At 64.7% G+C, this 57,403-nt stretch carries 52 protein-coding genes (2 of these 52 running past the window's edge); 16 read left to right on the forward strand and 36 right to left on the reverse strand.

Annotated elements, in window-relative coordinates; genetic code table 11:
- Both EN869_RS16830 and EN869_RS16835 read left to right on the forward strand, forming a co-directional pair.
- A protein-coding gene (locus tag EN869_RS16830) for a peroxidase family protein (RefSeq protein WP_127229319.1) crosses the window boundary here: on the forward strand, positions 1-2,106 show its 3' portion. Its footprint begins 669 nt before the window's first position; the window shows 2,106 of its 2,775 coding nt (coding positions 670-2,775); its start codon lies beyond the left edge, outside the window; it ends in the stop codon at positions 2,104-2,106.
- Positions 2,103-3,500, forward strand: coding sequence for a hypothetical protein (locus EN869_RS16835; protein WP_127229320.1), 1,398 nt, complete (start codon positions 2,103-2,105; stop codon positions 3,498-3,500). Before EN869_RS16830 ends, EN869_RS16835 begins: the two co-directional genes overlap by 4 nt.
- Before the next feature lie 4 nt (positions 3,501-3,504).
- Here EN869_RS16835 and EN869_RS16840 read toward each other — a convergent pair whose 3' ends face one another.
- The 10 genes from EN869_RS16840 to EN869_RS16885 form a co-directional block, all read right to left on the reverse strand.
- Positions 3,505-4,302, reverse strand: a complete 798-nt coding sequence (locus EN869_RS16840) for an ABC transporter permease subunit (protein ID WP_127229321.1) — start codon at positions 4,300-4,302, stop codon at positions 3,505-3,507.
- A gap of 2 nt (positions 4,303-4,304) precedes the next feature.
- Entirely contained in the window at positions 4,305-5,165 is an 861-nt protein-coding gene (locus EN869_RS16845; protein WP_127229322.1) for a 2-aminoethylphosphonate ABC transporter permease subunit, read from the reverse strand.
- Positions 5,158-6,306 (reverse strand): ATP-binding cassette domain-containing protein, encoded by a 1,149-nt coding sequence (locus tag EN869_RS16850; protein WP_127229323.1) that lies wholly within the window; start codon positions 6,304-6,306, stop codon positions 5,158-5,160. The genes EN869_RS16845 and EN869_RS16850 overlap by 8 nt, the downstream gene beginning before the upstream one ends.
- A 31-nt stretch (positions 6,307-6,337) precedes the next feature.
- Positions 6,338-7,369 carry a 2-aminoethylphosphonate ABC transporter substrate-binding protein gene (locus EN869_RS16855; RefSeq protein ID WP_127229324.1) on the reverse strand — a complete coding sequence of 344 codons (1,032 nt, stop codon included), beginning with the start codon at positions 7,367-7,369 and terminating at the stop codon, positions 6,338-6,340.
- Positions 7,370-7,625: 256 nt separating this feature from the next.
- Entirely contained in the window at positions 7,626-8,636 is a 1,011-nt protein-coding gene (locus EN869_RS16860; protein ID WP_127229325.1) for a C-terminal binding protein, read from the reverse strand.
- A 3-nt stretch (positions 8,637-8,639) separates the two neighbouring features.
- Complete coding sequence (locus EN869_RS16865; RefSeq protein WP_127229326.1) at positions 8,640-9,986, reverse strand: aspartate aminotransferase family protein; 1,347 nt, start codon at positions 9,984-9,986, stop codon at positions 8,640-8,642.
- Positions 9,983-11,101, reverse strand: coding sequence for a TIGR03364 family FAD-dependent oxidoreductase (locus EN869_RS16870; protein ID WP_127229327.1), 1,119 nt, complete (start codon positions 11,099-11,101; stop codon positions 9,983-9,985). Before EN869_RS16870 ends, EN869_RS16865 begins: the two co-directional genes overlap by 4 nt.
- A gap of 5 nt (positions 11,102-11,106) precedes the next feature.
- Positions 11,107-12,561 carry a phosphonoacetaldehyde dehydrogenase gene (gene phnY / locus EN869_RS16875; RefSeq protein WP_127229328.1) on the reverse strand — a complete coding sequence of 485 codons (1,455 nt, stop codon included), beginning with the start codon at positions 12,559-12,561 and terminating at the stop codon, positions 11,107-11,109.
- A gap of 241 nt (positions 12,562-12,802) precedes the next feature.
- A complete protein-coding gene (phnA, locus tag EN869_RS16880; protein WP_127229329.1) occupies positions 12,803-14,059 on the reverse strand; it encodes a phosphonoacetate hydrolase in 1,257 nt (418 codons plus the stop codon).
- Between the two features lie 20 nt (positions 14,060-14,079).
- Positions 14,080-15,282 (reverse strand): 2-aminoethylphosphonate--pyruvate transaminase, encoded by a 1,203-nt coding sequence (locus EN869_RS16885; RefSeq protein WP_127229330.1) that lies wholly within the window; start codon positions 15,280-15,282, stop codon positions 14,080-14,082.
- 150 nt (positions 15,283-15,432) lie between these two features.
- Between EN869_RS16885 and EN869_RS16890 the strand changes: the two genes are divergently transcribed.
- Complete coding sequence (locus EN869_RS16890) at positions 15,433-16,302, forward strand: LysR substrate-binding domain-containing protein (protein WP_127229331.1); 870 nt, start codon at positions 15,433-15,435, stop codon at positions 16,300-16,302.
- A gap of 9 nt (positions 16,303-16,311) precedes the next feature.
- On the opposite strand, the gene EN869_RS16895 is transcribed toward EN869_RS16890, so the two are convergent.
- From EN869_RS16895 to EN869_RS16905, 3 genes are all read right to left on the reverse strand, one after another.
- The gene (locus EN869_RS16895) at positions 16,312-17,655 is read right to left on the reverse strand and encodes a sorbosone dehydrogenase family protein (RefSeq protein WP_127229332.1); all 1,344 of its coding nucleotides are present in this window, start codon (positions 17,653-17,655) and stop codon (positions 16,312-16,314) included.
- A complete protein-coding gene (locus tag EN869_RS16900) occupies positions 17,642-18,094 on the reverse strand; it encodes a DUF2231 domain-containing protein (RefSeq protein ID WP_127229333.1) in 453 nt (150 codons plus the stop codon). The genes EN869_RS16895 and EN869_RS16900 overlap by 14 nt, the downstream gene beginning before the upstream one ends.
- A 142-nt stretch (positions 18,095-18,236) precedes the next feature.
- Entirely contained in the window at positions 18,237-19,613 is a 1,377-nt protein-coding gene (locus EN869_RS16905) for an aspartate aminotransferase family protein (protein ID WP_127229334.1), read from the reverse strand.
- A 199-nt stretch (positions 19,614-19,812) separates the two neighbouring features.
- On the opposite strand from EN869_RS16905, the gene EN869_RS16910 reads away from it, so the two are divergent.
- Positions 19,813-20,925, forward strand: coding sequence for an NAD(P)/FAD-dependent oxidoreductase (locus tag EN869_RS16910; protein ID WP_127229335.1), 1,113 nt, complete (start codon positions 19,813-19,815; stop codon positions 20,923-20,925).
- A 1-nt stretch (position 20,926) separates the two neighbouring features.
- Here the strand turns inward: EN869_RS16910 and fghA are convergent, their stop codons facing one another.
- The 4 genes from fghA to EN869_RS16930 form a co-directional block, all read right to left on the reverse strand.
- A complete protein-coding gene (gene fghA / locus EN869_RS16915) occupies positions 20,927-21,760 on the reverse strand; it encodes an S-formylglutathione hydrolase (protein ID WP_245489311.1) in 834 nt (277 codons plus the stop codon).
- A 112-nt stretch (positions 21,761-21,872) separates the two neighbouring features.
- Positions 21,873-23,021, reverse strand: a complete 1,149-nt coding sequence (locus tag EN869_RS16920) for an alpha-hydroxy acid oxidase (protein ID WP_127229337.1) — start codon at positions 23,019-23,021, stop codon at positions 21,873-21,875.
- Between the two features lie 4 nt (positions 23,022-23,025).
- A complete protein-coding gene (locus EN869_RS16925) occupies positions 23,026-24,117 on the reverse strand; it encodes an isocitrate/isopropylmalate dehydrogenase family protein (RefSeq protein ID WP_127229338.1) in 1,092 nt (363 codons plus the stop codon).
- Between the two features lie 26 nt (positions 24,118-24,143).
- Positions 24,144-24,887 (reverse strand): glucose 1-dehydrogenase, encoded by a 744-nt coding sequence (locus tag EN869_RS16930; RefSeq protein ID WP_127229339.1) that lies wholly within the window; start codon positions 24,885-24,887, stop codon positions 24,144-24,146.
- Between the two features lie 142 nt (positions 24,888-25,029).
- Here EN869_RS16930 and EN869_RS16935 point away from each other — a divergent pair, with 142 nt between their 5' ends.
- The gene (locus EN869_RS16935) at positions 25,030-26,526 is read left to right on the forward strand and encodes an aldehyde dehydrogenase family protein (protein ID WP_127229340.1); all 1,497 of its coding nucleotides are present in this window, start codon (positions 25,030-25,032) and stop codon (positions 26,524-26,526) included.
- 16 nt (positions 26,527-26,542) lie between these two features.
- Here EN869_RS16935 and EN869_RS16940 read toward each other — a convergent pair whose 3' ends face one another.
- The 9 genes from EN869_RS16940 to EN869_RS16980 all read right to left on the reverse strand — a co-directional run bounded on the left by EN869_RS16940 (position 26,543) and on the right by EN869_RS16980 (position 38,182).
- Entirely contained in the window at positions 26,543-27,439 is an 897-nt protein-coding gene (locus EN869_RS16940; RefSeq protein WP_127229341.1) for a LysR family transcriptional regulator, read from the reverse strand.
- 321 nt (positions 27,440-27,760) lie between these two features.
- Entirely contained in the window at positions 27,761-29,260 is a 1,500-nt protein-coding gene (locus EN869_RS16945; protein WP_127229342.1) for a sugar ABC transporter ATP-binding protein, read from the reverse strand.
- A 3-nt stretch (positions 29,261-29,263) separates the two neighbouring features.
- Positions 29,264-30,358: a strictosidine synthase gene (locus EN869_RS16950; RefSeq protein WP_127229343.1), complete on the reverse strand. Its 1,095-nt coding sequence runs from the start codon at positions 30,356-30,358 to the stop codon at positions 29,264-29,266.
- Positions 30,355-32,472, reverse strand: coding sequence for an SMP-30/gluconolactonase/LRE family protein (locus EN869_RS16955; protein ID WP_127229344.1), 2,118 nt, complete (start codon positions 32,470-32,472; stop codon positions 30,355-30,357). Before EN869_RS16955 ends, EN869_RS16950 begins: the two co-directional genes overlap by 4 nt.
- A gap of 12 nt (positions 32,473-32,484) precedes the next feature.
- Entirely contained in the window at positions 32,485-33,501 is a 1,017-nt protein-coding gene (locus EN869_RS16960; protein WP_127229345.1) for a sugar ABC transporter substrate-binding protein, read from the reverse strand.
- A 37-nt stretch (positions 33,502-33,538) separates the two neighbouring features.
- Positions 33,539-34,537, reverse strand: a complete 999-nt coding sequence (locus EN869_RS16965; RefSeq protein ID WP_127229346.1) for an ABC transporter permease — start codon at positions 34,535-34,537, stop codon at positions 33,539-33,541.
- Positions 34,538-34,701: 164 nt separating this feature from the next.
- Complete coding sequence (locus EN869_RS16970) at positions 34,702-35,763, reverse strand: maleylacetate reductase (protein WP_127229347.1); 1,062 nt, start codon at positions 35,761-35,763, stop codon at positions 34,702-34,704.
- Positions 35,764-35,930: 167 nt separating this feature from the next.
- On the reverse strand, positions 35,931-36,923 hold the full coding sequence (gene ftsZ / locus EN869_RS16975; protein ID WP_042647517.1) for a cell division protein FtsZ: 993 nt from the start codon (positions 36,921-36,923) through the stop codon (positions 35,931-35,933).
- Positions 36,924-37,141: 218 nt separating this feature from the next.
- On the reverse strand, positions 37,142-38,182 hold the full coding sequence (locus tag EN869_RS16980; RefSeq protein WP_127229348.1) for a proline racemase family protein: 1,041 nt from the start codon (positions 38,180-38,182) through the stop codon (positions 37,142-37,144).
- Positions 38,183-38,282: 100 nt separating this feature from the next.
- On the opposite strand from EN869_RS16980, the gene EN869_RS16985 reads away from it, so the two are divergent.
- The 9 genes from EN869_RS16985 to EN869_RS17020 all read left to right on the forward strand — a co-directional run bounded on the left by EN869_RS16985 (position 38,283) and on the right by EN869_RS17020 (position 46,962).
- Positions 38,283-39,242, forward strand: a complete 960-nt coding sequence (locus EN869_RS16985; RefSeq protein ID WP_127229349.1) for a dihydrodipicolinate synthase family protein — start codon at positions 38,283-38,285, stop codon at positions 39,240-39,242.
- A gap of 153 nt (positions 39,243-39,395) precedes the next feature.
- Positions 39,396-39,551 (forward strand): hypothetical protein, encoded by a 156-nt coding sequence (locus tag EN869_RS34435; RefSeq protein WP_167498500.1) that lies wholly within the window; start codon positions 39,396-39,398, stop codon positions 39,549-39,551.
- A gap of 25 nt (positions 39,552-39,576) precedes the next feature.
- Positions 39,577-40,287: an SDR family oxidoreductase gene (locus EN869_RS16990; RefSeq protein WP_127229350.1), complete on the forward strand. Its 711-nt coding sequence runs from the start codon at positions 39,577-39,579 to the stop codon at positions 40,285-40,287.
- Between the two features lie 10 nt (positions 40,288-40,297).
- Positions 40,298-41,047, forward strand: a complete 750-nt coding sequence (locus EN869_RS16995) for an SDR family oxidoreductase (RefSeq protein ID WP_127229351.1) — start codon at positions 40,298-40,300, stop codon at positions 41,045-41,047.
- Positions 41,048-41,128: 81 nt separating this feature from the next.
- On the forward strand, positions 41,129-42,076 hold the full coding sequence (locus EN869_RS17000; protein WP_127229352.1) for a LysR substrate-binding domain-containing protein: 948 nt from the start codon (positions 41,129-41,131) through the stop codon (positions 42,074-42,076).
- 178 nt (positions 42,077-42,254) lie between these two features.
- The gene (locus EN869_RS17005) at positions 42,255-44,351 is read left to right on the forward strand and encodes a hydantoinase/oxoprolinase family protein (RefSeq protein WP_127229353.1); all 2,097 of its coding nucleotides are present in this window, start codon (positions 42,255-42,257) and stop codon (positions 44,349-44,351) included.
- A complete protein-coding gene (locus EN869_RS17010; RefSeq protein WP_127229354.1) occupies positions 44,348-45,967 on the forward strand; it encodes a hydantoinase B/oxoprolinase family protein in 1,620 nt (539 codons plus the stop codon). Before EN869_RS17005 ends, EN869_RS17010 begins: the two co-directional genes overlap by 4 nt.
- Complete coding sequence (locus EN869_RS17015; RefSeq protein ID WP_245489310.1) at positions 45,964-46,143, forward strand: hypothetical protein; 180 nt, start codon at positions 45,964-45,966, stop codon at positions 46,141-46,143. The genes EN869_RS17010 and EN869_RS17015 overlap by 4 nt, the downstream gene beginning before the upstream one ends.
- 3 nt (positions 46,144-46,146) lie before the next feature.
- A complete protein-coding gene (locus EN869_RS17020; protein ID WP_127229355.1) occupies positions 46,147-46,962 on the forward strand; it encodes an NAD(P)-dependent oxidoreductase in 816 nt (271 codons plus the stop codon).
- Between the two features lie 155 nt (positions 46,963-47,117).
- On the opposite strand, the gene EN869_RS17025 is transcribed toward EN869_RS17020, so the two are convergent.
- The 8 genes from EN869_RS17025 to EN869_RS17060 form a co-directional block, all read right to left on the reverse strand.
- A complete protein-coding gene (locus EN869_RS17025; RefSeq protein ID WP_127229356.1) occupies positions 47,118-47,873 on the reverse strand; it encodes an ABC transporter ATP-binding protein in 756 nt (251 codons plus the stop codon).
- Complete coding sequence (locus EN869_RS17030; RefSeq protein ID WP_127229357.1) at positions 47,870-48,598, reverse strand: ABC transporter ATP-binding protein; 729 nt, start codon at positions 48,596-48,598, stop codon at positions 47,870-47,872. Before EN869_RS17030 ends, EN869_RS17025 begins: the two co-directional genes overlap by 4 nt.
- On the reverse strand, positions 48,585-49,664 hold the full coding sequence (locus EN869_RS17035) for a branched-chain amino acid ABC transporter permease (protein ID WP_167509401.1): 1,080 nt from the start codon (positions 49,662-49,664) through the stop codon (positions 48,585-48,587). The genes EN869_RS17030 and EN869_RS17035 overlap by 14 nt, the downstream gene beginning before the upstream one ends.
- 13 nt (positions 49,665-49,677) lie before the next feature.
- The gene (locus EN869_RS17040; protein ID WP_127229359.1) at positions 49,678-50,547 is read right to left on the reverse strand and encodes a branched-chain amino acid ABC transporter permease; all 870 of its coding nucleotides are present in this window, start codon (positions 50,545-50,547) and stop codon (positions 49,678-49,680) included.
- A gap of 85 nt (positions 50,548-50,632) precedes the next feature.
- Complete coding sequence (locus EN869_RS17045) at positions 50,633-51,865, reverse strand: ABC transporter substrate-binding protein (RefSeq protein WP_127229360.1); 1,233 nt, start codon at positions 51,863-51,865, stop codon at positions 50,633-50,635.
- 257 nt (positions 51,866-52,122) lie between these two features.
- Complete coding sequence (locus tag EN869_RS17050) at positions 52,123-52,977, reverse strand: amidohydrolase family protein (RefSeq protein WP_127229361.1); 855 nt, start codon at positions 52,975-52,977, stop codon at positions 52,123-52,125.
- 5 nt (positions 52,978-52,982) lie between these two features.
- Positions 52,983-53,969, reverse strand: coding sequence for an aldo/keto reductase (locus EN869_RS17055; protein WP_127229362.1), 987 nt, complete (start codon positions 53,967-53,969; stop codon positions 52,983-52,985).
- A 265-nt stretch (positions 53,970-54,234) separates the two neighbouring features.
- Positions 54,235-54,984 carry an FCD domain-containing protein gene (locus EN869_RS17060; RefSeq protein ID WP_127229363.1) on the reverse strand — a complete coding sequence of 250 codons (750 nt, stop codon included), beginning with the start codon at positions 54,982-54,984 and terminating at the stop codon, positions 54,235-54,237.
- Positions 54,985-55,178: 194 nt separating this feature from the next.
- On the opposite strand from EN869_RS17060, the gene EN869_RS17065 reads away from it, so the two are divergent.
- Complete coding sequence (locus tag EN869_RS17065; RefSeq protein ID WP_348630812.1) at positions 55,179-56,111, forward strand: NAD(P)-dependent oxidoreductase; 933 nt, start codon at positions 55,179-55,181, stop codon at positions 56,109-56,111.
- 71 nt (positions 56,112-56,182) lie between these two features.
- Complete coding sequence (locus EN869_RS17070) at positions 56,183-56,365, forward strand: hypothetical protein (protein ID WP_127229365.1); 183 nt, start codon at positions 56,183-56,185, stop codon at positions 56,363-56,365.
- A 100-nt stretch (positions 56,366-56,465) separates the two neighbouring features.
- Here the strand turns inward: EN869_RS17070 and EN869_RS17075 are convergent, their stop codons facing one another.
- Positions 56,466-57,251, reverse strand: coding sequence for a FadR/GntR family transcriptional regulator (locus tag EN869_RS17075; RefSeq protein ID WP_127229366.1), 786 nt, complete (start codon positions 57,249-57,251; stop codon positions 56,466-56,468).
- Positions 57,252-57,254: 3 nt separating this feature from the next.
- Positions 57,255-57,403, reverse strand: the 3' portion of a protein-coding gene (locus tag EN869_RS17080) for an FAD-binding oxidoreductase (protein ID WP_127229367.1). 1,294 nt of this gene lie beyond the right edge of the window; only the last 149 of its 1,443 coding nucleotides appear in the window; its start codon lies beyond the right edge, outside the window; its stop codon occupies positions 57,255-57,257.

Genomic DNA, 57,403 nt, shown 5'->3' on the forward strand with positions numbered 1-57,403 from the left:
GATGAGCGCTCGACGCCGATCGAGGACACCGCCGTCGAATGGAAGGAAACCGTCTCGCCGCCCGTCAAGGTGGCGGAGCTCACCATCACCCAGCCGTCCGCCGGCACCTCCGAGGCCTTCACCAACACCAGGGTGATCGACGAGCTCGCCTTCAACCCGTGGAACACGACGGATGAGTTCCGTCCGCTGGGCAATCTCAATCGGGCACGCAAGGTCGTCTACGACGCAAGCGCCGCCCACCGCCTCGCCTACCGCTGGCGCACCGAAGCGCCGCTGCGCAACCGCCTGCTGAGCGGAATTGCGCGCCAGGCTTTCATGGTGATCAACCGCCGCATCGAATGGCACAAGCTGCCGCTGCGGCTCAGCCTGCTCAATCTCGACGCTTTCCGCTACGTGCTGCGGCAACAGAACCTGATCAACACGGAAGTCGTCGAGCAGCCGCCGCAGGCGCGGCCCGAGCCGCAGGCGCCCATCGCCGAGGAAGTGCGCCAGACGCGCACTTACGACGGCAGCTACAACGACCTGTCGGTGCCGAAGATGGGCGCGGTCGGCGCCACTTTCGGCCGCAATCTGACGCCGTCCTACAAGCCCGACCTGTTCGACACGCCGAACGCCGTCGAGGTGGCGCAGATGCTGCTGCATCGCAACACCTTTATTCCTGCCCGCTCGCTCAACATCCTCGCCGCCGCCTGGATCCAGTTCCAGGTGCATGACTGGGTGAACCATGCGCGCAATCCGCTCGGCAAGGACGACGTCATCGTGCCGCTACCTTCGGGCATGAAGTGGACCAACGCCGTCGATGGCAAGCCGGAAGATGTCATGCGCATTGCCGGCAACCAGGTGCTCGACCGTGGCCCCGGCCAGCCCCCGATCTATTTCAGCAATGCCGCCTCGCACTGGTGGGACGGATCGGAAGTCTACGGTCCGAACAGCACCAAGGCCAACATGCTGCGCGAAGGCGCCAAGATCAGGCTTGTCGACAACCATCTGCCGATCGACATCCACGGCTTCGAGGTGACCGGCTTCAACGAGAGCTGGTGGCTGGGCCTCAGCGCCATGCACACGCTGTTCGCGCGCGAGCACAATCTGCTCTGCGACGAGCTCAGGCTGCGCTACCGCAATTGGGACGACGAGCGCATCTACCAGACGGCGCGGCTCATCGTCTCGGCGCTGATCGCCAAGATCCACACGGTCGAATGGACGCCGGCGATCCTCGCCACACGTGCCATCCAGGTCGGCCTATCGAGCAACTGGAACGGTCCGCCGGCCAATGACTGGGTGACGAAATTCGGCCTGTGGCTGCTCGACGAGCATGCCTCCGTCGGCATCCCGAAGACGACGCCCGACCATCACGCCGCGCCCTACTCGCTGACCGAGGATTTCACCACCGTCTACCGCATGCATCCGCTCTTGCCGGATGACTATTACTTCTATCACCACAGGTCCGGAGAGAAGATCGCGGAAAAGGGTTTCCTCGACATCCAGGGTGCCGGCGCCGACGACATCATGCGCAATTTCGGCCTGCGCAACACGCTCTATTCCTTCGGCATCGCCCATCCGGGCGCCATCGCCCTGCACAACTTCCCGAAATCGCTGCTCAAGCTGCAGCGCGACAATGAGATCATCGACCTCTCGGTCGTCGACATCGTGCGCACCAGGCGCCGCGGCGTGCCGCGCTACAATGATTTCCGCGCCGGCCTGCACCGGCCGCGCATCAGGAGTTTCGAGGAGGTCACTGCCAGTCCCGAAGATGCGCGGTTGCTCAAGGAACTTTACGGCGATGTCGACAAGATCGATACGGTCGTCGGCCTGCTCTCCGAGCCGGCGCCGGCGGGCTTCGGCTTCAGCGACACAGCCTTCCGTATCTTCATTCTGATGGCGTCGCGGCGCCTGCAGAGCGACCGCTTCCTCACGGTCGACTATCGGCCTGAGATCTATTCCCCCTTCGGCATCGACTGGATCGCCAACAACGGCATGACCAGCCTCATCCTGCGCCATTGTCCGGATCTGGCCTCGGTGCTGCCGAGGACACAGAGCGCCTTCGCGCCGTGGCGGCCGATCGTGCCGGCATCGACCAACCCGGCGATGGCGGGAGCAAAGCCATGACCGCGCCGCTCAAGCAAACCTCGGCCGCCAACGGCAGCATCGCATCGGGGCTCGATCAACTTCTGAAGCGGCCGCTCGTCGAGACGATCTTCCGCCGCCGCACGCATCGGGTCAGCCAGGGCAGCTCAGTGCTGGCCGGCAGCATGAGCTACGTCTCGGAGGAGCCGCGCGAGCCGCTGTCGGAGCTGGAGGAAGCGGTGCTGATCGCCATGACCGGCTGCACCGGCCTGACCATGCCGGACCGGCCTTTCGAGGACCCGGCGACAAAAAAGCCGATCATGGCCAAGCCGAACCTCACCATGGCCGGCCGCACCGCCGGCAGCCCCGACAATGCGCAAGGCACGCATTTCTTCCTGATCAACGACTCAGGCACCTATTTCCTGCGCAAGTTGCCGCCGCCCGCAGACGGCAACACGGCGTTCACCCCGGAGCGGCTGGTCGAGCGCGCGCGTGAGGCCAAAGTGAAGATCCTGGACAAGCGGCTCGATGTCCCAGAAGGCAAGCGCGACTTTCCCGCCTATCTCGATTCCAACCGCTTCCTGTCGAACCTAGCGGGCACCACCATCCTGCTGCCCGTCGTCGACCTCTCGCGCCAATACATCAACGGCATGATGTATCTTTTGACGCAGCCGGACGGCGCGCGTCCCAACATCGTCGACGACCGCAATTTCTATCGCTCGGCCGGCGTCAAGCGCTGGGTGAAGAACGGCTTCCTCAACAAGGACTTGAAGATCCCGCTCGGCGCCATCGGCTCGCTACGCACGCAGATCGAGGCGGACTTGCTCTTGCAAAACATCTTCCTTGTTGCCGATGCCATGGGGCTCGGCGCCTGGATCCACGGCTCGATCAGCCCGCCGGTGCTCGTCGGCGATCCGAAATTCTCGAAGATCTACGGCCCCCTGCTCGGCTTCGATGTGGAGGTGCCGCGCTGGCGGCCGATGGACATTTTGCGCTGGCAGATACCGCTGCCGAAATACTCGAACCTGCGCAGCAATCCGATCGGCCTGCGCTTCAAGGGCGAGCACCTGATCAAGGGCATGTCGCCGCCCTACTACGATACGATGGCCGACGCCGTCGCCGAGGTGGTCGAGGCGAAGTTCGGCAAGAACGGGCTGTTCACCGACGAAAAACTGTTCGCCGAAATCTACAAGGGTGACTACGGCCATCGCTATCTCAGCGAAGCCGCCGTCTACACGCAGGACGTGATCGACTGCGTGCGCGACATCTGTACCTACATCTACAAGACTCACCGCCGCTTCCCGGCGCATTGCGACGCGATCCACGTGCCGGGCATCTGGCTGCAGGTGCACCATGTCGATGTCGGCTATTACCAGCGCTTCTTCCGCAACGGCCTGACCGACGCGCATGTCAACCACGCGCGCGACTGGCACTGACGCTCTATGATCTCGTCTGACGGCCGGCGACGCGTTCGAGCCCGAGCAACAGGACAAGCGTCACTGCGACCAGCACCATTGTCAGCGCAGCGCCGGCAAAAACATCGCCGCGATCGGTGAGGCTGAAGATCGAGACCGGCAGTGTCACCCAGCCCGGCGGATAGACCATCACCGTCGCGCCAAGCTCGCCCATCGACAATGCGAAGCTTAGGCCGAAGGCGGCGACCAGATAAGGCGCGAGCAGCGGCAGCGTGACGTGCCATAGCCGGTAGGCCGGACGCGCGCCGAGGCTCGACGCCACCTGTTCGAAATCGGGCGAAAGCCGCGCCAGCCCGGCCGAGACATTGCCGAAGGTGAAAGCCGAGATCAGCACGAAATGCGCAACCATGACGATGGCGATCGTGCCGTTGAGGAGCAGCGGCGGATGGCTGAAGGCCACCAGCAGGCCAAGGCCGACGGACACCGAAGGCACCGCACTCGGAATGAAGAACAGCACGCCGAGCACCCGCGCCAGCGTCGCGTCCTGCACGCGCAGCGCAAGCGCTGCCCAGGTGCCGCTGACCAGCGCCAGCGCGCTGGCCAGGAAGCCGGTGATGAGGCTGGCGTTGACCGCGTTCCACGCCGCGCCGCGCACGACATTGCTGTAATGCTCGATCGTGAGCCCGCTCGGCAGCACGCCGTTCCATTGCTCGGCCAGACTGGAGAGCAGGATGACGGCGAGCGGAGCGAGAAACAACACGCCGAACAGCAGTGCGAAGACTGCCCAAATCAGCATTCGACCGGGACGCGACCAGACCAGCATGGCTACATCCCCATACGGCCGGCGGCGAAGCGGTAGAGGCCGAACAGCCCCAGCGACAGCGCGATGTTGATGACCGCGATGATGCAGGCGACCTGATAGGCCGATTCCTGGATGGCCTTGCTGTAGATCAGCAGCGGCAACGTGATGACGCCCTTGGCGCCGATGAACAGCACGATGCCAAACTCGTTGACGGTCAGCAGCAGGCAGAGACTCCCGCCGGCGATCAGCGCAGGCACAGCCGCCGGCAGAATGACCTGGCGCACGATCCTGAACGGTCGCGCGCCGAGCACGCTCGCCGCTTCGATCTGGCCGCGATCGACCAGCGAAAAGGCCGCAAGCAGCGGACGCAGCACGAAGGGCGAGTAGACGGTGACCTCGGCCAGCACCACGCCCCAGGTCGAGTAGAGAAAATCGACCGGCGGCGCCCGCAGCGAGAACACTTCCATCAGCCCGGCATTGAGCATGCCAGCCGAACCGTAGAGGAAGGTGAAGGCAAGCGTCACCAGGAAGGTCGGCAAAGCGATGAAAGTGTCGATCAATCGGGCAATGACGCCGCTGCCGGGAAACGGCACGAAGGCGAGGATCAGGCCGAGCACGAGCCCGACGATCAGGCATCCGGCGGTCGCCGCGACCGAAATGGTGATGGTGTTGAGGAGCGCGTTGAGGAAGAAGCGCGCATGCAGCACCCGCGCGAATTCGGCGACATTGGCCATGCCGCTGTCGTCGAGAAAGGCCTGCTGGACGATCAGCACCAGCGGGTAGAAGAACAGCAGCGCCAGCAGCGCCGCCGGCGGCACGATCCAGAACCGGCCTGGCACTCTTCTCAGTGCCGGCGAGGCGGGAAGGACGGCCGCCTCAGCCACGGACGTCTTCTGGAACGAGCGAGGTATCGCCGGGCGTGAAGAACAGCGGCATGGCCGAGCCGCGCTCCGGCAGGCTGACCGGCAGCCTGGTCGCCGAGACGCGCACCGGCGTGCCGTCGACGTCGAGCACCAGATGCGTGAGCTCGCCCTGCCAATGCACTTCCCTCAGCGTGCCGACGATCCTGTTGGTGTGCTCCTCGTCGCCGGTGAGGCTGAGGTGCTGCGGCCGGATGCAGAGCAAGGTCTTGTCCCCCGGCTTTTCACCGCGCGCGACGCCGGCGAGCACGGCATCGCCGAGCTTTGCGGTGGCCAGCCCCTTCGGTCCGGCGGCGCCTTCGGCAACGGTGACCGGCAAAAGATTGGCACGGCCGAGGAACTCAGCCGTGAAGCGGTTCGGCGGCCGGCGGTAGAGCTCGGCCGTCGGTCCGTGCGAGGACACCCTGCCGTCGCGCATGATGGCGATCTTGTCGGCGAGCGTCAGCGCTTCGGTCTGGTCGTGCGTGACATAGAGGATCGTCAGGCCCGGCAGGTCGCGATGCAGCTTGGCGATCTCCTCGACCATGTTGCGCCGGATCTGGGCGTCGAGCGCCGATAGCGGCTCGTCGAGCAGAAGCACGCGCGGCCTGACCGCCAAAGCGCGGGCGATCGCAACGCGCTGCTGCTGGCCGCCGGACAGCTCGCGCGGGTAACGTTTGGAGAAACCGGACATGCCGACGGTGGCAAGCGAGTCTTTCACGCGCTCGCCGATCAGCGCCTTGTCGGCGCCTTGGGCCCGCAGGCCAAAGGCGACGTTGTCCTCGACCCGCATATGCGGAAACAGCGCGTAGTTCTGCACCACCATGCCAAGCCCCCGCTCATAGGGCGGAAGATCGGTGACGTCGGTGGCGCCGATGCGGATGCGTCCGCTTGCCGGCCTGACAAAACCGGCGACGGCCCTGAGTGCCGTCGTCTTGCCGGAGCCGGAAGGTCCGATCATCGCCAGGATCTCGCCCGGCGCGATGTCGAGCGTCAGCGGATGTAAGACGACATGGGCGCCATAGGCGACGCTCACCTTGTCGAAGTGGACATTGGAGCCGGCGCCGCGAATTTTCGCGGCGTCGACGTCCATGACATTGCTTCCCGTGAATGCGGGCACCGACATGGCTGGTCCTCCGGATTGGGTCACCAGGAGATCAACTTCCGGTCGCTTCGTTCCACTTCTTGACGTAGTCGGGCAGCTTGGTCAGCGCGTCGTCCCAGTTCGGCGCCCAGATGGTCACGCCCTTCATGGCGTCCTGCAACTTGCCGAAATTGGCGTCGTCCGGCTTGACATCCTTGCGGGCCGGCAGGCCGAGCGCGACAGAGCTCACCGTCGACTGCGCTTCCTTGGAGAGCAGGAATTCGATCAGCTTCTTGCCGTTGTCGCCATTGGGCGCGCCGGTGACCAGGCCGATCTCGTAGGGCAGCGCGAAGGTCGAGCGGCTGCCGTCCGGGCCGGCGGGCCAGAACACCTTGATATTGGGGTTGTCGGCCATTTGCGACATGTTCATCTGCAGGTCGCCATTGGCGACATGCAGCTCGCCCTTGTTGACCAGCGCCGTCAGCTTGCCGGTGGAGGCGGACGGGCCGACATTGTTGTCCTGCAGCTTCTTCATGAAGCCGAAGCCCGCCTCCTCGCCGCCGAAGGCGTGGATAATCTGCAACATCACGGCGGTACCGTCGCCGGCCTGGCCGGGCGTCGAATACTGGATCTTGCCCTTGAACTTCGGATCGAGCAGGTCGTCATAGCTCTTCGGCGCTTCCGACAGCACCGAGCTGTTGTAGATGAAGTTCATGTAGTTGTTGACCAGCGGCCGGTACTTGTCGGTGCCGCCGTCGATCTGGTCGGATCCTTGCGGCTTGAAATCCTGCAGCAGGCCGTCGGCGGCGGCGCGCTGGATGAAGGGCGGCAGGGTTACGAGGACATCGGCCTGCGGGTTCGACTTCTCCTTGGCGACGCGCTCGACGACACCGCCCGAACCACCCTCGATATACTGCACGGTGATGCCGGTGGCCTTGGTGAAGGCGGCGAATTCGGTCTCGTACCAGCTGCCATTGCCGTCATGCAGGCCATCGGCCGAATAGATGGTGACGACGCCGTCGGCGAAGGCCGGCGCGACGAGCGCCGAAGAGCCGAGCAGCGCCGAGGCGAAGGTTATAGCTATGGCAAGATTTCGCGATTTCATGTCAGTTCCCCTGTGATGGAAGGCACATCCTGCGACGCGCTCTTGGTCGCGCTGACTGATCCGCTACGAGCGGCTTGGCGCTGGTGCGTGTCGTCGTTGTGCCAACTTTGGGGGTCGCCAATCGATAAGTAAAATCTATTTATTTTATGACAAGCAAAATTCATCTGATACTTGTCATGGAACTGTCGCATGCCCGCTGCGGGCGCGATTTTGCCGGCGCCCCCGATTTCATTTCCCTTCGGAAACAGCGGATTTTTCAGCGAAATTCGACGCCGGACGTCTGCGCCCGCAAGCGCGGATCGTGCGAGCGGATGATCACCGGCCGACCGTCGAGCACCTCGAAACAGCGGGCCAAAGTGTCATCCTCGAGCCGTCGCATCGCCTCATGCGTGAAGAAGGTCAGATGCGGAAACAGGATCACATTGTCGCGATCGAAAAGCGCGCTCATCGGATGGCCGGACCTCGCCAGCGGCTCCAGCGAATAGACGTCGAGCCCAGCGCCCGCGATGCGCCCGGCAAGGATCGCTTCAACGAGTGCGGCCTCATCGATCAGCGCGCCGCGCGACACGTTGACGAGGACGGCCGAAGGCTTCATGCAAGCGAGTTCTTCTTTGCCGATCAGGCCGCGCGTCTCATCGTTCAGAACGCAGTGGATCGAGACGAAGTCGCAGACCCGCAGCATGCCGTGCAGATCGTCGACCTTCTCGATCCCGGCGGCGTGCATCGTCGCCGCGTCGACGCCGGGATCGAAGCCGAGCACCCGCGCCCGGAATCCCTGCCCCGCCATGCGCGCCATGCTTCGGCCGATCTTGCCGCAGCCGACCAGGCCGAGCGTCGAGCCTGAAATGTCGCGGCCGAGCCAGCGCTGCTCCGGCCAGACCCAGCCGTCGCGCGCAACCGCCGCGGTGATCGCCGGCAGCCGTTTCACCAGCCCGATCGTCAGCGCGAAGGCGCCCTCGGCAACCGTCTCTTCGGCATATTCGGGAACATTGACGACTGGAATGCCGCGCCGCATCGCCGCCTTTATGTCGATGGCATCGATGCCGACGCCGTATTTGACGATGCCCTTGAGGTGTTGCGCCGCCTCGATGACCCGCGCGGTGATCGGCGTGTAGCACATCAGGATAAGGTCGGCGTCGGCAACCGCCGCCATCAGTTCGGCTTCCGGGATGCCGTCCGGCAGCGTCAATAGTTCGACGCCGCGCGCCTTCAGGCCCGCATCGATGCCAGGGCATTCGAGCTCCCTGTCGGTGCGGACAGCTTTCATCGCTCAGGCCGCCAACACGGCGGCTTCGACGATATCGAGCGCGCGGTCGAGATCAGCGCGCGCAATCACCAGCGGCGGCGACAGCGTCAGCACATTGCCCTGGCTGATCTTGAAGCTCAGCCCTTCGTCGAGGCAGCGGTAATAGATGTTCTCGGCAAGCGCGCACGCCGGCGCGCGGCTGGCCTTGTCCTCGACCATCTCGACGCCAAACATCAGCCCCCTGCCCCGGACGTCGCCGACGAAAGGCGAGCGCTGCATAAGGTCGTTCATGCGGGCGAGCGCATAAGCGCCGAGTTCGGCCGAGCGTTCGACGAGGCCTTCCTCGCGAATGATGGCGATGGTGGTGAGCGCGGCGCGCGCGGTGACCGGGTTCTTCTCATGCGTATAGTGACCGATCGCATAGTCGCCGGCGACGTCGAGGTCGCGCCGGGCGATCACCGAGGCGATCGGCAGGATGCCGCCGCCGAGCGATTTGCCGAGCACGAGGATGTCGGGCGTCACGCCGTCATGTTCCGAGGCGAAGAATTTTCCGGTCTTGCCGAGGCCGGTCGGAATCTCGTCGAAGATCAACAACGTGCCATGCCGGTTACAGGCCTCGCGCACCGCTTTCCAGAAGCCGGGCGCCGGCACCAGCGGCGTCGCGCGCATCGGCTCGGCGATGAAAGCGGCGAAGTCGCCCTCGCGGCCCAGCACATATGAGATCATGCTGGCGCAGGCGCGGGCCGACTCCTCCAGCGAGTTGGTGCCGTACGGACAATTGTGCGGCGCCCAAGGCGCGACATGCTCGGTGCCGGGCAAAAGCGGCCCGGCAATGCCGGAACGGAACGTCGCCTCGCCGCCGACGCTGGATGCGCCGAAACCGGCGCCGTGGAACGCGTCCCAGAAGGACAGCGTCTTGAACCGGCCGGTCGCCGCGCGCGCCAATTTCAGCGACACCTCGATCGCGTCGGAGCCGCCGGTCGTGAACAGCACCTTGCCAAGGTCGCCCGGCGCCAGCGCGCCCAGCGTCTCGGCCAATTCCACCGCCGGCTCGCAGGTGAAACGGCGCGGCGCGAACGGCAGTTCGTCCATCTGCCTGGCGATGGCTTCCTTGAGGCGCGGATGGCCGTAGCCGATATGGTGGACGCTGTTGCCGTGGAAATCCATGTAACGGCGTCCGGCGGTGTCCTCGATCCAGATGCCTTCCGCCTTGGCGATGGCCGAGACGCAGGGGCTGGACAGGCTCTGGTGGAGGAAGGCATCGGCGTCGCGCCGCAGAAGTTCCTGCGACGGCGCATGGCTCTGCTTGACGCTCCATTCCTGTCGTGCCGCCGCCTTGTTGGATTCGCCTTCGGTATGGACGAGCGTCATTGGCCGAACAACTCCGTTATGGTCTCTTCGCCGAGCCCGAAGCCGGTGCTGGCGCCGGTGCCGCTGGTGACGATCACCAGCCGCACGTCGTCATGCGGCGCATCGCGCATGACCGCATTCTTCGCCGAGGCGTAGCTGCCGGTCCAACGCGCCAGAACGTCCGGCACCTTTCCGAACAATGTCCTGAACTCATCGAGGATCATCTGGTCGACGGCCTCCGATCCGAATGGATCGAGCGACAGCCCGTAATGGTGGGAATCGCCGACGACGAGCGAACCGTCGGCGCTCTGCACGACGATCAGGTGAACGCCATTGGCCAGCGCCGCCCCGCGCTCCTCGCTCAATTTCTCCCGCAGCGCACCGGCCTCGGGCAGAGCGGCGAAGCCGATGTAGCGCAGGAGGCTGAGATCGGACATCAGCGCCGACTGAAGCTTGAAACCGGGGTCGGCCAGCCGCAGCATCTGCAGCTTGCAGCGCTGCACGCCGTGCTTCGCGATCAGCTTCGGATAAAGCGAAGAGAAATCGTCGCCGGGACAGACGACGACCTTTTGAGCATGAACACGCCCCGCGCTGGTTTCGACGAAAGGCGGCGCGATCTCGGTAGCCGAGATGCCGGTGCGGAAGACCACGCCATGCTTCTGCGCCAGGAACAACGCCAGCCGCGGCAGCACCTCGCGCGATTCCACACGCAATTCGAACAGGCTGTAGAGGCCACCGATGATCGCCGTCTCATCGAGGCCGGGTTGCTGCGCGGCTGCTTCCCGCGCCGTCAGCAGCCTGCACTCGGTGCCATGCTCGCCAGCCTTGAAGGTCTCGAGCAAGGCAAGTGCTTCCGGCCGCTGCGCCGCGATCAGCTTGCCGCGATGCAGGATATCCAGCCGCGCCTCCTGCGCCAGCTCAAGCCAGATTTCGCGGCTGCGTTCCGCCAGGCGGCGCGACGGCCCCGGCTCCTGCCCGGTGACAACGACGAGGCCGAAATTGCGCATCGAAGCGCCGTTGGCTTTCTGGTCGCGGTCGATGACGACGACGCGCAACCCGCGTCGCGCCGCTGCCAAGGCATGAGCCAGCCCGATTATGCCGGAGCCGACGACGGCAAGGTCGAAACTGTCTTTCACGGCAGTTACCAAGGCAGGGAGAAGGTCTTGACGTTGGTGTAGCTCTTCATCGCCTCGATGACGCCTTCCTTGTAGCCGTTGCCGGAATCCTTGATACCGCCGAAGGGGCTCATCTCGATGCGGTATCCCGGCACTTCCCAAACGTTGACGGTGCCGACCTTCAGGCCGGTGATGTATTTCTGCATGCGGCGGAAATCGTTGGTGCAGACGCCCGACGACAGGCCGAAAGCCGTCGAGTTCGACAGCTTAATCAGCGCCTCGTCATCGTCAGGCGCGCGCACGATCGGCACGATCGGCCCGAAGGTCTCCTCCATCACCAGCTCAGACTGGTGCGGCACGCGGTCGACGACGATCGGCGGCAGCAGCGCCCCCTTGCGGCCGGGATCGTAGAGCACCTCGGCGCCCTGCTCGGCCGCCATGCAAACGCGCTTCTCGAACAGCGCTGCCGCCTTTTCATGCACCACGGTGCCGAGCTGCGTTGCCGGGTCGCGCGGATCGCCGAATTTGATGGCCTTGGCCCGTTCCAGCACCATCGACACGAAGCGGTCTGCGACCTTCTCCTGCACCAGGATGCGCTTGACTGCCGTGCAGCGCTGGCCGGAATTCTTGGTGGCACCCGCCACGGCGAGATCGGCGGCCTTCGCAAGGTCCTCGTCCGACAGATCGTTGAGCACGATCAGCGGATCGTTGCCGCCGAGCTCCAGCACCTGGCGTTTGTAGCCGGCCTTCGACGCGATCATCTTGCCGACCGGCACGCCGCCGGTGAAGGTGATGAGATCGATGTTGGGATTGGTGATCATCTCGTCGCCGATATCGGCCGGCCATCCGGTGACCACCGAGAACATCTCCGGCGGCAGCCCAGCCTCGTAGAGGATGTCGGCCAGCATCAGCGCGGTGATCGGTGTCAGTTCCGTCGGCTTGACCACCACGCAATTGTTGGTGGCGATCGCCGGCGCGACTTTATGCGAGACCATATTGAGCGGATGGTTGAAGGGCGTGATCGCCGAGATCGCGCTAAGCGGCTCGCGGATGGTGAAGATTTTGCGCTGCTTGCCATGCGGGGTGAGATCGCAGGAAAAGATCTGCCCGTCGTCCTGGATGGCCAGCTGACCGCTGAGCGTAAAAACGTCGAAGGCGCGGCCGACTTCGTAGAGCGAATCCTGCTTGGAGATGCCGAGCTCCAGCGTGATGAGATCCGACAGCTCGTCCTTGCGCGCATTGAGCAGCTCGGCGGTCCTGAGCAGGATCTTCTGCCGCTCGTAGCGCGTCAGCTTCGGCTGGTAGGCGGCGGCGATCTCGAAGGCGCGCTTGGCATGCTCAGCCCGGCCCGCCGGCACGGTGCCGATGACGGTATCGTTCCAGGGGAAACGCACTTCCAGCCTGTGCTCGGCGTCGACCTTCTCGCCGGCAATGCGCATCGGCTCGTGGCGGACTTTGATGGCGGGATCGAGTTGGGTCATGGGGTTTGGTTCCAGTCTTGCATGCGTCGCGGGGCCGACCCCCACTCCGGCCCTGGGGGCCACCTCTCCCCCGATCGACGGGGGAGAGGAAATCAGGTCAGCGCCCTACTGCTCCAATCCAAAAGCGCTGCACTTCAAGCCAAGGCACGGTGGAGCAGTCTGGGCGCCTTTCTTCTCCCCCCTCGATCGGGGGAGAGGTGCCGGGCGAAGCCCGGCGGAGTGGGGGTCGACAGCGCCCAACCTATGCCTGCGCCGCCGCCATCGTCGCATAGAAGAACGCATCGAAATTCCGCAGCACAGGCTCGTTCGGCAGGTCCGCCAGCACGCGGTTGACAATGAAGGGCACCTCCTGCTCGGTCAGCCCGCCGTGTGAGCGCAGCGGCTCGTCGAGTGCCGCCAGATTATGCCGGTGTTCCGACGTGCCGATTGTCTTGTTCTCGCCCGAGATCAGGATGATGTCGCCCATGCGGTCCTCGGGCAGTTCGAACCGCGCGGAGCCCTCCTCGCGGCCGAGCACCAGGATAATGCCCTCGACTTTCCTAAGCTTCGCCATGATCGCCTCCCGATCCGCGCCCTTCGGCAGATAGGCGGTGGCGAAGGAACCCAGCGCGCCGTGATGCACCACATAGGGATCAGTGATCGGCAGGATCACCCTGGCCGCGTCCTTACCCAGCCATTCGTCGAGAAGATCCTGGACATAGACGACATTGGGCGAGCCGTCGGCATGATGCTTCGGCTTCATGCCATGATCGGCGGTGACGACGATCGCCGCGCCCTGAGCATCCAACTCGACAAGGTACTTGTCGAACATCTCGTAGAAGGCATTGGCCTGGGGCACCCCCGGCGCATATTTGTGCTGCACATAGTCGGTGGTGGTGAGATACATCACGTCCGGCCGGAATTCCTTCAGCAGTTGCACGCCGGCAGCGAAAACGAATTCCGAAAGTTCCGCGGAATAGACCTCGGGCACGGCCAGGCCGAAATGCTTGGAGGCATTGTCGATCCCGTGTTCGGCTTTCGTCGTGGTGTCGGACCTCTCGGCCGAGAAGCACATCGCCCTGCCGTCGTCGAACTTCAGCCCCTTGCCGAGCAGCGCCCTGAGCTTGTCCTTGGCCGTCACCACCGCCACCTTGGCGCCTGCATCGCAGAAAGCCTGGAAGATCGTCGGCGCGCGCAGGAACTTCGGGTCGTTCATCATCACCTCCTCGCCCGTTTCCGGGTTGTAGAGGTAGTTGCCGCAGATGCCGTGCACAGCGGGCGGCCGGCCGGTGGCGATCGACAGATTGTTCGGGTTGGTGAAGCTCGGGATCACCGAATGGGCAAAGCGCACCGTGCCCTTCTTTTTGATCCTTTCCAGCGCCGGCATCAGCCCGGCCTCGATCGCCTCATCGAGATAGGCCGGCTCGCAGCCATCGAGGCAGATGGCGATCGCCGGCACCCGCGGCCAGGCATAGGAGCGGCCATTGGCCGTGACGTTGACGGGAGACATCTGGTTCATGGAAACCTCAAAGATCGTGTTCAGGCGGCAAGCTTGGCGCGCTCGGCGATTGCGGCGGGGGACGGTGCGGCGGTCTCGACGCCCAATTCCTTCAGCGACTGCGCTGCTGCTTCGACCACGCGGCGCATGACGTGCTCGTCCATCTGGCCGATGCAGCCGATGCGGAAGGAGTCCACGACCGTCAGCTTGCCCGGATAGATGATGAAGCCCTTGTCCTTCATCAGCTCGTAGAAGCGGTCGAAGGCGAAGTTCGGGTGCGCCGGATTGAAGAAGGTGACGATGATCGGCGACAGCCAGCGATCCTTAAGCAGCGTCTCGAAGCCAAGCTCGCGCATGCCGGCGACCATGATGTCGCGGTTGAGCGTGTAGCGCGCGCCGCGCCCAGCGACGCCGCCTTCCGCCTCGTGCAGGCGCAGCGCTTCGAGGAAGGCCGCGACGACATGCGTCGGCGGCGTGTAGCGCCACTGTCCCGTCTTGTTCATATGCGCCCACTGCGCATGGACATCGAGCGACAGCGAATGGCTGCGGCCCTTGGCGGCTTCGAGTTCGCTCTTGCGGGCGATGACGAAACCGAAGCCCGGTACGCCCTCGATGCATTTGTTGGCCGACGACACCATCGCCTCGTAGCGGATGTCGTTGACATTGAGCGGGATGGCGCCGAAGGCGCTCATGGAATCGACCAGCAGCTTGCGGCCATTGGCATAGACGGCTTCCGAAATCTCGGCGACCGGATTGAGGATGCCGGAACTGGTCTCGCAATGGATGGCGATCACATGCGTGATCGCCGCATCCGCCTTCAGCGCCGCCGCCACCTCGTCGCCGCGCGGCGGCAGGTAGTCCCCCTTGTCGATCAGCGTGTAGGCGCGGCCGATATACTGCATCGTCTGCGCGGCGCGCAGGCCGTAGGCGCCGTTGGCCAGCACCAGCACCTTGCCGTCCTTCGGCACGAAGGAGCCGAGCATGGCCTCGACGCAGAAGGAACCGCTGCCTTGCATCGGCACGCAGTCGAATTCGTCTCTGGCGTCGCCGGTGAGCGCCAGCAGGCGGCGACGCAGATCGGCCGTCATGGCGCGGAAATCGCCATCCCAGGAGCCCCAGTCGCGCAGCATCGCCTGCTTGACGGCGTAGGAGGTGGTGAGCGGGCCAGGCGTCAGCAGATAGGGTTCGCCCAGCGCCGGCGCATCCAGCGGCTTTGTTGCCGCAAATTTCGTCTCAGCGCGCATGCCGCCCTCCCACTTCGATCCTGTCATTGGAATATGACACGCATTCTCGGTGGGGATGACATATTTGTAAAATCGTTATTTTGTATTGATGTATCGATCTGATCGATGCTACGACCTCAGACCATAAGCGCCGCCAGGGGAGCCATGCGAATGCGCTATGTCCAGCTCAGGGCCTTTCACCAGGTCGCCATCTCTGGCGGTTTTTCACGCGCTGCCGAAGCGCTGTTCCTGACCCAGCCGGCGATTTCGGATCAGGTGCGCAAGCTTGAGGAAGAATACGACGTGCTTCTGTTCAACCGGAACAAGAAGCAGGTCACGCTGACCAGCCAGGGCCAGAGGCTGCTCGAGATCACCCACCGCATGTTCGAGACCGAACAACAGGCGCTGGAGCTGCTGACGGAATCGCGCGCGCTGCGCGCCGGCACGTTGCGCATCGTCGCCGACGCGGCGCACCACCTTCTGCACATCCTTGGCGCCTTTCGCGCCCGTTATCCCGGCGTCCAGGTTTCGCTGCGCTCCGGCAACACCGAAACCGTGATCAGCAGCCTTTACAGCTATGATGCCGACATCGGCGTGCTGCCCGAAGTGCCGATAGGCCGCGATTTCGAAATGCTGAAGCTCAACTCCACGCCGATCATCGCTTTCGTCTCTGCCGACCATCCACTGTCGGGCAAGAAATCGCTGACGCTGGAGCAATTGGCACAGGAGCCTCTGGTGATGCGCGAGCGCGGCTCCAAGACGCGCAAGAAGCTGGAGGACCTTGCCGCGGCCTCCGGCATCGAGCTCAAGCCCGCGATCGAGGCCGAAGGGCGCGAAGCGGTGCGCGAGATCGTCGCCTCCGGCGCCGGCGTCGGCTTCGTCTCGGCGGCCGAGTTCGGTCACGATTCGCGGTTGGCTGAGATCGCGATCGATGCCCCCGAGACGTTGATGGACGAAGCGCTGATCTGCCTGCGCGAACGCAGCGGCGGCAAGCTGGTGCGCGCCTTCCTCGACATGGCCCGTTCTATGTCGGGGGATTGACCCTCTGCCTTAGGTCGACCCGGGCGCCGCGGTGACCCGCCACACCGTGTTGCCGACATCGTCGGCAATGAGCAGCGCGCCGGATTTGTCGACGGCAACGCCGACCGGACGGCCCCTCGCCTCGCCCTTGTCGTTGAGGAAGCCGGTCACGACGTCCTGCGCCATACCGTTCGGGTGTCCGCCGCTGAACGGCACGAAAACCACCTTGTAACCGTTGAACTGGGAGCGGTCCCAACTGCCATGCTCGCCGACAAAGGCGCCGCCGCGATAGGATTGCGGCAGCTTGTCCGCGGTGTAGAAGGCAAGCCCGAGCGGCGCGACATGCGAGCTCAGCGCATAGTCCGGCGGGATGGCCTTGGCCACCATGTCCGGCCGCTGCGGCATCACACGCGGATCGACATGCTGGCCGTAGTAGCTGTAGGGCCAGCCATAGAAGGCGCCGTCCTTCACCGACGTCATGTAATCCGGCACAAGGTTCGGCCCGAGCTCGTCGCGCTCGTTGACCACGGTCCAGAGCGCTTTGCTCTGAGGCTCGAACGACAGGCCGTTGGGGTTGCGCAGCCCGCTGGCGAAGATGCGCGAGCGGCCGGTGGCGCGGTCGACCTCCCAGATTGCGGCGCGGTCCTTTTCGGCCTGGATGCCGTTCTCGGTGATGTTGCTGTTCGAGCCGACGCCGACATAGAGCAATGAGCCGTCCGGGCTCGCGACCAGGCTCTTCGTCCAGTGGTGATCGATCGGCCCACCAGGCAGTTCCGTCAGCACCTTGCCGGGCGCCGTGATCTTTGTATCGCCCGGCTGGTAGGAATAGCGCACGATCGCATCCGTATTGGCGACATAGAGGTCATTGCCGACCAGCGCCACGCCGAAGGGCGAGCTGAGATGGTCGAGAAACACGCCCTGATATTCCAGCTTGCCGTCGCCATTGGTGTCGCGCAGCAGCGTGATGCGGTTGCTCGGCCCGGTGTCGCCGCCGGAGGTGACCCAGCTCTCGACCAAGCCCATGACGATGTCCTTGGGTCGCTTGACCGATGCTTCTGTAGGCGCTTTCGATTCCACCACCAGAACATCACCGTTCGGCAGCACATAAAGCGAGCGCGGATGCTGAAGCCCCTTCGCCATCGCCTCGATCTGCAGGCCTTGCGCGACGGTCGGCTTTTCGTCGTTCTTCCAGCCGACCACCTTGGCCAGGTGCATTGGCGGGAACAGGTACTGGTTTATCTCCGGCAGTTTCGGGTTAGGACCAATCTGCGCGTTCGGGTCCGTGTTGTCGTCACTGCAGCCGGCGACACCCAGCGCTGTTGCACAGCAAAGCGCCGCGATCGTCCAACGGAATGCACTGTCAGGTCGGCTCATCGGCCACTCCTACGTGATAGCGATAGACCAGCGCCCAGCCGAGCCAGCCCGTGAAGATCAGGATGACCACCACCAGCGCCGACAGGATCAAGCCGGTCGGCACCACGGATGTCCAGGCGTCGCGCGTGTGGATCAGCATGTTGAAGAAGGAAAGCACCAGCACGACAAGGTTGCCGGCCATGTGCAGCCATGCGGTGGGCTGCTCGCGTATCCTGCGGCCGCCGAGGAAATCGGTCAGCCCGGCAATGGCGGCCAGGATGCCGACGATGACGCCAACGGTCAGCAGCCAGGCCGAAAAATTGGCCCAGGTCATCTCGGCGGTACGCCAATAGGCGATATCGGTCAGCAACGTCCCGACGAAACACGCAATCGGGATCGTTACCAGCATCGGATGGATGGGATGGCCGGCTATGCTTGCCTTCGACCGGGGATTTTCCATGCGGAAGCTCCTTTCCGCCCTGCAGCGTGAAACTCAACAGCATGAAAAGACGAATGTTCCGTCGGAAATACTTGCGCTCACCAGAAGGTGAACGAACCGGCGATCAGTCCAGTTGCCGCGAAACCAGGCTGCCGCCGCCTCGTCAGCCCTGCGGATGAACCTGCGGCAGCGCCGCGTCGAGCGAGCGTTCGAACGCGTCGACCAGCGTATCGATCTGGGCTTCGGTGATGATCAGCGGCGGACAGAAGGCGATGGCATCGCCCATGTTGCGCGAGATGACGCCGTTCTGCTGCAGGAAACCGTTGACCAAAGCGCCGAGCGCTGCCGGCTTGCCCCAGGGCGCCTTGATTGCCTTGTCGGCGACCAGCTCGACCGCGGCGATAAGACCGACGCCGCGCACCTCGCCAACCAGCGGATGCGAGGCGAGCCGGCGCAGCCTTGCCTGCAGATGCGCGCCCACCTTGCGGGCATTGCCGACGAGGTCGCGCTCTTCGATCAGCTTGATGTTTTCCAGCGCCACGGCCGCGGCGACCGGATGGCCGCCGCCGGTGAAGCCATGGCCGAAAGTGCCGATCCGGTCGCTCTCATCGGCGATCGGCTCGAACACCCGATCGTTGATCAGCAGCGCCGAGATCGGCAGGTAGGAGGAAGAAATCTGCTTCGACAGCACCATGATGTCGGGGCGCATGCCGAAGGTCCGCGAGCCGAACATCTCGCCGGTCCTGCCAAAGCCGCAGATCACCTCGTCGGCCACCAGCAAAACGTCGTATTTCGCCAGCACCGCCTGGATCTTTTCCCAGTAGCCGGCGGGCGGGACGATAACGCCACCCGCGCCCATGACCGGCTCGCCGATGAAGGCGGCGATCGTTTCAGGTCCCTCGGCGAGGATGAGCTTTTCCAACTCGTCGGCGAGCCGCGCGGAGAACTGCTCCTCGCTCTCGCCGGGCTGGGCGTCGCGCCAGTGGTGCGGTGTCGCGGTGTGCAGGATGTTGGCGATCGGCAGGTCGAAGGAAAGATGATTGTTTGGCAGGCCGGTCAGGCTCGCAGAGGCGATGGTGACGCCGTGATAGCCGCGCTTGCGGCTGATGATCTTCTTGCGCGCCGGCTGTCCAAGCGCGTTCGAGCGGTACCAGATCATCTTGATCGCGGTGTCGTTGGCCTCGGAGCCCGAATTGGTGAAATAGGCCTTGCTCATCGGCACCGGCGCCATCTGCACCAGCTTCTCGGCGAGATCGATCAGCGGCGCATGCGCCTTCGAGCCGAAGTCGTGATAGAAGGGCAGCTTCGACATCTGCCTTGTCGCGGCATCCACCAGCCGCTTTTCCGAAAAGCCGACGGCGACGCTCCACAGGCCAGCCATCGCCTCGATGTAGCGATTGCCGGCGATGTCCTCCACATAGACGCCTTCGCCCTTCTCGATCACCAGCGGCCCCGTTTCCTGATGCTTGCGGGCATTGGTATAACCATGCATGTGATAGCGGATGTCGCGGGCTTCGGGAGAATTCGGTCTGGCGTCCATCGTGGCGGCTCCTGTCTGCAGGCGTTCAAAGCGAAACCGGAACTTCCTCCTTGTCGAGGAGTCCCAAAAATTCCGCCTTGCATTGCGGCGGTTGATGCCTCATCGCGCAGGCTGACCGCAAGGGCCGCGATGTCGGGATCGATAGCGCCAACAGCCTCGGCGCGGTAGCGATGCGCGGGACGGGCAGCAGGACCAGGCCATGGAACAGGTTGATTGCATCATCGCGGGCGCCGGCGTGATCGGTCTGGCGATCGCACGCGCACTGGCCGAGCGGGGTCTCGAAACCCTGGTCCTCGAAGCGACCGACGCGATCGGCACCGAAACGAGTTCTCGCAATTCCGAGGTGATCCATGCCGGCCTCTATTACCCGCAAGGCTCGCTGAAGGCACGGCTCTGCGTGGCAGGGCGCGACATGCTCTACCGCTACTGCCCCGAGCGTTCGATCCCGCACCGCCGATGCGGCAAGCTGATCGTCGCGACCGACGCGACGCAGGAGCCTATGCTTGCCACCATTCGCGCCAACGCCGCGGCCTGCGGTGTCGAGGATCTGCGCTTTCTCTCCGCCACGGAAGCGCAGGCATTGGAGCCGGCGCTGCATTGCACGGCGGCGCTACTCTCGCCCTCGACCGGCATCGTCGACAGCCACGGGCTGATGCTTGCCCTGCTCGGCGACGCCGAGGAGAACGGCGCGATGCTCTCGCTCAATACCCGCGTCGTCTCGGGCCGTGTCGAGGCAAGCCGGATTGTGTTGCGGACGATGGACACGGCGAGCGGCGAAAAGTTCGAGATCGCCGCATCGCGCCTCGTCAATGCGGCCGGCCTCGGCGCGGTCGCGTTGGCCGGCTCGCTCGAAGGATTCGACCGGCAATTCCTGCCGACGCTCCGCTATGCCAAGGGCAATTATTTCTCGGTTGCCGGCCGCGCGCCTTTTTCACATCTTGTCTATCCTGTGCCCGAGCCTGGCGGGCTCGGCGTCCATCTGACCCTCGACCTTGCCGGCACCGCCCGTTTCGGACCGGACGTCGAATGGACGGACACGTTGGACTATCGCGTCGATCCGGCGCGCGGCGCGCGCTTCTATGCTGAAATCCGCAAATATTGGCCCGATCTGGCAGATGGCAGCCTGCAGGCCGCCTATAGCGGCATCCGGCCGAAGCTGTCAGGTCCGGGTGAGGCCAACAGCGATTTCGTGATCCAGGATGCCGAAACACACGGCATCGGCGGCCTGGTCAACCTGTTCGGCATCGAAAGTCCCGGCCTGACCTCCTGCCTGGCCATCGCCTTCCACGTGGCCCGCATCCTGGCGCCTTAAATCATCCCAGCCGCGCGGCGTGCCATCTCAGATGGTCGTCCATGAAGGTCGAGATGAAACTGTAGGAATGGTCGTAGCCTTCCTGCATGCGCAGCGTGAGATCAATGCCGCCCTTCTCGCAAGCCTCTTCGAGAAGCCAAGGGCGGAGACCGTCCTGCAGGAAGCCGTCAGCGCTTCCCTGGTCGACGAGGAATTCCGGGAAGCGCTTGCCGTCCTCGATCAGCAGCGTCGTGTCATAAGCGCGCCAGGCTTTTTCGTCCGATCCGAGATATTTCTCGAAGGCCGGCCGTGACCAGCCGGCCGTCGACGGCTGCACGATCGGCGCGAAAGCCGAGCAGCTTCGGTAGCGCTCGGGATTTTTGAGAACGATCGTCAGCGCGCCATGTCCGCCCATCGAATGGCCAAAGATGCCCTGGCGCGACATGTCGACCGGAAAATTGGTGGCGAGGAGCGCCGGCAATTCCTCTGTGATGTAGGAGTACATGCGGTAGTTCTTTGCGTAAGGCTGCTCGGTCGCATCCAGGTAGAAGCCTGCGCCGCAGCCGAATTGCCAATTGTCCATCTCGTCCGGAACGTCCGGTCCACGCGGACTGGTATCGGGACAAACGATGACGAGCCCAAGCTCGGACGCCAGGCGCCGGTACTCGCCCTTGTCCATGACATTTGCATGCGTGCAGGTAAGGCCGGACAGGTACCAGAGGACCGGCAGCGGCCGGTCCTTGGCCTGCGGTGGCACGAACACCGCGAAGGTCATGTCGCAGGCGCAAACCTCCGAAGCATGCGAATAGACGCCCTGGACACCGCCATGCGATTTGGAGGTGGAAACGACCTTCATCGGCTGCCTCATGTCTGGAAATCCGCGACCGGCATAGCCGCCGGCTAGGGCTCGCGCAACCTCGCATTTCGCAAAGCTGGACGGATGGCGCAACGAGCCGTGCCGGTGCCGATTAACCCGACGGAGCGATCAGGTCCGGGCCAATCTCTTGGAAACTCGGCATCCCGGAGAGCTTCAGGCCGGTCCCGATCTCGTCGAGCAAAATATCCAGCACCCGCTCGACACCGGCTTGTCCGTTCACGGCGCCGAACAAAGCGGCACGGCCGACTGCTGAGGCCGTCGCTCCGCGGGCTTTTGCCTTGATGACGTCCATGCCCGTGCGAATGCCGGAATCGATCAGGATCGGAGCCTGGCCGCCCACGGCTGCATGCACGGCGCCAAAAGCATCTATGCTCGAGATCGCGCCATCGAGCTGGCGGCCGCCATGATTGGATACCCAGATCCCATCCGCGCCCTCCGCGATCAATCTGGCCGCATCGCCCGGGTGCAGGACGCCCTTGACGATCAGTGAGCCCTTCCACCAGTCGCGGATCGTACGAAAGTCGTTCCAGTCGAAACCCGCATGGAGACTGCGGCCGACGCGCGCGGCGATTGTCAGTCCCGCGCTGGTGTCGCCGAGATAGAAGCGGACATTCTCGAATTGCGGCAGACCGCCGCGAAGCAGGCGAAACGACCAGTCCGGATGCGCGATCCCTTCGATCATGTGCCGCAGCGAGGGCCTGAGCGGGATCGAAATTCCGTTCCTCAGGTCCTTTTCGCGCTTGCCGCCCGCCTGCAGGTCGACGGTGATGACGAGCGCCGAATAGCCGAATTCCTGCGCCTGCCGCACCAGCCGGCGATTGAAATCGAAATCCTTCAGCACGTAGAGCTGGAACCATAGCGGTCCCTGGACGGCCCTTGCCATGCGCTCGATGCCGGTCGTCGCCATGGTCGACAGCGTGTAGGGAATGCCGCGCGCCGCCGCCGCTTTGGCAATCGCAATGTCGGCGCCGGGTCGCACCAGCGCGCAGGATCCCATCGGGCTGATCACCAGCGGTGTCGGATAGGTCTTGGACCACAGGGTGGTGGTGAGATCGGGCCGGGATACGTCGGTCAGAACACGCGGCAGCAGCCGGATGCGTTCGAAGCCGGCGCGGTTGTCGCGCAAGGTCAGTTCCTGGCCTGCTCCGCCATCGACGAACTCGAAGACCGACCTCGGCAGCCGGCGGCGCGCCAGCTGGCGGAAATCCTCCACCGACACGAGGCGATCGAGCCGCCCCATCGCCTCAGGCCGCGAGCCGGTCGCAGACGTTCCCAGTGATCTCCGCGGTCGATGATTTTCCCTTCAGGTCGGCGCTGAGCAGTCCGCCCGCCAGGCACGCTTCCGTCACGCGGCGGATTTGTCCGGCGGCCCGGAGCAGCCCTTCGTCGCCATGGCCGCGGCCAAGCCAGTCGAGCATGGCCGCCGCCGACAGGATCATCCCGTACGGATTGGCGATCCCCTTGCCGGCAATGTCCGGGGCGGAGCCGTGCGCGGCCTGGAAGAAGCCCTTCGTGTCCCCGACTTCCGCCGACGGCGCCATGCCCATGCCGCCGACCGTCGCCGCCGCCAGATCGGAGAGAATGTCGCCGAACATGTTCTCGCTGACGATGACGTTGAAATGGCCGGGCTTCAGCACGAGATGCATTGCCATGGCGTCGACCAGCGCATGTTCCGTCGCGATGTCGGGATAGTCTTTCGCCACCTCGTCGAACACGGAGCGGAAAAAGGCGTAGCTGCGCAGCACATTGGCCTTGTCGCAGCAGGTCACTCGGCGCACGCCATCGCCCGGGGCGCCGTTCGACTGGCGTGCCAGCTCGAAGGCCTTGCGCACGATGCGCTCGATGCCGGCGCGCGTCTGCACGAGCGTGTCGACCGCCACTTCGCCGCGCAGCAGCGCCCCTGCCCCGCGCGCCGCGTAAAGCCCTTCGCTGTTCTCGCGCAGGATGACGTAGTCGATGTCGCCGGCCTTCACCCCGCTGAGCGGGCTCGTCACCCCTTCGAAGAGCCTGATCGGGCGGATGTTGGCATAGAGGTCGAGCTCGAAGCGGAGCCTCAGAGTGAAGTCGAGCCCGGCTTCCGTACCGTCCGGATAGACCACGCCGGGCAGGCCGCCGGCGCCATGCAGGATCGCATCCGCCGCCTGGCATGCCGCAAACGTCGGCTCGGGAAAACTCTGCCCGGTCTTCAGGTAATGCTCGGCTCCGGCCGGGTATTCGGTGAAGCGCAATGGGCAACCCGGCCCGAGTGCGGCCCTCACCACCTCGACCGCCGCGGCGCACACTTCGGGGCCGATGCCGTCGCCATCCACGACCGCGATCTGGTAGACATCCTTCATTGCCAACCCCTCAGGAACGCAAATATTCAGATGCACTTGCCGCCGTCGACATTGAGATCGACGCCGGTGATCATGCTGGCTTCGTCGGAGCACAGGAACGCCGCGGCGTTGCCCATGTCCTGCGGCGTCGACAGCCGTCCGATCGGAATGGTGGCGACGACGCGGGCGCGGTTTTCCTCGCCCGAGCCGATGAAGGTGGACAGAAGCGGCGTGTCGCCGGCAACTGGGTTGATCGCGTTGACGCGGATGCCGAACGGCGCGAGTTCCACCGCCATGGCGCGGGTGGCTGCAATCGCCCAACCCTTGGAGGCGTTGTACCAGGTGAGGTTCGGACGCGGCGAGACACCGCCCGTGGAAGCGACGTTGAGGATGGCGCCCGCTTTGTTCGACTTGAAATGCGGCACCACGGCCCGGGCGCCGTTGTAGATCGAGCGCATGTTGACGTTGGCGATGCGGTCGAACAGGCCTTCGTCCATCGTCTCCAGCGGCAGCGGCGGCTGAGCGACGCCGGCATTGTTGACGAGTATGTCGAGCCCGCCGAAGGCCGAGCGCGCAAGGTCGACGGCCGCGACAAAGCTCCCCAGCGTCGAGACGTCGCCCGTGATCGGCCGCACTTTGTCGCCGGCTTCACCAGCAACGCGCGAAGCTGCGGCCTCGTCGCGATCCATCAGCACGACAGATGCGCCTTCCTCGACGAATTTCTTGACGATGCCTTCGCCAAACCCCGACCCGCCACCGGTGATGATGGTGACCTTGCCAGCAAGTCTCATATCTCTTCCTCCGTTGCCGGAACCATCGGGGAAGACGCGCGCGTTGCACAGTCCGATTATCTGAACGCCCTTTTAGCTTTCCTTGTTTGAGGTCGCCCGCACCGGGAGTAATAGTCGGCTCGGAATTCGTGAGGAGGAGACGATGACGCTGAACTTCGACCCGAGGGCGAAGGCCACGACGCTCTACCATGGCGAATTCCGGCCGATGTTCATCGGCGGCAAATGGGTCGCGGCGCAGTCCGGCGAGGTAATGCAGGCGCTGAACCCGGCGACAGGCGAGGTGCTGGCGACCGTGCCGCGCGGCGGAGCCGCGGACATCGACGCGGCGGTGACCGCCGCGCGGGCGGCGTTCGAGGGCTCTTGGTCCAAATTCTCGCCCTACGAACGGCAATGCGTGTTGCTCAGGATCGCCGACCTCTTCGAAAAAAATTGGGAAGAGCTCAGCGTTTCCGACACGCTCGACATGGGGCTGCCGATCAGCCGCACGCTGGCCAACCGGCGCCGCGTCATCGGCATGCTGCGCTTCTATGGCGGCATGGCGACCGCGCTGCATGGCGAGGCGATCGACAATTCCATCCCCGGCGAGATCGTCACCTTCACCCGGCGCGAGCCGGTCGGCGTCGTCGGCGCAATCATTCCCTGGAATGCGCCGACCGCCGCCTCGGTCTGGAAGATCGCGCCGGCTCTCGCCACCGGCTGCAGCATCGTGCTGAAGCCCTCGGAGGATGCATCGCTGACGCCGCTCCTGATCGCGAAGCTGATGCAGGAAGCCGGCGTGCCCGACGGTGTCGTCAACATCGTCACCGGCACCGGCGCCGAAGCCGGCGCGCGGCTTGCCGAGCACCCGGATGTCAACAAGATCGTCTTCACCGGCTCGACGCTGACCGGCCAGGCGATCGCCCGCGCCGGCGTGACCAACCTCAAGCGCGTTTCGCTGGAGCTCGGCGGCAAGTCGCCGATCATCGTCTGCCGCGACGCCGATATCGACAAGGCCGTGCCGGTCGCGGCGATGGCGGTGTTCGTGCATTCGGGCCAGATCTGCATCGCCGGCTCGCGGCTGTTCGTGGCGCGCGAGATCCATGACGAGTTCGTACGCCGCGTCGCCGAGTTCGCCGGTAAGCTGCGCATCGGCCACGGCATCGAGGCGGAGACCGAGATCGGGCCGCTGATCAATGCAAGGCAGGCCGGCAAGGTGGAGGGCTACATCAAGGCCGGCAGCGACGAAGGTGCCAGGCTGGTCGCCGGCGGCTCAAGGCTGACGGGCGAGCTCTATGACGGCGGCAATTTCATCGCGCCGACCGTCTTCGGCGGCGTCTCGGACAAGATGACGATCGCGCGGGAGGAAATCTTCGGCCCGGTCATTTCGGCCATGCCCTTCGACACGCTGGACGAGGCCGTCGCGCGTGCCAACGCGACGCCCTACGGTCTGGCGGCGGGTATCTTCACCACCAATCTCGGCACCGCGCACAAGCTGGCGCGCCGCGTCAAGGCCGGCTCGGTCTGGGTCAACATGTACCACGCCATCGATCCGGCGGTGCCGTTCGGCGGCATGAAGATGTCAGGCTACGGCCGCGAAGGCGGCGTCGAGCACCTGCATGAATATCTGGAGACGAAGGCGGTTTGGATCCAGACGGATTGAAGCTGCGCTGGAACGGCTAGTGCGCCAGCTCGCGCAGATTGGTGCGGATCAGGTTCATCAGCTGTTCGGAAAACGAGTGGTGCACGTAGCCCCGCGCGGTGATGATGCCGACGGCGCGGTGGGCGTCGCGATGGTCGATCGGCACCACTCGCATGCGCTCGTCATTGCGCGAGATAGCGATGCCGGGCACCACGCAGACGCCCAGCCCCGACGACACCAGCGCCACCGCCGTCTGCGCGCTTTCGACTTCATATTGCGGCTTGAGCTCGATCCCCTCCGCCGCCGTCAACCGGTCGAGCAGGCCGCGCACCGCCGTCTTGCGGTTGAGCAGGATCAGCGGAAAGCGCTTCAGGTCCGACAGATTGAGCTTCTTCTCGCCGCCATAGCTCTCAGTCGGAATGCAGGCCATCAGCGGATCGTCGAGGATCGACTCGAACTGGAAGTCGTTGAGGTTCGGCAGTTCGGGACCGATGTAGAATTCAACCTCCTGCTGCTGCAACAGCGCAAGTGCCCCCTGCGGCGGCGTCTCGATGACCTCGACGATCGAGCGCGGATAGCGCAATTTGAACGTCGCCAATATGTCGCCCAGCCGGCTCGCCGCAAGCGTCGGCGCGCAGGCAATCTGCACCTTGCCCTTGCGCCGCGCGGCGATCTCGGTCAGCCGGTCGAGGCTGGTCTGCACCTGCGACATCGCATTGGCGATCTCCTCGAACAGCACCTGGCCTTCCGGCGTCAGGCTGGCGCGCTGCGCCGTGCGGATGAACAGCGAGATGCCGATCTGCTCCTCGAGGTCGCGTATCTGCATCGAGACGGCCGATGGCGAGCGGTTGCTCTCTTCGGCTGCGCGGCGGAAGCTGCCGTTTTCCGCGGCAAGCAGGAACGTCTGCAGAAGTTTGAGGTTGATGCTGGACATGTCCGCTCGGGCAGGTGATCTGAGCCTCCTGACCTATTCAGACGCGGAACTGTTTGCAAGGCAATAGGCCGGCTCAGGCGCCCGTCGGGTTTAGCCAGCAAATCTGTTCCCGCTCAAGGTGTGTTGAGATTCAGGTCAGCCCGAGTCGAAAACGGTGGCTTCCGAGAACCGGCCTACGCCGGCCGTAGCCTTCATAGAGCGGAGACCCTTATGAGGGCTTCGGCCGGCGAAGGCCGGAGCGGAGCGTACTTAAGTACGTGAGCACCGGCAGCGCAGGAAGGCACCGTTTGCAGGCCGGCCTCACCTGAATATCAACACACCTTAATGGACCGCAGCGAACATGACGCGTTCCTCGGTCGCCTCCGACAGCATCATCTCTTCCACCACGCGGCCGCGTTTCACGACCAGGATGCGATCGGAAACCGCAAGAATTTCCGGCAGGTAGGAGGAGATGACGACGACAGCCATGCCCTGGTCGGCGAGGTCGCTGATGAGCTGATGGATCTCGACGATCGCACCGACATCGACGCCGCGCGTCGGCTCGTCGAAGATCACCAGCTTGGGCTTCTGGATCAGCGACTTGGCGATCACCACCTTCTGCTGGTTGCCGCCGGAGAGCTCGATCATGCGAGCGCGTTCGCTGATCGACTTCAGCCTCAGCCGCTCGCCCCATTGCTTGGCAAGCTCCCTGGCGCGCGACATCGACACCATCGAGACCGGGTTGGATTCGCCGGTCAGTTCGCCGATCTGCAGGTTCTCGCCCGCCGTCATCGTTTCAAAGAACCCGTCGAACTTGCGGTCCTCCGTCACATAGACGATGCCGTCGCGCACCGCCGGCCGTGGCACGCGATAGCGCACCGACTTGCCGAGCAGGCGGATTTCACCGCCATGGAAGATGTTGCGCTTCAACAGGCCGGCGACGACCTTGGCCATCTCGGTGCGGCCGGCGCCGACCAGTCCGAACATGCCGGTGACCTGGCCCGAAAACACCGAGAAGGACGAGTTGCGCACCAGGCCGGCGCAGGAAAGGTTCTCGACCGAAAGCACCTTGTCGCCATAGGGGCGCGCGGTGCGCTTGACCTCGCCATGCAGCGTTTCGGTGAGCGTGCGGCCGACCATGGCCTGCACGATCGAGGCGCGGGTGAAGCCCTTGGCCTCGCCCGAAGCAACGATCTCGCCGTCGCGCATCACGGTGATGCGGTCGGCGACGGCGAGCGCCTCTTCGAGCGCATGAGTGATGAAAATGACGGCGATGCCGTCTTTCACCAGCCGCTGCAACAGGTTGAAGAAATGCCGCTTCTCTTCCGGCGTCAGCGTCGCGGTCGGCTCGTCGAAGATGATGACGCGGGCCTTGTGGTGGACGGCGCGCGCGATCTCGACCATCTGCTTGTGCGCGGCGCCCAGCGTGCTCACCTGCGCGGTCGGGTCGACTTGGAAACCCATGCCGGCGAGGAACTGGCGCGCCTGGATATAGAGGCCGCGCAGCCGGTTGAACATCTTCTCTTCGCCGAGATAGAGGTTCTGCGCCACCGTCATGGCCGGCACCAGATTGGTCTCCTGGAACACCATGGCGACGCCGGCGCGCAGCGCCTCGGCGGGGGTGGTGAAGGACACCTCCCTACCGTCGAAGAACAGCTTGCCCTCTGTCAGCTTGAACACGCCCGCCATGACCTTGGTCAGCGTCGATTTGCCGGCGCCGTTTTCGCCCAGAAGCGCGTGGATCTCTCCCTTGCGCAGGTCGAAATTGACGTTCTTGAAGGCAGGGATGCGCGCGAACGCCTTGGTCGCGCCCTTGAGTTCGATGATGTTGGCGTACGACATCGCTTAACCCCGCTTGCCGCCGGCGGCCCTGGCCAGGCGCACGATCCGCGACCCGCCGCGCGAGGCGACAAGCAGGTCGTCGTCAAGCTCGCAGGCGCTGATCGTGCCGTGCACCGTGCCGTCGGCGCGCGAATGGAAGCTCGACAGCGGCTTCATGTTGTGGTCGCAGTGGACCACCAGCCCGTAGGACCTGGTGACCGCGTAAGGTTTGAGCACATTCATCTGCTTGAGCTGGCTGCCCTGCATCGGCTCGCGATAGTCGCGCCACGAGCTGAGCGAGGGCGCCATCCAAAAGGCCTCCGGCACCTCCGCCAGCATGCGCTTGCGGTAGGATTCCTCGCGCAGGATGAACTCCACCAGCTGGTTGCGCACCGAATAGAAGGTCAGCCAATAGCCGGCATTGAAGGCCGGCGCGATGCGGGCGGGATAGGCCGGCAGATGGTCCAGCACCGGCACTGTGGCCTTGGTGCCGAGATCGATCGCCAGCACGCGATGACGCCAGGCTTCGGTGACGTAGACGCGGTTCGAGCCTGTGGTGGCGATGCCGCCCGGCCAGGCGAGGCCGTCGCGGATCAGCTCCAGCCGGCCGCTTTTCAGGTCAAGGCGCCAGACCGACCCGGAAGCGTTCTTCTGCATCAGGTCGCGGCGCCAGGCGCTCGCCGGCTGCGAGGCCGAGCCGTTGGCCACCAGCAAGGTGTTGCTGTCGAGGAAAGTCAGCGCGGTGACGCAGGACAGCCCGCGCGCCTCGTCGCCCACTGCCATCCGCCCGTCATGCAGGCCGCCGCGGATGACGACGCCCTTGCCGTCGATGGCCAAAGCAGTCATGCCGCGGGCATGGGCGAGCGCGGTGATCTCGCCCGGAAATTCTTGCAGGACCTCGGCCTTGCCGTCGGCGCCGAAACGCATCAGCCGGTTCGCGCTGCTCGCCAGCATGCCCTTTTCAGTCCGCACCAGATTGTCGGCGTCGGCGAGGCCGGCGAAAGTCTCTGCCTCCTCCAGTTCCTGGTTGGGCAGCAGCGGCCCGTCGAGCGTCGGCACGGTCACCGCCCAGTCGCCACGGCCGAGGAAGCGGTCGAAAAACTGGCTGACGGCGCTCATGGCTTTTTGCCCCAGTAGGAATCCGAGCTGAACCAGTTGGGATCGGCGCCCTTCAGCGGCAGCGTCCCCATGCGGTTGTTGAAGATGCCGCAGAGATAGAGGATGCCCTTGTGCTCGCGCATCGAGGTGATCATCGGATGCTTCTCGCCGGCCTGGTCCCATAGGCTTTCGCGGATCTGGCCCTTCTCGTCGAAGCGCAGCACGCAGCCGGTGTTGAGGTTGGGCATCAGCCAGGCGTCTTCCGACACACGCCGCGCCATGCGGCGGCGGAAGCCAGGCATTTCCAGTGACAGATCCAGCGCCGGCGTGCGCATGCCCATCAGCGCTAGCCAATAGGTGCCGTCGGAGGCGCGGTTGATGTTGTCTGGATAGCCGGGCAGTCCCTCGATGACCCGCTCCACGTTGCCCTTCTTCGGGCCGTCGAAATAGTAGCGGCTGATGCGGCAGGCCCAGCTTTCCGCGAACAGCACCGACTGGCCGTCGAAGGCGGTGCAGATGCCGTTCGGGAACACCAGGTTCGACAACAGCGTACGGGTCGAACCGGACTTGGGATCGTGGACGATGATGCGGCCGTTGCCGCGGCTCTCCAGCGCGTCCGCGTACCAGTCGTGCATCTCGAAACGGACAGTGGCCTCGGAAAACACGATGCGGCCGTCGGGAAGGATGTCGCAATCGTCGGCGAGCTTCATGGTCGAGTCGTCGACGACCGATGTCAGCGAGCGGTTGGTCTCGGCGGTGAGCAGCTTCACCGCGCCGGCCGGCGAGACCTGGTAGAGGCCCATGCCGGCGACACAGATGACCAGATTGTCGTCGCGGTCGAAAGCCATGCCGAGCGGCGAGCCGCCGATATGGGCAAACACCTCGCTCTCGGTGTAGTGCGGCGGCTGGAAGCGCAGAATATCGCCCTGGCGGCTGCCCGTGTAGAGGCGGTCCTGCCGGTCGAAGATCACGTCCTCGGCGCCGTCGAGGAAACCGAGGCCGATGACGCCGACATCCTTCAGCCGGTCGTTCACCGCCATCGGCGCGCCGGGCGCGGTCGAGATCGCCTGCGGCATCTTGGCGAAGGTCGGCGAGATGTAGACGCTGCGCAGGATCTTGTGGCGGTTCTTCACCCAGCGCACGTCGAGCAGCACTGACAGAAGCAGCACGAGGCCGAGGATCAGATAATTGACCGGGCCGGGCACGGCGAGAGCAAGCAGGCTGTTCGACAGGATAAGCACGAAGAGCGTGCCCATCAGCGCCTTGGCGACCGAGCCGCGCCCGCCGCCAAGCGAGATGCCGCCGAGCACCGTCGCGGTCAGCACCTGCAGCTCTAGCCCGGTGCCGATATCGGAAGCGGCACTGCCGATGCGGGCCGAGAAGAAAAAGCCGGAGAGCGCGACCAGCACCGAACAGAGCACATAGGCGCTGAACAGGGTGAAGCGCACATTGATGCCGGCATTGTAGGCGGACCGGCGCGCGCCGCCGACCGCGAACAGCCGCCAGCCGTAGCGGGCGCGCGAAAGCACCAGGTGGATCACCAGAGCGATGACCACAAAGACGGCGAAGGATGTCGGCACGCCCCAGACCGTGCCGAAGCCGAGAAAATCATAGGTCGGCGAATCCGGTCCGCTGGTGACGATCGGCGTCGAGACCTGCGGGAAGACGATGTCGAAGGTGGAGCGGTAGATGATCAGCGTGACCAGCGTGGTCAGGAACGCCCGCATGCGCAGGAAGCCGACCAGGAAGCCGTTGATGGCACCGCAGACGACGCCGAGGCCCAGGCACGCCAGCAGGCCGGTCCCAAAGCTCCACTGCTCGACATTCATGCCGTAGAGCGTGACGAGCACCGCGAGCGCGAAGGTCGAGCCGACCGAGAGATCGATGCCGCCGGAAACCATCACGATGGTCATGCCGAGCACGACCAGGCCCAGTTCGGCGGTCTGGCCGCTGAGATTGGTCAGCGTCGTCACGTCGAAGAAGCCCGGCACGATCGAGCCGAAGATCGCGCACAGGATCACCAGCGCGGTGAAGGGGATGACGCTGTCGATCCACTTCTTGGTCAGGACCTCCCCGACCACATGGTCGGGGAGCAGGCGGTAGCGCCAGCGCACAAGGCTTTCGGCCATGCTCATCGAAAAGTCCGCTTACTTGATGTCTTCAGGCTTCCAGCAGTTGCGGCCGGTCGCATTGGTCTTGTCGACGCGAGTGATCGGGCCGAAGAAGATGGTTTTCTCGCTGCCGGCCTTGCGATCAGGGTGCTGCAGCAACTCGGAAATCTGCTGCGCGGCGATTTCGCCCTGCGTCGGCGCATTGAAGTTGAAGATCACGTCGAGCAGCCCGTTCTTGATGCTCTCGCAGCCGGTAGCGGCGCCAGCGCCATTGGTGACGATGGTCACCTGGTCCTGCTTGCCGGCAGCCGCGACGGCAGCACCTGCGCCGACTTCGGCATTGTCCCAGATGCCCATGATGCCGCAGAGATCGGGGTGCTGCTGCAGCACAGTCTCGGTGATCTGGCGGGCCTTTTCGCTGATATAGTCGGCCGGCTGGTCGGAGACGAGCTGCAACTCGGGATTGGCCTTCAGCACCTCGTCGATGCCGGTGCGCATATAGATGTTGGCGGCGCCCGTCTGCACGCCGGCAAGCCAGACCACCTTGTGCGAGACGGCGTTCGGCCCCGTGCAATGCTTGGCGAGCTCGCCCATCTCCAGGCGGCCCATCTCGATCCAGTCATTGCCGACGTAGGAGTCGGTCTGGGTCGCCGACTGCATGTTGACCTGCAGCACCTTGATGCCGGCGGCCTGCGCCTGCTTCAAGAGGCGCGCATAGGTCTGCACGTCCGGGTTCTGCACGATGATCAGGTCCGGCTTCTCGGCGATGGCGCCCTGCATGGCGCGAATGCCGGCATTGGTGTCGCCGTTGGGATCGCGCACCTCAAGCGTGAAGCCATAGCGGGCGGCGTGACGCTGCCACACCATCACCCAGGCCTGGTTGAGGTCCATGCCCTGCGAGATCGGCACGAAGATGACCTTCTTGCCCTTGACGCCGTCGATATAGGCGGCCCGGCCGACCTGGTCGGTTTCCTGCGCGCTGGCGACCTGCGCGGCGCCCAGCAGCGCGAGCGCGGTCATACCCGCCAACAGGCATTTCTTGAATAGTTTCATGGATTTCCTCCCTGATTTAATGGTTCGGGTTCTTGTTTCAGATGTCGCCGCTCTGCGAGGTCTGCTCGTCACGCGGATTGATGATGGCGTCGATGGCAAGCGCGCTGAGCAGGATCACGCTCTTGATCAGGTTCTGGCTGGTGTAGCTGAAGTTCAGGATCGTCATGCCGTTGGTCAGGATGCCGACCAGGATGGTGCCGGCGATGACATTGCGCACACCGCCCTGCCCGCCCGACAGGCCGATACCGCCCAGCACGACGACCAGAAGCACGTCGTAGATCAGGCTTGAATTGTAGAGGCGCGTGTCGATGCCGGTGACGAGACCGGTCATGATGATGCCGGCGGTAAACGCGATCAGCGCGCTGATGACATATTGCGTGACGATGATCGGGCGCGTCGGCAGGCCGGTGGTGCGGGCCGCGTTCGGATTGTCGCCGGTCGCATAGACCAGCCGGCCGAAGCGCGTCCTGCGCAGGAAGAGCCCCATCAGAGCCGCCACGGCGCCAAAGATGACGACCGACATCGGAATGCCGAGCACGCTGCCATTGCCGACGAATTTCAGCCAGGCGATATCCGGCGGGGCATAGAGCACGTCGGAGGCGAAGACGATGCGCCCCGAGCCATAGACCGACGAGGCAATGGCCAAAGTGGCGAAGATCGGCGGCACCTCCGCGATCGCCACCATGACCCCGGTGAACAGGCCGATGGCCGCGACCAGCACGGCCCCGCAGATCACGGCTAGCGTGAAATCGATGCTCCAGGTGGAAATCCAGATGCTGAAGGCGACGCCGACGACCATCACCGCAACCATGGTGAGGTCGATGCCGCGGCCGACGACGACGAAGCCCATGCCGACGGCCAGCGTGCCGAGGATCGACACGTTCTTGAGGATGGCGATGATGTTGCCCTGGCTCAGGAAATTGTTGAGCGTCGCCGAGAACACGACGAACAGCGCGATCGAAATCGCAACGACGACGACTTCCTGCGACACCTTGAAGCCAAGGCGCCTGTCGTCCGATTTGCCCGAACCAGGCATTTTCCTCCTCCCAGGCAGCCTATGGTTTGGCGCCTTTGTCAGGCGACCAGCTGCTCCGGAATCCTCCCAAGAAACCCAGCCGTTCGCCTGGCTGGGACATTACGGCTGGAGCGTCGGCGGACAATTTCGTTTTTCTGATGCGCTGTGCAGTTTGCCCGGGCGTCTCAGCTTCGCGGCGGTTCGCCGGCATAGGCGCGGGCGATAAGAGCCCGGATCGGTTCCCGCTCCAGGGCCCGCGGGTTCCAGTAGGGATTGGCCAGCGCGCGGTCCGTCGCGATGTCGATTCCCTCGGGCGGCATGCCTATCTCAGACAAGGCGCGCCTGGCGCCGATCCGGCCGACGAGATCGTAGAGAGTCTGCGCCGGGTCGTTCGTCTTCAGCACGGCCCGCAGGGTTTCCATGGCGGCCGGAACGGCGGGCGCGTTATAGGCCAGCGCATGCGGCAGCACGATCGCATGGGTCTCGGCATGCGGCAGGTCGAAACTGCCACCGAGCGTGTGGCAAAGCTTGTGGTGCAGCGCCATGCCGACCGAGCCGAGACAGATGCCGCAGAGCCAGGCGCCGTAAAGCGCCTCGGAGCGAGCATCGCGGTCATGCGGATTTCCGGCAATGACCGGCAGGGCGCTCACCAACGCGCCGATGGCCTCGGCGGCCATCAGGTTTATCACCGGGTTGCTTTCCCTGGCATAGAGCGCCTCGACGGCATGGGCGATGCCGTTCATGCCGCTTGTCCCGGATAAGGAAGCAGGAAGCGTCATCGTCAAATCGACGTCGTAGATCACCACTTCCGGTAGCACCCTCGGGCTCGACTGGGTGACTTTCACGCCATCCTTGGTCTCGCCGAGGATCGGCGTCATTTCCGAACCGGCATAGGTCGTCGGCATCACGATCTGCGGCAGGTCGGTGCGCAACGCGATCGCCTTGGCGAGGCCGGTCGTGGAGCCGCCGCCGACCGCGACCAGCCCGTCGGCCTGAAGCTCCGCCACGACCCGCAGCGCGTCCTCGGTGACGGACACGGGCGTATGCATCATCGCCCCGGCAAAGACGCCGGCCGCCCTGTCGCCGAGGGACTCGGCATGGCGCCGGGCATCGGCCTCTCGCGGCGGCGTTGCGAGCACGAGCACGCGTTTCAGGCCTAGACGGTCGATCTCCTCCGGGAGCCTTGCGATCGTGCCCGATCCGAAGACGACGCGTGCCGGCTGAGCGTTATAGACGAAGCTTTTCATGTGAGCCTCTCCCGTCAGCCTCGACTGTATTCCGTGGCATGAAAATTAGCGACGGAGAGGCGCGTGCGTAAGTGCGCTAATATTCGGCAACCGGAATCTATTCGCCGTCGGAAGCTGGCATAAGCCGATTGCGCCGCGCCATCGGCGCGGCCGAGGGTCGCGGTGGCTCAGGCGATCCTCTGTTCGAACTGCATCACGCTCGCGCTCTTGCGCAATCCGGTCGCGACGACCGACACACGGAACTTCCCGGCCAGGGACTGGTCGAAAATGGCGCCGACGATGATGTCGGCATCGGCGTCGACCTCTTCGCGTATCCGCGTCGCGGCTTCATCGACCTCGAACAGCGTCATGTCCATGCCGCCGCTGATCGACACAAGCAGGCCCCTGGCGCCGGTCATGGAGGCCTCGTCCAGGAGTGGATTGGCGATCGCAGCTTCGGCTGCCGTCCTTGCACGCCCCTCTCCAGAGGCTTCGCCGGTTCCCATCATCGCCGGGCCCATGTCGCGCATCACCGACTTCACGTCGGCGAAATCGAGATTGATCAGGCCTTCCTTGACGATCAGATCGGTGATGCAGCCGACGCCCGCGTAGAGAACGCGGTCCGCCATAGCGAAGGCGTCAGCGAATGTGGTCCTGGCATCGGCGACCCTGAACAGGTTCTGGTTCGGGATGACGATCACGGTGTCGGCGCTCTCGCGAAGGCGTTCGATGCCTTCCTCCGCGGCCTGGGTCCGGCGCTTGCCTTCGAACGTGAAAGGCTTGGTGACGACGGCCACCGTCAAAATCCCGGCGTCGCGCGCGGCACGCGCAATCACCGGCGCCGCGCCCGTCCCCGTGCCGCCACCCATGCCGGCGGTGATGAAGCACATATGCGTTCCCGCCAGATGGTCCATGATCTCGTCGATGGATTCCTCGGCGGCGGCACTGCCGACCTGAGGCAAGGATCCGGCGCCCAGCCCCTCGGTAACATGCGCGCCCAGCTGGATCAGCCGCGACGACTTCGACATGGTGAGCGCCTGGGCGTCGGTGTTGGCGACGACGAACTCGACGCCCTGCAGACCTTCGGCGATCATGTTGTTGACGGCGTTTCCGCCGGCGCCGCCGACCCCGACAACGGTGATCTTGGGTCTCATCTCCAGGATTTCCGGCTTGGCGGTCATTTCTTCATCTTTCTACGAAAGCGCCCGCTGCTCCGCCGCACGAGGATGCGGAGCCGGAGCAACGAGCACACGAATCAGGTGATCCCCACCAAGCGCAGGGAATCAGAGCGCGCGCCTCCCTGCAAGGTCCGCCGAGCATATGCGAGCGCGATGCCCACCGCTCGAAGGTAAAAAACTTTGAGCGTTGACTGTCCGAGACAACGTCGCTGCAAACCGCGTTACTGCGTCACCGAGGTCGAGGTGCCCCAGGTGTCCGACAGCACGTAGCCTTGCGGGTACGGATCCGTCGGATCGAGATAATAATTGTGCTCGCCCGTGATCCAGGCGCGGCCGGTGATCTGCGGCACGATCGCCTTGCGCCCGGCGACTTCGGTGAGCTCGAGGATTTTACCGGTGAAGTGCGAGCCGATGATCGATTCATGGATCAGCACCTCGCCGGCCTTCATCAGGCCGCGCGCCTGCAGCACCGCCATCCGGGCGGAGGTGCCGGTTCCGGTCGGGCTGCGGTCCGAGCGTCCGGGCGAGACGATGCAGGTGTTGCGTGTGACCTTGCCCGGCCCCCGGAACGGCATGGCGAACTGCACGATCGACACGCCGCGCACATTGTCGAACTCAGGATGGACGACATCGAGCTGCTCGCGCGCCGCGCGGCGAACCTTCTCGCCGGCCACGGCCAGCTCGCGCGCCTCGTCGGGCGTGACCGAGAAGCCGAGCGCCTTGGCGTCGACGATGGCGTAGAACATGCCGCCATAGGCGATATCGACCGTCAGCGTGCCCAGACCTTCCACCTCGATATTGGCATCGAGACGCTCGGCGAAGGCGGGCGCATTGCGCAATGTGATCGACAGGCATTTGCCGTCGCGGCATTCCGCGCTGACCTCGATGACGCCGCCCGGCATGTCGAGCTTGAAGCGCGTCTCGGGCTCCTGCATCGGCACCATGCCGGTCTCGAGCAGCACGGTGGCGACGCAGATCGTGTTGGAGCCCGACATCGGCGGGTATTCCGTCGGCTCCATGATGATCGCCCCTGCGGCGCAATCCTCTCGCGTCGCGGGCACCAGCAGATTGACATGGCGGGCCACGCTGCCGCGCGGCTCGCAGATGAGCATGCGCCTTATATGGTCGTGATCGCGCTCCATCGTGATCATCTTTTCCATCATCGTGCGGCCGGGCGGCGGCAGCACGCCGCCGACGATGACATCGCCGATCTCCCCCTCGGCATGGCAGCCGACGACGCGGATGCTGGTCCTGCTACGCATTGTTCGTTTCTCCCTGTCGGCCGCCACTATCCGCTTGGCAAGCGGTGCTGCTTCGGGACAAACTGCTCAATCTGCGTGCCAGCCTCAAGGAGAATCCCAAATGACCGCCACCGTTTTTTCCGGCTGCATGCCGGCGCCGATGACGCCCTGCACCAGTGACCGCCTCCCCGACTTCGACGCGCTGGTGCGCAAAGGTAAGGAACTGATAGCCGCTGGCATGTCGGCAGTGGTCTATTGCGGCTCGATGGGCGACTGGCCATTGCTGACCGACGCGCAGCGCATGGAAGGCGTCGAGCGCCTGGTGAAGGCCGGCGTACCGGTGATCGTCGGCACCGGCGCGGTCAACACCGCCAGTGCCGTGGCCCACGCCGCGCATGCCCAGAAGGTCGGCGCGCGCGGCCTGATGGTGATCCCGCGCGTGCTGTCGCGCGGGCCCTCGGTCACGGCGCAGCGCCATCACTTCAAGGCGATCCTTTCCGCCGCCCCCGACCTGCCGGCGGTCATCTACAACAGCCCCTATTACGGCTTTGCTACGCGCGCCGATCTGTTCTTCGCGCTGCGCGCCGAACATCCGAACCTGGTCGGCTTCAAGGAATTCGGCGGCCCGTCGGATCTGCGCTACGCGGCCGAAAACATCACCAGCCGCGACGACGAGGTGGCGCTGATGATCGGCGTCGACACCGCCGTCTTCCACGGCTTCGTCAATTGCGGGGCGTCGGGCGCCATCACCGGCATCGGCAACGTGCTGCCGAAGGAAGTGCTGCATCTGGTAGGGCTCAGCCAGGCGGCGGCGAAGGGCGACGCCGAAGCGCGCCGGCTGGCGCAGGAGCTGGATGCCGCGCTCGCCGTGCTGTCCTCCTTCGACGAGGGTCCCGACCTTGTGCTCTATTTCAAGCACATGATGGTTCTGAAGGGTAATCCTGAATACAAGCTGCACTTCAACGAGACCGATACCCTGACCGACAGCCAGCGCGGCTTTGCCGAGGCGCAACTCAAGCTCTTCGACACCTGGTACGCCCAGTGGTCGAGGCAGCCCGTGATGGCACGCTACGCGGCCTGAGTTCGCGGACCTGAGGCCGCGCGACCTCGCCCTTCACCAGGATGAAGGGCGGATGGTCGCGCCAGATGCGATCCTGAACACCCAAACCGAGGGCTATCCGCACACGGTTGCGAAAGCCATGTTTTTGTTCGATCAGCCGGCATGAGCCCTCCCTTGCGCGCCGAAAGCATTGTATTCCTTTGCTTTACGGCCTTGAAAATGGCGCAGGCGGTGTGGAACGTTTCAAACGCCGCAACGGCTTTCGAAAGTTTATCTTTCCTTTTTGCTGGTTTTCTTGGTTTCGTGGCGCTGGCCCGCGCCGCACATTGAAAGTTAGGCAAATGGGGAAGCTCAAGTGACGACAGCCTTCATCACAGGTGCGACGAGCGGCATAGGACGCGCGATCGCAATCGCCTTGAGCGATGCCGGCTACCAGGTCTATGCGGTCGGCCGCAGCCAGGCGGCGCTGAAAGAACTGCAAGCAGAGGGTCCGCGCATTGTGCCGATCGCCGTCGACGTCACCGACCGCGAGGCGCTGGAATCGGTGCTGGCCGATCTCACCATCGACGTGCTGATCAACAATGCCGGCATGATGCCGCCGCTCGGCAATTTCGCCGACATGAAGATCGCCGACATCGACGCCACGCTGGAGGTGAACCTTCGCGCCGCGATCCTGCTCACCCGCCTCGTCGTTCCGCGGATGCGCGAACGGCGGTCGGGGCATATCCTGTTCACAGGCTCGATCGCCGGCCACGCGGCATTTTCCAACATCGCCGTCTATTCGGCCACCAAGGCGGCGATCTCCGGCTTTGCCGCCGCGCTGCGCGCCGACCTCTCGCCATCCGGCATACGCGTCACTGAGATTGTCGCCGGCCGCGTCGAGACGCAGCTCTATCAAAACATCCTCGACGCCGATGCTCGTGCGGCCATGTACGCCAGCAAGGTGGTCCAGCCGGATGACGTGGCCAGGATGGTCGTCGCCGTGCTCGCGCTGCCGGCATGGGCCGACGTCACCCGTTTCGACATCATGCCGACATGGCCGACTTCGCCGAGCGGCACCAAGTAAGGAAACCGGAATGAAAGACCTTTCCGTTCTGATCGTCGGCGGCGGCGCCGGCCTCGGCGCCCTTCTCGCCAAGATGGCCGTCGACGCTGGCGCGGCAAAGATCGGCATCATCGACATCAATAAGGAAGCCGCCGAGGCCGCGCTCGGTCCGGCGAAGGCCAAAGGCCTGCCGACAGCGGCTGCCGCATGCGACATCCAGGTAGGCCCGCAATGCCACGCCGCCTTCGATGCCATCGTGGCCGAGCTTGAGCGCGTCGACTCGCTGATCAATTGCGCCGCGATTTATCCGCGCCGCCCGCTCCTCGAAATCACCGACGCCGATTGGGACGCCTCCAACGGCATCAACATCAAAGGCACCTACCACATGATGGTGGCCGCCGTTCGCCACATGCAGGCGCAGGAGCCGAAGGCCCAGGTGCGCGGCCGCATCGTCAACCTGACTTCCGTCGACGCTTTCAAGGCGCATCCGCAGAACGCCCACTACGCGGCGACCAAGGCCGCCGTCGTCAGCCTGACGCGCTCCTTTGCCCATTACGTCGCCAAGGACGGCATCCTGGTGAACTCCGTCGCGCCCGCCGGCATGGCCACCGAGAAGGCCAAGGCGCTCGGCTTCCTCGAGGAGCTGGCCAAGGCAAGTCCGCTTGGCCGCGGCGCCGAGCCGACGGAAATCGCCGAATGGGTGCTGATGACCGGCGGACCCAAGAACACCTACATGACCGGCGAAAACGTCATCGTTTCAGGCGGTTACATCTACGCATGATCTATTTCGGCAGCCGATGGCTGCTGAAGTACGGTAGTGCATGATCGACGGAGTCTCGAACGAAAGGAGGCGGAATTCACCATGACCGGCAAGCTTCGCCTGCCCTCGCTCAACGCGCTGCGCGTCTTCCACGCCGTCGTGCAGCACAAGAGCTTCCGCCAGGCCGCCGACGAATTGCTGGTCACGCCGCAGGCGGTCGGACAGCAGATCAAGCTGCTTGAAGACACGCTGCAGGTCACGCTGTTCAAGCGCAAGGGCCGTTCGATCGAGCTGACCGAATCCGCCATCCTGCTCTCGCACTACGTCAAGGCGGGCTTCGACGAATTCTCCGAGGGCGTCCGGCGCGTCACCAAGTCGAACCACCGCGACCGCATCAACCTCAATGCCAGTCCGTACTTCGCCACGCACTATCTGCTGCCTAGGCTCTCGCTGTTCCGCGCAATCCTGCCGGGCGCCGATCTGCGCCTGACCACCATGGTCGACCTGCCCGACTTCGGGCGCGACGACATCGACATGACTGTCCAGTGGGGCTACGGCCACTGGCCCGACTACGAGACTACGCTCCTGGTGCCGGACCCGAAGATCATCTGCTGCACGCCGGCGATCGGCGAGAAGATCAAGTCGGCGCGTGACCTGACGAAGTTCACGCTGCTCGACACCGTCAAGTCGAAGCGCCTGTGGCCGGACATATTGCGGCACCTTGGCGTCGAGCTGACAGATGGCGACCGCAGCATCAGCTTCGACGACGCGGCGACCATGCGTCGGGCGACCCTGCAAGGCATCGGCGTCGGCCTGGTTTCCGTCATCGACGCCGAGGAGGATTTCCGCTCCGGCGCGCTGGTCGCGCCGATCGGCCGCGATGCCATTGCCGACATGAAGCCGGAGGAAGTGCCCGGTTTCTATCTCGTCGTCCCGCGCGGGCATCTGCGCGTGAAGGCGGTGGCCGCGCTGCACCGCTGGCTCGCTCAGGAGGATTGGCTGAGCGACCTCAAGCTCTCCTTGCCGAAACCGACCCCGCTTTCCGACTGACAAGCGGCTGCGAGACGAGCGTTCTGGCGCGCGAGACAATAAAGAAAAACTTTCGAATGAGCCGCATTTCTTGATTTCGCACCGGCCGGCTGGGGTGCAGGTATAAGCCGGAAGGCAAGCCCGGTTCGCTTGCCGCCCAAATGCGCGACGCAGCATTCTCTTCCCGGAAGGCCAACGCATGACTTCCAGATCAGACGACATCCGCCTTGGCGCGGACATTGGCGGGACGTTCACCGACATCGCGCTCGACGTCCGGGGAACGATGTTCTCGACCAAGGTTCTGACCAACTATGCGGCGCCGGAACAGGCGATCCTCGACGGCATCGACGTCGTCATCCGCGACGCGCACATTTCGGCGGCTGAGATCGGCATCATCATCCACGGCACGACGCTCGCCACCAATGCCCTGATCGAGCGGCGCGGGGCGAAAACCGCGCTGGTCACGACCGAAGGTTTTCGCGACGTGATCGAGATGCGGACGGAAAACCGCTTCGAGCAATATGATCTCAACCTGCAACTGCCGGCGCCGCTGATCCCGCGCGAGGACCGTTTTACCGTCAAGGGCCGCATCGGCGCCGAGGGACAGGAGCTGCAGCCGCTCGACGAACCCGCCCTTGAAGAGATCGCCGACCGCATCGCGGCCGGCAATTTCGGCTCGGTCGCGATCGGCTTCATCCATGCCTACGCCAATCCGGATCACGAGCGGCGGGCGCGTGAAATCCTCTCACGAAAACTCAGCATCCCGATTTCGATCAGCGCCGAGGTCTCGCCGCAGATGCGCGAATTCGAGCGCTTCAACACGGTCTGCGCCAACGCCTATGTGCGGCCGCGGATGGCTGACTATCTCGCTCGCCTGCAGACGCGCCTGAAGGATATGGGCGCCGGGTGCCCGGTCTTCATGATCCATTCCGGCGGCGGCCTGATCTCGGTGGAGACCGCCTCGGAATTTCCGGTGCGGCTGGTCGAGTCCGGCCCGGCAGGCGGCGCGATCTTTGCCGCCGACATCGCCCGGCGCTTCGGCCTGGAGAAAGTCGTCTCCTATGACATGGGCGGCACCACCGCCAAAATCTGCCTGATCGAGGACTTTGCGCCGCGCACGGCGCGAACCTTCGAGGTGGCGCGCACCTCTCGCTTCTCCAAAGGCTCGGGCATGCCGATCTCCATTCCGGTGATCGAGATGATCGAGATCGGCGCCGGCGGCGGCTCGATCGCCTGGGTTGACGCTATGGGCCGCATCCAGACCGGACCGGAAAGCGCCGGCTCGGAGCCAGGCCCGGCCTGCTACGGCCGCGGCGGCGAGCGTCCGGCGATCACCGACGCCGACCTGGTGCTGGGCAAGCTCGATCCCAACAATTTCGCCGGCGGCGCGATCAAGCTGGACACGGCCGCATCCGAACAGGCGATCCTGCGCGACGTCGGCGAGCGCCTGTCGCTGAATGCCATGGCGACCGCCTTCGGCATCTGCGAGGTGGTGGACGAGAACATGGCGAACGCCGCCCGCGTCCACGCCGTCGAGAACGGCAAGAACATCTCCGACAATTTGATGATCGCCTTTGGCGGCGCCGCACCGCTGCACGCCGCAAGGCTCTGCGAAAAGCTCGGCATTGACCAGTGCATCGTGCCGCGCGGCGCTGGCGTCGGGTCGGCGATCGGCTTCCTCAAGGCGCCGTTCGGCTATGAGGCGCTGGCCTCGAAACTGACGCGCCTGTCGCGCTTCGAGTCTTCGGACGTGAATGCGCTGCTCGCCGACCTCAAAGCCTCCGCCGAGGGTTTTGTGCGCTCCGGCGCCAGCGGCGGGATCGTGTGCGAGATCACGGCTTTCATGCGCTATGCTGGCCAGGGCTGGGAAATCCCGGTGCTGCTGCCCGACGAGCCGTTCGGCGACGATGCGGTCGCCAAGCTCAAGAGCCTCTTCGAGGAAAACTACCAGCGCTTCTTCGGCCGCGCCATCGAGGGGCTCGACGGGCTGGAGATCGAGATCGTCACCTGGTCGGTGAAGGCGACGGATGTTCGGCCCACCGTTGCAAGGCACGAGCTGACCACGGGCAAGAAGACCAGCCAGCCGGCCACGACCCGTGCAGTCTTCGACCCGGCGACTGGGGCGCCGCAGACCTACGGCATCGTTGAGCGTGACACGCTTTGTGCCGGCGACCGTGTCGCCGGTCCAGCCATCATCGTCGAACGCGAGACGTCGACCGTCGTTACCACCAGCTTCGACGCCGTCATCCAGAGCGACGGCGCCATCCTTCTGATCCGCAAAGGCAGCCAGGCATGAGCGATATTGGCGAAATCCGCATGCAGGTCATGTGGAACCGGTTGATCTCGGTGGTCGAGGAGCAGGCGCTGACCTTGCTGCGCACCGCCTTCTCCACCTCGGTGCGCGAAGCCGGCGACCTGTCGGCCGGCGTGTTCGACCCGCGCGGCCGGATGCTCGCGCAGGCGGTCACCGGCACGCCGGGCCACGTCAACACCATGGCCGAGGCGGTGCTGCATTTCATGAACGCGATACCACGCGAGGAGATGTTCGAGAGCGACACTTATGTCACCAACGATCCGTGGCTCGGCACCGGCCATCTGCACGACATCACCATGGTGTCGCCGTCCTTCCTCAACGGCGAGCTCGTCGCCTTCTTCGCCTGCACGGCGCATGTCGTCGATGTCGGCGGGCGCGGCTTCGGCGCCGACGCCAAGTCCGTCTATGAGGAAGGCATCCAGATCCCGATCATGAAGTTCGCGGAAAAGGGCAAGGTCAATCTCGACCTCGTCAGGATCCTGCGCGCCAATGTCCGCGAGCCGAACCAGGTGGTCGGCGATTTCTATTCGCTCGCAGCCTGCAACGAGGTCGGCCACCGCCGCCTCCTCGACATGATGAAGGAGATCGGCCTGACCTCGCTCGACAGGCTTGCCGACTTCGTCTTCTCGCGCACCCGCGACGCCATGCTGGAACGCATCGAGGCGCTGCCCAAGGGAAGCTGGTCGAACGAGCTGGTGACCGACGGATACGACGAACCGGTGAAGTTGGCGGCGACGGTTTCGGTCCGCGACGACCATGTCGAGGTCGACTTCACCGGCAGCGATCCGATGAGCCGCTGGGGCATCAACTGCCCGATCATCTACAGCAAGGCCTATGCCTGTTATGCGCTGAAATGCATGGTGGCGCCCGACATCCCGAACAACGCCGCCTCGCTCGCCTTCTTCACCGTCTCGTCGCCCATCAACATCCTGAACGCGGTGCGTCCGGCGCCGGTGGCGCTGAGGCATATCTTCGGCCACATGGTTCCCGATCTGGTGCTGGGCGCGTTCTCCAAGGCGCTGCCCGGAAAAATCCTCGCCGAGGGCGCCGGCGCCCTGTGGAACATTCACATATCGGCGCGTCCCGCCGCCGGCGCATCCGGCCGCCGTGCCGAGGTGCTGATGTTCAACTCCGGCGGCATGGGCGCCCGCCCCGGGCTCGACGGTCTCTCGGCGACGGCTTTCCCGTCGGGCGTGCACACGATGCCGATCGAGGCGACCGAGCATACCGGTCCGATCGTCATCTGGCGCAAGGAGCTGCGGCCCAATTCCGGCGGCGACGGCGAATTTCGCGGCGGTCTCGGACAGGTCATCGAGATCGAGGCGACCGAAGGCCACGAATTCGACTTCTCGGCCATGTTCGACCGCGTCAACCATCCGGCCCATGGCCGCGAGGGCGGCAAGCCAGGCGTCGCCGGAGCTGTCAAGCTCGATGACGGCACCAAGATGCGCCCCAAGGGCTGGCAGCATGTGCCGGCAGGGCGGCGGCTGATCCTGGAACTGCCGGGCGGCGGCGGCTATGGCGATCCGGCCAAACGCAGTGCGGCCGCGCTAGCCAACGACCGGTCCAAGGGTTACGTCACGGAGAACGACCGATGAGCCACGTGGCCGCGCGCCTCCCGGTGGTGAAGCCCTCGGCCTCGATGGCGTGTGGCGTCGGTGCCCGGCGTCGCCTATGGACTGTCACCTATTTCCGCATTTCGACCGCGATCAGCGAAGAGGTGATGACCGAGGCGCCCGCGCGGATCAAAGCCGCCGTCGCACAAGTGGAGTAAACGATGCCGCATTATGAAAGAATCCTGATCACCGGCGCCGCCGGCCGGCTCGGCTCGCAGCTGCGCAAGGGCCTGGCCCCGCTGGCCAAGACGATCCGCCTGGCGGACGGCAAACCCCTCGGCGATCTTGCGCCTCACGAGGAGGAGGCGGTCTTCGACCTCGCCGACATGGAAGCAACCATCGCGGCCACCAAGGACTGCGATGCGATCGTGCATTTCGGGGGGGCGCCGCTCGAATGCGAGTGGCAGACCATTCTCGATTCCAGTATCCGCGGCTCCTACCACATCTATGAAGGCGCGCGGAAACACGGCGTGAAGCGCGTCATCTATGCGTCTTCGGTGCATGCCATCGGCTATCACGAGATCGAGGCGCATATCGGCGTCGACGCGCCGGTGCGCCCCGACAGCCTCTACGGCGTGTCGAAGAATTTCGTCGAAAGCCTCAGCCGGCTCTATTGGGACAAGTTCGGTATCGAGACGGTGTGCCTGCGCATCTTCTCGTCCTTCCCCGAGCCGGCCGATCGCCGCATGCTGTGGTCGTATCTCTCCTTCGCCGACTGCGTGCGGCTGGTCGAGGCGTCGCTGACCGCGCCGCGCGTCGGGCACACGATCTCCTTCGGCATCTCCGACAACAAGCTGAAGATGGTCGACAACAGCGGCGCCGACCATCTGGGCTTCATCCCGCAGGACAGCGCCGAGCCGTTCCGCGCCGCGATCGAGGCGAAGACCCCTGTGCCCGATCCGAAGACGCCGTCGGTGAAATATCTCGGCGGCTGGTTCTGCGAGCTTGGCCACCCGGACGACAAGCCGGCAAAGTAGCGCGATCGTTTCGACGCCGCCCTCGGTCAGCCGTCGAAAGGCAGGCTGTCTCCCGGGGAAGCGATGCGAACCGGCCCAGCGCGTGCAGTTCCGCGCCCAGGCTCTGCGCGACTGGGAGATGATCCTGCTTGCGAGGGCCATGCCAGGATCGCCCATCACAGCGATGCCGGCGAGGCGCCATGATTCTGCTGCGCTCTCTTGCCGAGGTAGAGCTCCTGCATGACCGACGATTGTTTCAGCTCGTCGATGCTGCCTGACGCCACGATGCGCCCGGAATTCATCAGATAGCCCTCTTCGGCCACCGAGAGCGCCAGTCCGGCGTTCTGCTCGACCAGAAGCACCGCGGCGTGAAACTTCTCGCGGACGTCGATGATGATGCCCTGCAGCTCCGACACCAGCAATGGCGACAGTCCGAGCGAAGGCTCGTCAAGCAAAAGGATGCGCGGCCTGGCCATCAGGCCGCGCGCGATCGCCAGCATCTGCTGCTGGCCGCCGCTGAGCGTGCCGGCCTTGGCGCCGCGCTTCTTGGCAAGGATGGTGAAATAGTTCTCCATCAAGGCGATGTCGGCCTCGATCGCATCCCGGTCCTTACGGCAGTAGGCGCCAAGCAAAAGGTTCTCGCGCACGCTCATGTCGGCGAACACGTGGCGGCCTTCCGGCACCATCACGACGCCGAGCGCCGCCTTTTCGTCGGCGTGAAGCACGGTGACGTCGCGGCCGTCGAAGGTGACCGTGCCGCGCCGCGGCTTCACCAGGCCGGCGATGGAGCGCAGCAATGTCGTTTTGCCGGCGCCGTTGGGTCCCAGGATTGTGACGATCTCATCATTTTGGCCGACCGCGAGCGAGACGTCGCGATTGACGGCGACGGGCCCATAACCGGTATCGACATGCTCGACGGCAAGCAGGCTCATGACACGGCCGCATTCTTGTCCGGGCCGAGATAGACCTCGCGCACCTTGGGGTCGGCGAGCACCTCGGCCGGTGGGCCTTCCGCGATCTTGGTGCCGAAGTCGAGGACGATAAGGCGGTCGCAAAGCTCGGACATCATGTCCATGTCGTGGTCGATGAGGCAGACGCCGATGCCTTGCGGCGGCAGCTGCGCGATGACCGCGGCGAAGGCCTGGGCTTCGCTGTCGTTCAGCCCGGCGCCGGGCTCGTCGAGCAGCAGGAGTTCAGGCGAGACGCCGAGCGCGACAGCCAGCCCGAGCCGCCTCAGGCTGCCGAAGGGCAACGATCCGGCGATCGCCTTGCCGAGCGGCGCCAGGCCGACAAAATCGAGGATCAGGCCGGGCGAGGCCCAGCGGCCGCCTCCCCTCCTGCCCTGCTCCCAGGCGATCCGCACATTCTCGTCGACGGTCAGGCCCGGAAAGGACATCGCCTGCTGGAAGGTCCGCACCAGCCGCTTTCGCGCGATGCGATGGGCGCCGATATTGGTTATGTCCTGCCCCTGCCAGAATACGGTGCCGCCGGTCGCCGGGTGGACGCCGGTGACGACGTTGAACAAGGTGGTCTTGCCGGAGCCGTTGGGGCCGACGATGCCGACGACCCGGTCGGTATCGATGTCGAGATCGATGCCGTTGAGCGCCACGACGCCGCCGAACTGCTTGCGCAGGCCCCTCACCTCAAGCGCGGCCATTCGCGCCTCCGCCTTGTGTCACGGATCCACCGGCGATCGCGCAGTAGATGTTCTTGATGCCGGCGCCGACCCCGCCCGGAAGCAGCAGGATCACCAGAAGCAGGCAGACGCCGTAGGCGATACGGGAATCGACGGGATCGAGGTTCAGCACCTCGGGCAGGAAGTTGACGATGACGGCGCCGATCAGCGGCCCGTAGAGGTAGCGGGCGCCGCCAAGCATCACCATCAGCGCCAGATAGAGGCTCGGGAAAGCGCCGAACAGGGTCGGCGAGATGTGGCGCAAATAATAGAGCTGCAGCACCCCGGCCAGGCCTGCAAACAGGCCTGACACCATCAGGACGCCAAGCTTGTGCAGGTCGACATTGATCCCGACCGACCGCGCCAGCTGCTCGTTCTCGCGGATGGCCCGCAACGTCCGGCCGTAGCGCGAAATGCCGATGAGATGCGTCGCGGCAAGCGCCAGGAACAGCGCCGCCAGAACCAGATAATAATTGTTGGAGAGCTTGTCGAAATTGATGCCGGGCAACGGCGTCACCGAGCCGACATCGAGGCCCGTCGCGGATCCGGTGAAGGTGCCGCCATTGGTGAGAACGATGACGAACAGGGCGCAGAAGCAGAAGGTGATGATGATGTAATGCTGCCCGCCGACCCGCAGCGTCGGCAGGCCGATGACGCCGCCGACGATTGCCGACAAGGCCATGGCGAAGGGCAGCGAGGTCCAGAAGCCCAGGTCGAGCTGCACGGAGAGGATCGCCGAGGCATAGGCGCCGACCCCCATCAGCGCCGCATGGCCGACCGACATGATGCCGGCCTGGCCGAACTGCAGACCGAGGCCGTAGAGGCCGATCGCCGTGTAGAGCGTGGTGATGGCGATCGACAGGAAGCGGTAGCCGAGGCCGAGCCAGGGCAAGGCGATGAGCAGCGCCGCCAGCAGGATTGCCGTGATCGCCTGGACGCTGGCAGGCAGCGGAACGGCGGCGTTGTCTGCCGTCAGAAGCGCGAGCCGATCCCGTGCCCTGGCGCCTTCTGGCGCGGCGCCAATCTTGCCGGCACTGTTGTCGGTCATGGGCATCGACATCTCACGACGCCTTCGGGCCCAGCGTGCCGCCGAGCAGACCCTGGGGCCGCAGCACCAGGATCAGGATCATCACGACCAGCGAATAGGCATCGGTCCATTCGGGATAGCCGTAGCCGGCGCTCAAGCCATCCACCAGGCCGAGCACCAGGCCGCCGACGACCGCTCCGCCGACATTGCCGAGACCGCCGATCAGCGAGACCGCGAAACCGCGGATGATGATGACGCTGCCGGTGAACGGCGTGATCGGAAACAGCGAGATCATCAGGGCGCCGCCGATGCCGGCAAGCAGGCTGCCATAGATGAAGACGCCGGTAACGTAACGGCGCACCGGAATTCCCATCAGCTCGGCGGTGTCGCGGTCGGAGACGCTCGCCCGCAAGGCCATGCCGTAGCGGCTGCGCGAGATGCCGAAATAGGTGATCGCGACGATGACGACCGTTATCGCGACGACGATCGCGCGCATGGCGATGATGTCGACACCGCCGATCGTCCAGACCAGGCCGACCGGGTCGGTGATGCTTTTCTGGAATTCGTTGAAGACGCGGATCACTGCGTGTTGCAGGATCACGCTGAGGCCGATCGACATGATGAAGCCGTTCATCGGCCGGTTGAGCGTGAAGCGGAACAGGCATCTCTCGGCGGCGAAGCCGAGCGCGCCGACCAGCAGGCCGGCGAACACCAGCGCCACGAAGAAATTCATCCCGGCGCCGGCCATGAACCAAGTTGCCATGCCGCCGACCATCAGGAATTCGCCATGCGCGAAATTGACGATGCCGGCCAGGCCGAAGATCAGCGTGATGCCGATGCCGATAAGAATGGTGACGCTGGCAACCGATAGGCTGTTCACCAGTTGCTGCACAAAAATGTCCATTATCAAATCCGGGTGGCGAACCTGCAGGGAAGGATGGGCGGCCCCTTCGCCGCCCGTCCCGATGTCGGATGTTGGCGAGTTGCCTTCAGCCGCCGTTGTCGCCGGGCGGCGGGGCTGCCGGCGGCTGCTCGACCGCGCATTTGAACTGGTCGGACGTGTTGGGCTCGACCATGCAGACTTCGGTCGCGAAGGTGACCTGGTGGTGCTTGTTGAAGACCAGCGGCACCGGCGACACGACGCCCTTGTAGTCCGACTTCAGGAGCTCCGCGACCACCGCGTCCGGATCGTCGATCTTGCCGACCTTCTCCAGCGCCTTGGCGTACCAGAAGAAGTAGTCGTAATAGAGCAGCGAGACGGATGACTGCGGGCCCTTGGCGGCGCCGAGGCCGAAATATTTTTCGAAATACTGCTTCACCTCGGGATATGGCGAGGAACCCCAGCAAACCGGTACGCAGCTCAGCGTCACCGGCACGTCCGCCTTCAGGCTGCGCTCCTGATAGATGCCCGGATCGACGCCGAACAGGAAATAGGACGGCGCCACGCCGAGCTTGAGGGCTTGCGGGAAGGCGGTGAGCGTTGAATCGCCATTGTACCAGAAATGCACGATATCGGGCTTCATGCCCTTGATGCGGGTGAGCAGCGGCGAGAAATCGGTCGTATCCGGCGGATACTGCACCAGGTCGACTTTCTGGCCTTCCGCCTCGAGCGCCTTGACGTAGTGCGAGGACAGATACTGCCCGGTCGCGTCGTTGCCGACGAACACCACCGAATGCTTCGGCGGCGACTTCAGCTGCGGCGTCAGCAACGACAGCACGCCCTTGGCGGTACTGCCGCTGCGCTGCCACTCCTGCGGCTCGCTCTGGAACGTGTAATGCAGCCAGCCATCGTCGGCGACCGCCGTGTCGTCGAGCACGGCGCCGAGCGAGCTGTTGCCGGAAAACTGCAGCACCTTGGCCGGACCGATGATCTTGGCCATGGACACCGAGAAGTCATGCGTCTCGGTGCCCCAGATCGCCTTGACGCCGATGTCGTTGACCAGCTCGCGCGCGGCCGCGATGGAGACGTTCACATCCGTCCGGTTGTCGCGGATGTAGAGCTTGATCTTGTAGGTCTTGTCGCCGACCTTGATGCCGCCGGCGTCGTTGATCTGCTGCGCCGCCAGATTGGCCGCCCCGACGATGGTGTTGCCGGCCGAAACGAATGAGCCCGATTGCGCGGCGACGACGCCGATGGGCAGCTCCTCGTCGGCGCGTGCCGCCTGCAAAGCCATGGCGAGCCCCGCGGCCGCCATGGCCAATCCAAGTCCTAGCTGTCTCATGCATGTTCCTCCCGTTACATGGCCAACTTGTCATACAACCCTATTACCATGTAACACGGCTGTCAACATGACTCCGGCGTAGAGCGGACGGCCGAGAGGTGTCTGCGGGCTCAGATTTGGCCGGTATGAATCCGGTCCGGGCGAGGAGTTCGCCCGGCTTGCGGATCAGGGTAACTGGTTGGGATCGGGATCGTCCTACGCGCCCGGAAGGGGCGCGGTCGCCAAAGGCGGGAGATGATCAGAGCCGTGTCATTGCGTCACGGCGACGGTACGGTCAAGCGATACGCATCGACGGCGGAGCCGCCAAAAATCTGCGAACGTTCCACTTGCGTCAGCCCGGCAAGGCAATCGCCGAGGGCGCGTTTGACCGACTGATAGTCGGCCGCGACCAGGCAGACCGGCCAGTCCGAGCCGAACAGGCATCGCGACGGCCCGAAGATCGAAAGCACCGCGTCGACATAGGGCTGCAGGTCCTGGCTTTTCCAACGCCGCCAGTCGGCTTCCGTGACCATTCCGGACAGCTTGCACCAGACATGGTCGCGGTGCGCCTTGAAGCCCTGCATCAATCCGGCCCAAGGTTCCACCGCCTGCTGCGCAATGCGCGGTTTTGCGATGTGGTCGACCACGAAACGCAAATCGGGATGCCGCTTCACCGTCTCAAGGGCGGCCGGAATCTGCGGCTCCTTCAACAACAGATCATAGGCGAGCCCGGCCTCGGCGACCGCGGCCAGCCCGCGCTGAACATCCGCGCGCAACAGCCAGTTCGGATCCGCCTCGTTGTGGACGAGGTGACGGATGCCGACCAGGTAATGGCCATCCGGCCGCGCCTTCAGCCTGGACAGCGTGGCCGCCACCTCGGGATCGGTGAGGTCGACCCATCCGACGACGCCGGCGACGAAATCGGTCCGGCTTGCCGTCTCCAGGAACGCGCGTGTCTCATCGAGCGAATGCCAAGTCTGGACGAGGATGGTCCTGTCGACGCCGGCTGCGGCGAGCGCCGGCCTGAGGTCCTCGGGCGAGAACACCCGGCGGATGGCGGCGTAGTCCTCTGTCATCCAGCCGCAGGATCCGTCCGCCGGGTCCCAGAAATGCTGATGCCCGTCGATGACCATGGTATTTACCAGCGCTGGTGCACGGCGGCCTTGATGCGCCGCTCATAGATGTCGGCGATGCGCTCCATCACTTGCGGCGACAGCGCCGGCAGGTCGGACGCGGCGGCGTTCTCCTGCGCCTGCCGGACGGACTTGGCGCCCGGGATGGTGACCGTCACCGCCGGGTTCATCAGGATCCAGCGCAGCGCCCATTGCGCCATGGTGGCGCCTGGCGGCAGCAGCGGCCGCAATTCCTCGACCGCCTGCAGGCCCTCTTCATAGTTCACGCCGGAGAAGGTTTCGCCGACATCGAAGGCCTCACCCCGCCGGTTGTAGTTGCGGTGGTCCTTGGCGCTGAAGCTGGAATCGCTGCGGAACTTGCCGGACAGCAGGCCGCTGGCCAGCGGCACCCTGATGATGATGGCGACATCCTTCTGGCGCGCCATGTCGAAGAACAGCTCCGCGGGGCGCTGCCGGAACATGTTGTAGATGATCTGGACGCTGACGACGCCCGGATATTGCAGCGCCTTGATGCCTTCCTCGACCTTCTCGACGCTGACGCCGTAATGGCGGATCTTGCCTTCCTCGACCAGCTTCTCCAGCGCCTCGAAGGTTTCGGGCTGGTAGAAGACTTCCGTCATCGGGCAGTGAAGCTGCACCAGATCGAGCACGTCGACCTCGAGATAACGCAGGCTGCGCTCGACGAAGCTGGTGAGGTTCTGGCGATTGTAGCCGGAGGCGACATGCGGGTTCAGCCGCTTGCCGGCCTTGGTGGCGACCATCGGCCTCGCGCCGCCCCGCCCCTTCAGCGTCTTTGCGATCAGCTTTTCCGCCCGGCCGTCGCCATAGACGTCGGCCGTATCGATGATCGTCACACCTGAATCGAGTGCGGCATTGAGCGCCGCGATGGCATCTTTCTCCTCGACATCGCCCCAGTCGGCGCCGATCGCCCAACTGCCGAAGCCAATTTCCGACACTTGCCAGCCGGTGCGGCCAAATCGCCTTTGATGCATGGAAAGTCACTCCTCAAAGCCCGCGTCGTCTTGACGGGTCGTGCCGGCAGGAATATCAGATCGGATAGTTGTACGACAACCCTGTAAGCATGCAAAAGTCACGACAGGATAGCGCGCGTTTTGGACCTATTCGAAGACTGGAGGACAATGGATGCTTCTGGCATTTCGCTCATGGCGCCAATCGAAGCCGGCCTGGCTTGGGACGTCGGGCCGTAGCAGCCGCCTGTCCTGCAGGCCATGCGCGGCTCGGGCGCCCTCGCCCGATCTACTTCAGATGTCCGGCGCCGTCGCGGAGCTGCTCGAAGCGCTTGTAGGAACGGGAAAGATGCAGCCGCATGGCGCGCTGCGCCGCCTTGGCGTCGCGCGCAGCGATGGCGTCGTGGATCGCCCGGTGCTCGCGCCGCGTCCGCTCGAAATGCCGTTCACGCGCGTCAGGCTCCAGCCGGTCGAATTGCGTCCATTGGCGCGGGATCATGGCAGCGCCGAACGTGTCGAACAGCCGGCTGAAATAGGCGTTGTGCGAGGCCAGCGAAATCGCCCGATGGAAAGCCGCATCCTCGGTCGCGGCAAGACCTGTTGCGGCGATCGCCCGGTCGATGGCGTCGAGCTGCTTGGCCATGAGCGCAAGATCCTTGGCGGTGCGGCGCGTGGCGGCCAGCGCCGCCGCTTCCGCTTCGACGCCCATGCGCAGCTCGAGCACGGCCAGGATCTCGTCGATCGATTCGACATCCGTCGGTACGATCGAAAAGGTCTTGGGCGGCGGCTCCTGCGCGACGAAAGCGCCGAGGCCCTGCCGTGTCGTGATCAGCCCCCGCGCGCGCAGCGAGGCCAGCGCCTCGCGAACCACGGTCCGGCTCACGCCGGTGGCGTTGACGATTTCCTGCTCGGTGGGAAGCCGCTGTCCCGGCGCCAGATCGCCGGCTTCGATCTGCGCGGCAAACTTGTCCACCAGTTCACCCCTGAGATTGGGGGACTGGCGAATGGCGCCGAACATTGCTCCCTCACGATTCGCCATCGGAAAACCGGCCCTTTAAATCGATTCTTGCGCCAAGGATCGCACCGCTTGGTTGCAACGGCAATCTCTCGTTTCCAACGCATGTCGCCCAGAAGTGTGCGCGGTTCTGGGAGAACGACATGCGTCAAACAAAGATGCATGTCGCCCAGAAGTGAGCAGCGGTTCCGGGATAACGGCAGGCGTCAAGACAGAAACTGCAACAGCATTGGAAGACCAGTATGAAGCAGCAAATCGGCTTTATCGGCCTGGGCGCCATGGGTTCGGGCATGGCGGCCAATCTCCTGGCCAAGGGGTGGCCGCTGACGGTCTGGGCGCACCGCAACCAGGAGGCGGCACGGAAGCTCGTCCGCGCCGGCGCCCGCCAGGTGGCGACGCCGCGCGCGCTCGCCGAAGGCTGCGACATTGTTCTCCTCTGCGTCACCGGCTCGGCGCAGGTGGAGGCGGTGGTGAAGGGTCCCGATGGCCTGGCCGCCGCCGGCAAACCGCTGCTGATCGTCGACTGCTCGACCTCCAACCCGTCCTCGACGATCGCGCTCGCCGCCGAGCTTGCCGCCCAGGGCGTGACGCTGATCGACGCGCCGCTGGCGCGCACGCCGAAGGAAGCCGCCGAAGGCAAGCTCGACGTCATGGTCGGTGGTCCGCCGGAAGCGGTCGCCCGCGCGCATCCGGTGCTCGAAGCCTTCGCAGCGCGCATCGTCCACACCGGCCCGACCGGCAGCGGCCACACCATGAAGCTGCTCAACAATTTCATCTCGATGGGTTATTCCGCGATCTATTCCGAGGCGCTGACGCTGGGCGCCAAGGCCGGCCTGACGCCGCAGGTCTTCAACAGCGTGATTTCCGGCAGCCGCATGGATTGCGGCTTCTACCAGGCCTTTTTCGACTTCGTGGTCAACCGCAACGAAAACGCGCAGCGCTTCGCCATCGCCAACGCGCTGAAGGACATGACCTACCTCGCCTCCTTCGCCCAGGCCGCCGGCATCGCCAACCCGGTCGGTGCCGTGGTGCGCAACGGTTTTGCCACGGCGGTGGCTACGGGGCACGGGGAAAAATTTGTCCCGGCGCTGTCGGATATTGTGGCGGGGCTGAACGGGGTGTCGCTGGTGGAGTCGGTTGCCTCCGAGTAAAGGGCCGGACCAATAGCACTGGAGCCTCTACATAGCGCCTATCGGCTTTGAAACGTTCGGCGGAAAATCCTATGCTTGTTCAAAAGCATGGGACCGCCATGACGGTTACCTGTTACATCATTATCGACAAAGAAGCCGGCCCGATGCCGGCGCACACTTTTCTAGATGTGCCCAGGGTCGGCGAGTTTGTTTCCTTTTCACGAGACGGCAAGCGAGATGAAAAGGCGTTCTTCCTGCCGATCTGTTCCGGGTGACGCATGTAATCCATCATGCTGCGAACGACCTCAGCCCGGCGATGGTCACCCTCGAAGTCGTGACTGAACAACCCGCCAACCACGCAGGCTGAGCTGCCGCCTACCCTGCCGCCTGCCCGCGCACAGCCTTCCTTAACCTCGAATGTCGCGCCGGCGACGCTGGCTTCGCCGAGGCCTCGCCGCCTGGCAGTCCGACACGCGAGGCAGCACCGGCGAGATGCCGCGTCATCGCCGCGCTCGCGCCTTTTGCGTCGCCGGCCTTGATCGCCGCCAGGATGCGTTCGTGCTCGCCCAGCGTCGTGCGCGCCATGTCGTCGGACTTCTGCTGGTTGCCGGCGGCCAGGATGCTTTCGCGCACCCGTTCCGAGACGAAGACGAGAAACTGTCCCATATACGGGTTCTGGGTCGCCTCGGCGACGGCGCGGTGGAAGCCGAGGTCGTTCTTCAGCCAGGCGACGCTGCCATAGGGTGCCGTTCGCATGCCATCGAGCGCCTGCTCCATCGCCGCGATATCGGCATCGGAACGGCGGCTGGCGGCGAGCGCGGCAATCTGCACCTCCAGCACGCCGCGCAGCTCGAACAGGTTGCGGAAGGAATCCGCCCGCTGCAAGGTCTCGTAGTCGATCGTCAGCACCGTGGCATTGGCCGCGTCGGCGACGAAGGCGCCCCTGCCCTGCTGCGACCAGATGCGGCCCTCGGAGCGCAGCCTGGCGATCGCCTCGCGCACCACGTTCCGGCTGACCCCGAACGTGGTCGCCAGCGCCTGTTCGGTCGGCAGCTGATCGCCGGGCTTCAGCCGCCCCTGGGCGATCTCGCGCGAGATCGAACTCGCAACGAGCGTGGAGAGGTGCGGACCGCGATTGACCTTGTCGAGCTTCAGCGTCATCGCTCACCTATAGTCGAGCGCGGATGCGGACGCCAGAATGCGGCCGTTGCTCAATATATGGCAGGGGTCGAAGGCATCCTTGATGCCCGCCGCGAGATCGAGCGTCACCGGATCGATGCGATCGAGGAAGGCCCGCTGCTTGACCCGACCGA

It is taken from the genome of Mesorhizobium sp. M2D.F.Ca.ET.226.01.1.1 (assembly GCF_004022705.2).
In the GTDB taxonomy this organism is placed as follows: domain Bacteria; phylum Pseudomonadota; class Alphaproteobacteria; order Rhizobiales; family Rhizobiaceae; genus Mesorhizobium.

Bases quoted from the DNA above. Each gene is read 5' to 3' on its own strand.
- EN869_RS16835 (WP_127229320.1), top strand. From the start codon at position 2,103: ATGACCGCGCCGCTCAAGCAAACCTCGGCCGCCAACGGCAGCATCGCA.
- EN869_RS16840 (WP_127229321.1), bottom strand. From the start codon at position 4,302: ATGCTGGTCTGGTCGCGTCCCGGTCGAATGCTGATTTGGGCAGTCTTC.
- EN869_RS16850 (WP_127229323.1), bottom strand. From the start codon at position 6,306: ATGTCGGTGCCCGCATTCACGGGAAGCAATGTCATGGACGTCGACGCC.
- EN869_RS16855 (WP_127229324.1), bottom strand. From the start codon at position 7,369: ATGAAATCGCGAAATCTTGCCATAGCTATAACCTTCGCCTCGGCGCTG.
- EN869_RS16860 (WP_127229325.1), bottom strand. From the start codon at position 8,636: ATGAAAGCTGTCCGCACCGACAGGGAGCTCGAATGCCCTGGCATCGAT.
- EN869_RS16865 (WP_127229326.1), bottom strand. From the start codon at position 9,986: ATGACGCTCGTCCATACCGAAGGCGAATCCAACAAGGCGGCGGCACGA.
- phnY (WP_127229328.1), bottom strand. From the start codon at position 12,561: ATGACCCAACTCGATCCCGCCATCAAAGTCCGCCACGAGCCGATGCGC.
- phnA (WP_127229329.1), bottom strand. From the start codon at position 14,059: ATGAACCAGATGTCTCCCGTCAACGTCACGGCCAATGGCCGCTCCTAT.
- EN869_RS16885 (WP_127229330.1), bottom strand. From the start codon at position 15,282: ATGCGCGCTGAGACGAAATTTGCGGCAACAAAGCCGCTGGATGCGCCG.
- EN869_RS16890 (WP_127229331.1), top strand. From the start codon at position 15,433: ATGCGCTATGTCCAGCTCAGGGCCTTTCACCAGGTCGCCATCTCTGGC.
- EN869_RS16895 (WP_127229332.1), bottom strand. From the start codon at position 17,655: ATGAGCCGACCTGACAGTGCATTCCGTTGGACGATCGCGGCGCTTTGC.
- EN869_RS16900 (WP_127229333.1), bottom strand. From the start codon at position 18,094: ATGGAAAATCCCCGGTCGAAGGCAAGCATAGCCGGCCATCCCATCCAT.
- EN869_RS16905 (WP_127229334.1), bottom strand. From the start codon at position 19,613: ATGGACGCCAGACCGAATTCTCCCGAAGCCCGCGACATCCGCTATCAC.
- EN869_RS16910 (WP_127229335.1), top strand. From the start codon at position 19,813: ATGGAACAGGTTGATTGCATCATCGCGGGCGCCGGCGTGATCGGTCTG.
- fghA (WP_245489311.1), bottom strand. From the start codon at position 21,760: ATGAAGGTCGTTTCCACCTCCAAATCGCATGGCGGTGTCCAGGGCGTC.
- EN869_RS16920 (WP_127229337.1), bottom strand. From the start codon at position 23,021: ATGGGGCGGCTCGATCGCCTCGTGTCGGTGGAGGATTTCCGCCAGCTG.
- EN869_RS16925 (WP_127229338.1), bottom strand. From the start codon at position 24,117: ATGAAGGATGTCTACCAGATCGCGGTCGTGGATGGCGACGGCATCGGC.
- EN869_RS16930 (WP_127229339.1), bottom strand. From the start codon at position 24,887: ATGAGACTTGCTGGCAAGGTCACCATCATCACCGGTGGCGGGTCGGGG.
- EN869_RS16935 (WP_127229340.1), top strand. From the start codon at position 25,030: ATGACGCTGAACTTCGACCCGAGGGCGAAGGCCACGACGCTCTACCAT.
- EN869_RS16940 (WP_127229341.1), bottom strand. From the start codon at position 27,439: ATGTCCAGCATCAACCTCAAACTTCTGCAGACGTTCCTGCTTGCCGCG.
- EN869_RS16945 (WP_127229342.1), bottom strand. From the start codon at position 29,260: ATGTCGTACGCCAACATCATCGAACTCAAGGGCGCGACCAAGGCGTTC.
- EN869_RS16950 (WP_127229343.1), bottom strand. From the start codon at position 30,358: ATGAGCGCCGTCAGCCAGTTTTTCGACCGCTTCCTCGGCCGTGGCGAC.
- EN869_RS16955 (WP_127229344.1), bottom strand. From the start codon at position 32,472: ATGAGCATGGCCGAAAGCCTTGTGCGCTGGCGCTACCGCCTGCTCCCC.
- EN869_RS16960 (WP_127229345.1), bottom strand. From the start codon at position 33,501: ATGAAACTATTCAAGAAATGCCTGTTGGCGGGTATGACCGCGCTCGCG.
- EN869_RS16965 (WP_127229346.1), bottom strand. From the start codon at position 34,537: ATGCCTGGTTCGGGCAAATCGGACGACAGGCGCCTTGGCTTCAAGGTG.
- EN869_RS16970 (WP_127229347.1), bottom strand. From the start codon at position 35,763: ATGAAAAGCTTCGTCTATAACGCTCAGCCGGCACGCGTCGTCTTCGGA.
- ftsZ (WP_042647517.1), bottom strand. From the start codon at position 36,923: ATGACCGCCAAGCCGGAAATCCTGGAGATGAGACCCAAGATCACCGTT.
- EN869_RS16980 (WP_127229348.1), bottom strand. From the start codon at position 38,182: ATGCGTAGCAGGACCAGCATCCGCGTCGTCGGCTGCCATGCCGAGGGG.
- EN869_RS16985 (WP_127229349.1), top strand. From the start codon at position 38,283: ATGACCGCCACCGTTTTTTCCGGCTGCATGCCGGCGCCGATGACGCCC.
- EN869_RS16995 (WP_127229351.1), top strand. From the start codon at position 40,298: ATGAAAGACCTTTCCGTTCTGATCGTCGGCGGCGGCGCCGGCCTCGGC.
- EN869_RS17000 (WP_127229352.1), top strand. From the start codon at position 41,129: ATGACCGGCAAGCTTCGCCTGCCCTCGCTCAACGCGCTGCGCGTCTTC.
- EN869_RS17005 (WP_127229353.1), top strand. From the start codon at position 42,255: ATGACTTCCAGATCAGACGACATCCGCCTTGGCGCGGACATTGGCGGG.
- EN869_RS17010 (WP_127229354.1), top strand. From the start codon at position 44,348: ATGAGCGATATTGGCGAAATCCGCATGCAGGTCATGTGGAACCGGTTG.
- EN869_RS17015 (WP_245489310.1), top strand. From the start codon at position 45,964: ATGAGCCACGTGGCCGCGCGCCTCCCGGTGGTGAAGCCCTCGGCCTCG.
- EN869_RS17020 (WP_127229355.1), top strand. From the start codon at position 46,147: ATGCCGCATTATGAAAGAATCCTGATCACCGGCGCCGCCGGCCGGCTC.
- EN869_RS17025 (WP_127229356.1), bottom strand. From the start codon at position 47,873: ATGAGCCTGCTTGCCGTCGAGCATGTCGATACCGGTTATGGGCCCGTC.
- EN869_RS17030 (WP_127229357.1), bottom strand. From the start codon at position 48,598: ATGGCCGCGCTTGAGGTGAGGGGCCTGCGCAAGCAGTTCGGCGGCGTC.
- EN869_RS17035 (WP_167509401.1), bottom strand. From the start codon at position 49,664: ATGACCGACAACAGTGCCGGCAAGATTGGCGCCGCGCCAGAAGGCGCC.
- EN869_RS17040 (WP_127229359.1), bottom strand. From the start codon at position 50,547: ATGGACATTTTTGTGCAGCAACTGGTGAACAGCCTATCGGTTGCCAGC.
- EN869_RS17045 (WP_127229360.1), bottom strand. From the start codon at position 51,865: ATGAGACAGCTAGGACTTGGATTGGCCATGGCGGCCGCGGGGCTCGCC.
- EN869_RS17050 (WP_127229361.1), bottom strand. From the start codon at position 52,977: ATGGTCATCGACGGGCATCAGCATTTCTGGGACCCGGCGGACGGATCC.
- EN869_RS17055 (WP_127229362.1), bottom strand. From the start codon at position 53,969: ATGCATCAAAGGCGATTTGGCCGCACCGGCTGGCAAGTGTCGGAAATT.
- EN869_RS17060 (WP_127229363.1), bottom strand. From the start codon at position 54,984: ATGGCGAATCGTGAGGGAGCAATGTTCGGCGCCATTCGCCAGTCCCCC.
- EN869_RS17070 (WP_127229365.1), top strand. From the start codon at position 56,183: ATGCTTGTTCAAAAGCATGGGACCGCCATGACGGTTACCTGTTACATC.
- EN869_RS17075 (WP_127229366.1), bottom strand. From the start codon at position 57,251: ATGACGCTGAAGCTCGACAAGGTCAATCGCGGTCCGCACCTCTCCACG.